Source organism: Sphingomonas sp. TDK1 (assembly GCF_001650735.1).
GTDB lineage: Bacteria > Pseudomonadota > Alphaproteobacteria > Sphingomonadales > Sphingomonadaceae > Sphingomonas.
On the sequence record NZ_LXVY01000048.1, the window covers coordinates 338,803 to 396,473 of the forward strand.

The 57,671-nt window shown below is 66.6% G+C and carries 44 protein-coding genes and 1 tRNA gene (2 of these 45 only partly in view); 24 read left to right on the forward strand and 21 right to left on the reverse strand.

Annotation, left to right across the window (positions count from 1 at the left end):
* A protein-coding gene (locus A7X12_RS24535; protein ID WP_064314036.1) for a hypothetical protein crosses the window boundary here: on the forward strand, positions 1 to 455 show its 3' portion. It extends 1,366 nt beyond the left edge of the window; only the last 455 of its 1,821 coding nucleotides appear in the window; its start codon lies off the left edge, out of view; it ends in the stop codon at positions 453 to 455.
* On the opposite strand, the gene A7X12_RS24540 is transcribed toward A7X12_RS24535, so the two are convergent.
* The 4 genes from A7X12_RS24540 to folK all read right to left on the reverse strand — a co-directional run bounded on the left by A7X12_RS24540 (position 445) and on the right by folK (position 5,459).
* Positions 445 to 2,616 carry a TonB-dependent receptor gene (locus tag A7X12_RS24540; RefSeq protein WP_084446089.1) on the reverse strand — a complete coding sequence of 724 codons (2,172 nt, stop codon included), beginning with the start codon at positions 2,614 to 2,616 and terminating at the stop codon, positions 445 to 447. The two genes, A7X12_RS24535 and A7X12_RS24540, sit on opposite strands and share 11 nt — an antisense overlap.
* A gap of 174 nt (positions 2,617 to 2,790) precedes the next feature.
* A complete protein-coding gene (locus tag A7X12_RS24545) occupies positions 2,791 to 4,629 on the reverse strand; it encodes a methyl-accepting chemotaxis protein (RefSeq protein ID WP_084446092.1) in 1,839 nt (612 codons plus the stop codon).
* A 265-nt stretch (positions 4,630 to 4,894) separates the two neighbouring features.
* Positions 4,895 to 4,970: transfer RNA gene (locus tag A7X12_RS24550), tRNA-Lys, on the reverse strand.
* Positions 4,971 to 4,982: 12 nt separating this feature from the next.
* The gene (gene folK, locus A7X12_RS24555; RefSeq protein WP_064314038.1) at positions 4,983 to 5,459 is read right to left on the reverse strand and encodes a 2-amino-4-hydroxy-6-hydroxymethyldihydropteridine diphosphokinase; all 477 of its coding nucleotides are present in this window, start codon (positions 5,457 to 5,459) and stop codon (positions 4,983 to 4,985) included.
* A 23-nt stretch (positions 5,460 to 5,482) separates the two neighbouring features.
* Between folK and A7X12_RS24560 the strand changes: the two genes are divergently transcribed.
* The gene (locus A7X12_RS24560; protein ID WP_064314039.1) at positions 5,483 to 6,121 is read left to right on the forward strand and encodes a uracil-DNA glycosylase; all 639 of its coding nucleotides are present in this window, start codon (positions 5,483 to 5,485) and stop codon (positions 6,119 to 6,121) included.
* Here the strand turns inward: A7X12_RS24560 and A7X12_RS24565 are convergent.
* From A7X12_RS24565 to A7X12_RS24580, 4 genes are all read right to left on the reverse strand, one after another.
* Positions 6,093 to 7,865 (reverse strand): retroviral-like aspartic protease family protein, encoded by a 1,773-nt coding sequence (locus A7X12_RS24565; RefSeq protein ID WP_064314040.1) that lies wholly within the window; start codon positions 7,863 to 7,865, stop codon positions 6,093 to 6,095. The two genes, A7X12_RS24560 and A7X12_RS24565, sit on opposite strands and share 29 nt — an antisense overlap.
* 99 nt (positions 7,866 to 7,964) lie before the next feature.
* A complete protein-coding gene (locus A7X12_RS24570; RefSeq protein WP_064314041.1) occupies positions 7,965 to 8,870 on the reverse strand; it encodes a flagellin in 906 nt (301 codons plus the stop codon).
* Positions 8,871 to 8,882: 12 nt separating this feature from the next.
* Positions 8,883 to 10,988 carry a FlgK family flagellar hook-associated protein gene (locus A7X12_RS24575; RefSeq protein WP_064314042.1) on the reverse strand — a complete coding sequence of 702 codons (2,106 nt, stop codon included), beginning with the start codon at positions 10,986 to 10,988 and terminating at the stop codon, positions 8,883 to 8,885.
* A 28-nt stretch (positions 10,989 to 11,016) separates the two neighbouring features.
* Complete coding sequence (locus A7X12_RS24580; protein WP_084446094.1) at positions 11,017 to 12,342, reverse strand: flagellar hook protein FlgE; 1,326 nt, start codon at positions 12,340 to 12,342, stop codon at positions 11,017 to 11,019.
* 196 nt (positions 12,343 to 12,538) lie between these two features.
* Here A7X12_RS24580 and A7X12_RS24585 point away from each other — a divergent pair, with 196 nt between their 5' ends.
* The 10 genes from A7X12_RS24585 (at position 12,539) to A7X12_RS24630 (ending at position 21,325) form a co-directional block, all read left to right on the forward strand.
* The gene (locus A7X12_RS24585) at positions 12,539 to 12,934 is read left to right on the forward strand and encodes a flagellar biosynthesis repressor FlbT (RefSeq protein ID WP_064314044.1); all 396 of its coding nucleotides are present in this window, start codon (positions 12,539 to 12,541) and stop codon (positions 12,932 to 12,934) included.
* A 13-nt stretch (positions 12,935 to 12,947) separates the two neighbouring features.
* On the forward strand, positions 12,948 to 14,315 hold the full coding sequence (fliI, locus tag A7X12_RS24590) for a flagellar protein export ATPase FliI (RefSeq protein WP_064314045.1): 1,368 nt from the start codon (positions 12,948 to 12,950) through the stop codon (positions 14,313 to 14,315).
* On the forward strand, positions 14,312 to 14,743 hold the full coding sequence (locus A7X12_RS24595) for a hypothetical protein (protein WP_064314046.1): 432 nt from the start codon (positions 14,312 to 14,314) through the stop codon (positions 14,741 to 14,743). The genes fliI and A7X12_RS24595 overlap by 4 nt, the downstream gene beginning before the upstream one ends.
* Complete coding sequence (locus A7X12_RS24600) at positions 14,740 to 15,804, forward strand: hypothetical protein (RefSeq protein WP_064314047.1); 1,065 nt, start codon at positions 14,740 to 14,742, stop codon at positions 15,802 to 15,804. Before A7X12_RS24595 ends, A7X12_RS24600 begins: the two co-directional genes overlap by 4 nt.
* Before the next feature lie 237 nt (positions 15,805 to 16,041).
* Positions 16,042 to 17,097 (forward strand): sigma factor-like helix-turn-helix DNA-binding protein, encoded by a 1,056-nt coding sequence (locus A7X12_RS24605; protein ID WP_064314048.1) that lies wholly within the window; start codon positions 16,042 to 16,044, stop codon positions 17,095 to 17,097.
* Positions 17,098 to 17,155: 58 nt separating this feature from the next.
* A complete protein-coding gene (locus A7X12_RS24610) occupies positions 17,156 to 17,668 on the forward strand; it encodes a hypothetical protein (RefSeq protein ID WP_232318678.1) in 513 nt (170 codons plus the stop codon).
* 73 nt (positions 17,669 to 17,741) lie between these two features.
* Complete coding sequence (locus A7X12_RS24615) at positions 17,742 to 18,398, forward strand: thymidylate kinase (RefSeq protein ID WP_064314049.1); 657 nt, start codon at positions 17,742 to 17,744, stop codon at positions 18,396 to 18,398.
* Positions 18,399 to 18,514: 116 nt separating this feature from the next.
* On the forward strand, positions 18,515 to 19,627 hold the full coding sequence (locus A7X12_RS24620) for a fumarylacetoacetate hydrolase family protein (RefSeq protein WP_064314050.1): 1,113 nt from the start codon (positions 18,515 to 18,517) through the stop codon (positions 19,625 to 19,627).
* 8 nt (positions 19,628 to 19,635) lie between these two features.
* On the forward strand, positions 19,636 to 20,433 hold the full coding sequence (locus A7X12_RS24625) for an SDR family NAD(P)-dependent oxidoreductase (RefSeq protein ID WP_064314051.1): 798 nt from the start codon (positions 19,636 to 19,638) through the stop codon (positions 20,431 to 20,433).
* A gap of 1 nt (position 20,434) precedes the next feature.
* Positions 20,435 to 21,325, forward strand: a complete 891-nt coding sequence (locus A7X12_RS24630; protein WP_064314052.1) for an SMP-30/gluconolactonase/LRE family protein — start codon at positions 20,435 to 20,437, stop codon at positions 21,323 to 21,325.
* Positions 21,326 to 21,381: 56 nt separating this feature from the next.
* Here the strand turns inward: A7X12_RS24630 and A7X12_RS24635 are convergent, their stop codons facing one another.
* The 4 genes from A7X12_RS24635 to A7X12_RS24650 all read right to left on the reverse strand — a co-directional run bounded on the left by A7X12_RS24635 (position 21,382) and on the right by A7X12_RS24650 (position 26,523).
* Positions 21,382 to 22,005 (reverse strand): TetR/AcrR family transcriptional regulator, encoded by a 624-nt coding sequence (locus A7X12_RS24635; RefSeq protein WP_084446119.1) that lies wholly within the window; start codon positions 22,003 to 22,005, stop codon positions 21,382 to 21,384.
* Positions 22,006 to 22,112: 107 nt separating this feature from the next.
* On the reverse strand, positions 22,113 to 23,891 hold the full coding sequence (locus A7X12_RS24640) for an IlvD/Edd family dehydratase (RefSeq protein WP_269747846.1): 1,779 nt from the start codon (positions 23,889 to 23,891) through the stop codon (positions 22,113 to 22,115).
* 58 nt (positions 23,892 to 23,949) lie between these two features.
* The gene (locus tag A7X12_RS24645) at positions 23,950 to 25,356 is read right to left on the reverse strand and encodes a sugar porter family MFS transporter (RefSeq protein WP_064314055.1); all 1,407 of its coding nucleotides are present in this window, start codon (positions 25,354 to 25,356) and stop codon (positions 23,950 to 23,952) included.
* 120 nt (positions 25,357 to 25,476) lie between these two features.
* Positions 25,477 to 26,523, reverse strand: coding sequence for a LacI family DNA-binding transcriptional regulator (locus A7X12_RS24650; RefSeq protein ID WP_064314056.1), 1,047 nt, complete (start codon positions 26,521 to 26,523; stop codon positions 25,477 to 25,479).
* Between the two features lie 167 nt (positions 26,524 to 26,690).
* Between A7X12_RS24650 and A7X12_RS24655 the strand changes: the two genes are divergently transcribed.
* Positions 26,691 to 29,090, forward strand: coding sequence for a glycoside hydrolase family 3 N-terminal domain-containing protein (locus tag A7X12_RS24655; RefSeq protein WP_064314057.1), 2,400 nt, complete (start codon positions 26,691 to 26,693; stop codon positions 29,088 to 29,090).
* Positions 29,091 to 29,223: 133 nt separating this feature from the next.
* On the opposite strand, the gene A7X12_RS24660 is transcribed toward A7X12_RS24655, so the two are convergent.
* From A7X12_RS24660 to A7X12_RS24670, 4 genes are all read right to left on the reverse strand, one after another.
* A complete protein-coding gene (locus tag A7X12_RS24660) occupies positions 29,224 to 29,553 on the reverse strand; it encodes a hypothetical protein (RefSeq protein WP_157105720.1) in 330 nt (109 codons plus the stop codon).
* 131 nt (positions 29,554 to 29,684) lie between these two features.
* Positions 29,685 to 31,268, reverse strand: coding sequence for a glycoside hydrolase family 9 protein (locus A7X12_RS24665; protein ID WP_232318679.1), 1,584 nt, complete (start codon positions 31,266 to 31,268; stop codon positions 29,685 to 29,687).
* Positions 31,269 to 31,277: 9 nt separating this feature from the next.
* Positions 31,278 to 31,508 carry a cellulase N-terminal Ig-like domain-containing protein gene (locus A7X12_RS26545; protein WP_232318680.1) on the reverse strand — a complete coding sequence of 77 codons (231 nt, stop codon included), beginning with the start codon at positions 31,506 to 31,508 and terminating at the stop codon, positions 31,278 to 31,280.
* A 10-nt stretch (positions 31,509 to 31,518) separates the two neighbouring features.
* Complete coding sequence (locus A7X12_RS24670; protein ID WP_198162169.1) at positions 31,519 to 33,675, reverse strand: alpha-glucuronidase family glycosyl hydrolase; 2,157 nt, start codon at positions 33,673 to 33,675, stop codon at positions 31,519 to 31,521.
* 113 nt (positions 33,676 to 33,788) lie between these two features.
* Between A7X12_RS24670 and A7X12_RS24675 the strand changes: the two genes are divergently transcribed.
* Both A7X12_RS24675 and A7X12_RS24680 read left to right on the forward strand, forming a co-directional pair.
* Positions 33,789 to 34,946 (forward strand): endo-1,4-beta-xylanase, encoded by a 1,158-nt coding sequence (locus tag A7X12_RS24675; RefSeq protein ID WP_064314059.1) that lies wholly within the window; start codon positions 33,789 to 33,791, stop codon positions 34,944 to 34,946.
* An 82-nt stretch (positions 34,947 to 35,028) separates the two neighbouring features.
* Positions 35,029 to 36,036 (forward strand): AAA family ATPase, encoded by a 1,008-nt coding sequence (locus A7X12_RS24680; protein ID WP_064314060.1) that lies wholly within the window; start codon positions 35,029 to 35,031, stop codon positions 36,034 to 36,036.
* A 15-nt stretch (positions 36,037 to 36,051) separates the two neighbouring features.
* Here the strand turns inward: A7X12_RS24680 and A7X12_RS24685 are convergent, their stop codons facing one another.
* On the reverse strand, positions 36,052 to 36,378 hold the full coding sequence (locus tag A7X12_RS24685) for an ArsR/SmtB family transcription factor (protein WP_232318681.1): 327 nt from the start codon (positions 36,376 to 36,378) through the stop codon (positions 36,052 to 36,054).
* A 167-nt stretch (positions 36,379 to 36,545) separates the two neighbouring features.
* Between A7X12_RS24685 and A7X12_RS24690 the strand changes: the two genes are divergently transcribed.
* On the forward strand, positions 36,546 to 37,196 hold the full coding sequence (locus A7X12_RS24690; protein WP_232318682.1) for an alpha-ketoglutarate-dependent dioxygenase AlkB: 651 nt from the start codon (positions 36,546 to 36,548) through the stop codon (positions 37,194 to 37,196).
* A 30-nt stretch (positions 37,197 to 37,226) separates the two neighbouring features.
* Here the strand turns inward: A7X12_RS24690 and A7X12_RS24695 are convergent, their stop codons facing one another.
* The 3 genes from A7X12_RS24695 to hemN all read right to left on the reverse strand — a co-directional run bounded on the left by A7X12_RS24695 (position 37,227) and on the right by hemN (position 44,777).
* A complete protein-coding gene (locus A7X12_RS24695; RefSeq protein ID WP_064314062.1) occupies positions 37,227 to 39,677 on the reverse strand; it encodes a TonB-dependent receptor in 2,451 nt (816 codons plus the stop codon).
* Between the two features lie 343 nt (positions 39,678 to 40,020).
* Positions 40,021 to 43,335 (reverse strand): glycosyltransferase, encoded by a 3,315-nt coding sequence (locus A7X12_RS24700; protein ID WP_064314063.1) that lies wholly within the window; start codon positions 43,333 to 43,335, stop codon positions 40,021 to 40,023.
* Between the two features lie 119 nt (positions 43,336 to 43,454).
* Positions 43,455 to 44,777: an oxygen-independent coproporphyrinogen III oxidase gene (gene hemN / locus A7X12_RS24705; RefSeq protein ID WP_064314064.1), complete on the reverse strand. Its 1,323-nt coding sequence runs from the start codon at positions 44,775 to 44,777 to the stop codon at positions 43,455 to 43,457.
* 91 nt (positions 44,778 to 44,868) lie between these two features.
* Here hemN and A7X12_RS24710 point away from each other — a divergent pair, with 91 nt between their 5' ends.
* The gene (locus tag A7X12_RS24710) at positions 44,869 to 45,123 is read left to right on the forward strand and encodes a hypothetical protein (RefSeq protein ID WP_064314065.1); all 255 of its coding nucleotides are present in this window, start codon (positions 44,869 to 44,871) and stop codon (positions 45,121 to 45,123) included.
* Positions 45,124 to 45,197: 74 nt separating this feature from the next.
* On the opposite strand, the gene A7X12_RS24715 is transcribed toward A7X12_RS24710, so the two are convergent.
* Positions 45,198 to 48,092, reverse strand: a complete 2,895-nt coding sequence (locus A7X12_RS24715; protein ID WP_232318683.1) for a TonB-dependent receptor domain-containing protein — start codon at positions 48,090 to 48,092, stop codon at positions 45,198 to 45,200.
* A 345-nt stretch (positions 48,093 to 48,437) separates the two neighbouring features.
* On the opposite strand from A7X12_RS24715, the gene paoA reads away from it, so the two are divergent.
* From paoA to A7X12_RS24750, 7 genes are all read left to right on the forward strand, one after another.
* Positions 48,438 to 49,082, forward strand: coding sequence for an aldehyde dehydrogenase iron-sulfur subunit PaoA (gene paoA / locus A7X12_RS24720; protein WP_064314067.1), 645 nt, complete (start codon positions 48,438 to 48,440; stop codon positions 49,080 to 49,082).
* Positions 49,079 to 50,029, forward strand: a complete 951-nt coding sequence (locus tag A7X12_RS24725) for an FAD binding domain-containing protein (protein WP_064314068.1) — start codon at positions 49,079 to 49,081, stop codon at positions 50,027 to 50,029. The genes paoA and A7X12_RS24725 overlap by 4 nt, the downstream gene beginning before the upstream one ends.
* A 3-nt stretch (positions 50,030 to 50,032) precedes the next feature.
* The gene (gene paoC, locus A7X12_RS24730; RefSeq protein WP_064314069.1) at positions 50,033 to 52,240 is read left to right on the forward strand and encodes an aldehyde oxidoreductase molybdenum-binding subunit PaoC; all 2,208 of its coding nucleotides are present in this window, start codon (positions 50,033 to 50,035) and stop codon (positions 52,238 to 52,240) included.
* A gap of 95 nt (positions 52,241 to 52,335) precedes the next feature.
* Positions 52,336 to 53,676: a chloride channel protein gene (locus tag A7X12_RS24735; protein WP_064314070.1), complete on the forward strand. Its 1,341-nt coding sequence runs from the start codon at positions 52,336 to 52,338 to the stop codon at positions 53,674 to 53,676.
* Positions 53,677 to 53,723: 47 nt separating this feature from the next.
* Complete coding sequence (gene otsB, locus A7X12_RS24740) at positions 53,724 to 54,482, forward strand: trehalose-phosphatase (RefSeq protein WP_064314071.1); 759 nt, start codon at positions 53,724 to 53,726, stop codon at positions 54,480 to 54,482.
* The gene (locus A7X12_RS24745) at positions 54,479 to 56,272 is read left to right on the forward strand and encodes a glycoside hydrolase family 15 protein (protein ID WP_064314072.1); all 1,794 of its coding nucleotides are present in this window, start codon (positions 54,479 to 54,481) and stop codon (positions 56,270 to 56,272) included. Before otsB ends, A7X12_RS24745 begins: the two co-directional genes overlap by 4 nt.
* Positions 56,269 to 57,671, forward strand: the 5' portion of a protein-coding gene (locus tag A7X12_RS24750; RefSeq protein WP_064314073.1) for an alpha,alpha-trehalose-phosphate synthase (UDP-forming). 7 nt of this gene lie beyond the right edge of the window; the window shows 1,403 of its 1,410 coding nt (coding positions 1-1,403); the start codon lies at positions 56,269 to 56,271; the stop codon falls past the right edge of the window. The genes A7X12_RS24745 and A7X12_RS24750 overlap by 4 nt, the downstream gene beginning before the upstream one ends.

Below are 57,671 nucleotides of genomic sequence, written 5' to 3' on the forward strand. Positions count from 1 at the left end.
CGGATGCGATGCGCTTCGATCGCAAGCGGATCCAGGCCGTGGCGCTGTACAAGCTCGGTCGCGAGGCAGCCGCGATGGCCGCGCTGGACGGCGTGCCCGGCGGGAGCGGCGTGCGCAGCGAGATACACTGGCGCACGCGCAACTGGGGTTCGTTCATCACCGAGAACGAAGCCACCCTGCCCCCGCCCGGCGCGATGACCCCGCCGAACCAGGCGATCGTGTTGCGCCAGGCGGTGGCGCTGGCGATGCTGAACCAGGAAGGCAAGCTCCAGGCGCTGCGCGCCCGCTATGGTGCGGCGTTCAAGGCGCTGCCCAGCGCGCAGGCGTTCGATCTGCTCACCCAGCCGGCGCCCACCGTCGATCCCGCGCGGATCAGCGCGGCGATGGCGGCGATCCCCGAGGCGAGCCCGACGGGCGCGATCGGGGATCTGCTGGACGCGACGACTACAAGCTGAAGCGCAGCGTCGCGCGCAGGTCACGGCCTGCGAGCGGCGCATAATCCTTCAGATAGCTGCTCGCACGGCGCGCCTCGACGTCGAACAGGTTGTTGGCGGACAGCGTGAGCGTCGTACCCGGCATGGTCGGGAACGGCTTCAGGCTCAGCGTGGCATTGACCATGGTGTAGGGTGCCGTCCGCGTCTCGAACGCGGCGGTGCGATTTTGCACGAAGACATGCTCCGCCTCCAGCCGCCCGGTGATCCGGTCCGACTGCGCCTCGACACCGCCCAGCACGCGCGGCGCCGGGATGCGCGGCGCAGGGCCCTCGTCGACGATGTTGGCGTGCACATAGTCGCCCAGCGCATCGACGTTGATCGTGTAGCTGCCCAGCTGCGCCAGCCGCACCGACCCCTCGGCCTCGAAGCCGTAATAGCGCGCGTCGCGCTGGGTGAACTGGAAGCACGGCAGATCGACGGTGCGCCCGCTCGGCGCCGCAGCGGCCTCGCATATGCCCTGCTGGGTCTGGTTGTCGCTGATATAGTTGGAGAACCAGTTGTAATAAGCCGAGGCATCCAGGCTGTAGCCGTCGCCATGCGCGTGGACCGTCGCTTCCAGGCCCCAGCTCTTCTCCAGCCGGAAATTGGGGTTGCCGAGCTCATACGCCTCGGTACCGGCATGGGCGCCGTTGGCGAACAGTTCCTCGGCCGAGGGCGCGCGCTCGGTATGCGAGAGGTTCAGGCCGATCCGCACATCGCGGCTGACGCCATAGGACGCGCCGACCGAACCCGACAGCGCTTCGAAGCTGCGCTTGCCGCTGAAGAAGCGTGTATCATCGAGAACCGGGTTGGCGGAAAGGTCGGTAAATTCATAGCGCAGGCCGGCCTCCGCCTTGAGCGCCCCCATATCGAGCTGCTGGAGCGTGAACAGGCCGACCTGCTGGGTCTTGTTCTTCGGCAGGAATGCCTCGTCGCCCTTCACGTCGAAGTCGCGGGCGAAATATTGCACGCCGCTCGCGCCCTTCCAGGCGCCGTGATCGGCCTGGACCAGTTCCAGACGACCCTCGAGGCCCTTGTTGTAGAAGGCGGTGCCGATCGCGCCGTCTTCCTCCAGTTCGAAGTGGCGATAGGCGGCATAGCCCGCACGCAGCCGCACCTTCTGCAGGATGCCGCCGCCGGTATCCGCCTCGGCGCGCAGATCGAGCCGGTTCTGGACGACGCTCAGTCGTGGCGCCTCCTGCTCCTGGCCCGGCTGCGTGGCGAAGCGGATCGGCACGCCGTACAGGCTGTCATAGTGGCTGTAGGCGATGCCCAGCGTGCCGGTATCCGTGATGATCGCCGCGCCCGCACCCGCCGTCCACGTCTTGGCGGCGCTGTTCGGGAGACGGTTCTTCACCGCGGCGTTGGCGGCGAAGTCGATCGGGTCGGCGGCGTTCGGATCGGCCGGCAGCGCCGCGCTCGCCAGTGCCTGGCGGCGCTTGTCCCCCGTCAGCGCATAGCCGCCGATCTTGAGGTCGTCGGACTTGGAATAGGAACCATCGGCATGCAGCACGAGATGGCTGCCCACCGCCACATCGCCGGCACCGCCGATGGAACGTTCCTCTGCGGCGGAACCATAGGTGGCGATGCTGCTGAGGCGATAGCCCTTCTCCGGCACGGTGCGGGGAATGCGGCTGTCGATCACATTGACCACGCCGCCCATTGCCGAGGATCCGAACAGCAGCGCCGACGGACCGCGCAGCACTTCCACGCGCTCGGCGAGCAGCGGATCGATGATCACCGCATGGTCGGCCGAGGTGTTCGACACGTCGATCGAACCGATCCCGTCGGTGAGGACCCGCACACGCTCCCCCTGGAAGCCACGCAGGATCGGTCGCGAGGCGTTGGGTCCGAAGGAGCTGGCGGAAACACCCGGCTGACGGGCCAGCGTCTCACCGATCGTCGGGCGCAGATTGCGGGTCAGTTCCTCGCCGGTCACCACCGAGGTGCCGGAGAGCACATCGGTCTCGCTTTGCCGGTAGGGCGCGGAGACGATGATCTCCGGGCCCTGCTGCGCTGGCGCGGCGGCCTTGGCCTGCGGCTCCCCTTCGGAGGTCGGCGGCGTCGCAGGCAGCGGATCGGCCAGCGCGGACAACGGCAGCAACGCGAGCGAGGAGGAGGCAAGAAGGACGCGACGCGACATCAGGTTCCGCTTTCTGAAAGGAGAGTGAAGCGGGGATGTATCGGGGATGATATATGGTATCAAGACAAAGTTGCTGCGGTGCAGAATTTTGCGGCCAATCCCCTGCGTTTATGTCGATCAGTGCGCGGTGGCTTGCAACGTGGCGCCCGGGCGGCGTCTCCACCGCCCGGGCGTTCAGGCAAATGCAAGACCGGTCGCCGGCGCGGTGCGCCCACGTCGAGGAGTAGCGGCGCCCGACCGGCGATCGCTGACATTGAACCGGCTGGACTGGGTTTGCAGCGCCTCGACTTCGACGCTGAGCTTCGCCGTCGCGGCGGAGGTCTGCTCCACCATCGCAGCATTTTGCTGCGTGGCATGATCGATCGTGGCGATAGACGCGGCGATTTCAGTAATCGTCGCAGCCTGCGCCTGGTGATCGACGCCGATCCCGTGGAGAAGCTGGTGCACCGTGTCCACCGATGCGGCGATTTCCGAAAGCGCGCCGTCCACCTTGTCGACCGCACCCATCGCGACCTGGACGTCCTGGCGTGTCGAGCTCAGTTGCTCGCGGGCGCGCCCCGCCTCCTCCTCGGCGCGCATGGCGAGGACCGACACGAGATCCGCCACGACCGCGAATCCGCGTCCGGCCTCGCCCGCACGCCCCGCTTCCACGGCGGCATTCATCGCGAGCACGCGGGTCTGGAAGGCGATCTTGTCGAGGCCCTCGATGACGCCGTCGATTCCCTTGGCGCTGTCCGCAACGCGGCCCATCGCCTGCACCGCTTCGTCCGCCAGTGCGCGCCCCTGCCCCACCACATCGGTCGCCTGCTGCGCCCGCGCGACGGTCTGGTCGGTCGCGACACCGCTGCCGCGCACCCGCGCATCGACTTCGGCGATCGCTGCGGCGGTCTGTTCCAGGCTGGCGGCGTTGGATTCTGTACGGCGCGCCAGATCGTTCGATGCGTGGGCAATTTCTCCCGCGCCGTCGAAAATCATCGCCGCACTTGTCCGCACCGTACCGATCAGATCGCGCAGGCTCGCCAGGGCACCGTTGAAATCCTCGCGAAGCTGCTCGTACGCGGGCGGAAACTGTTCCTCCACATTGGCCGTCAGGTCGCCCTGGGTCAGCGCCGTCAGTCCCCGGCGCAGAGCCCCGCAGACCAGCCCCTGTTCTTCGGCGGTTCGTGCATCGGCTTCGCAGCGGGCGATCGCGGCGAGGCGGAACGACTCAACGGCATTGGCGACATCGCCGATCTCGTCGCGGCGGTCCCGGTGCGGCACGTCCGCCTCGCCGCCTTCGGACAATCGCTTGGTAGCGCCCGAAACATCGGCAAGCGGCGTCGCCACCGCAAACTGCAACAGGCGCCAGATCGCGAAGATCGCACCCAGCGCCGTGAAAATGACGATCCAGGTCAGCCGCACGGCGAAGCGCTCCGCCTGCAGGCCCACCGCATTCGAGCGCGCCGAGCGGGCGCGGTGTTGGTCCTGGATATGATCGACGGCATCGCGGAGCGCGTTGGAGGCCTTTTTGCTCGGCCCCTTCATCAGGGGGAACGCAGCGGCCGCCCCACTGCGCTGGACGACGTCGAAGATTTCGAGATTGACCTTGCGCAGGGTCGCGATGCCCGCGCGAATTTCGAGGAGCCGGGGCTGCAGCTCGTCCGCTACCCGCTGATAATCCGCAATCGCGCGCTGGATATCCGCTTCGTTTCGATCGAACCGCGTGCGGAGTTCGGCCACTTCCTGGGGAGATTCGGCATTCAAGCGCCGCCAGATGATGATGCGCTGCTCGCGCAATGTCGACGCAAGTCGACCGAGCGCATCGGTACCATCGATCCCCCGCTCGACATGATCCTGCGCGACGGCAGCAAGCTTCTCGTTGCTGATCAAGCTTGTAGCGCCCAAGATGCAGACGAGAACCGCTACTGCTGCGAATATTGCAAGCATCTTCGACGAAATTCGCCAATCGACGATGAACGAACGCAACATGGTGCCTCCATTATCCGCACACTCAGGATGCGCAGACAAGCACATCCAGACTCGACTCCCTTATAGGTCAAGACCGGTGAAAGATAATGAAGAGCGCATATTTCACCTACACGACGAAGAATATCGCCTGAAAATAAACTGAGAGCTCGCGCGCATAATGCATGTGGAAACGTTCCTAATAACGATGCCATCCAGGGATGCAGATCGCCTTTTACCATCGAACATCTGAAGTCTTGCTGTCAAGGCACGCGAACGCAGCCTTAAAAGGCGATAGCGGCATTACCGGTGACGATGTCTTGCAGAGAGGCGGTGGTGGGTCCGCCGGGATTCGAACCCGGGACCTCTCGATTAAAAGTCGCTTGCTCTACCGACTGAGCTACGGACCCACATCCCGCCACCTAGGCGCAGGGGCGCCGCCGGTCAACCGCGTGCAGCAACGGAAGCGTCTTGCGGCCGGTCAGCGGGTCGCGCCAGGCGGGGGCGACTTCGGCCAGCGGCGCGAGCACGAAACGCCGTTCGCGATACCGCGGATGCGGTACCACCAGTCCGGGCGCATGGCGACAGCCGCCCGACCACAGGATGATGTCCAGATCGATCACCCGCGCCCCCCAGCGCTGGCCCCGGCGACGGCCAAAGGCGCGCTCGATCGTCTTCAGGCGACGCAGCAGCGCTTCGGGCGCCTCCCCGCTCTCGACCCATGCGACCGCGTTGGCGAAGCGGCGGATCGACGGGCCCAGAGGCGGCGTCTCGTGGATCCGCGAAACCTTGCGCACCCCGCCGATCGCCGCGAGCGCCGCCCGCACCTCCGCGCGCGGCGCGCCGTGGTGGCCGCGGCGGTTCGAACCCAGCGCAATGATGTAGCTTGTGACCGGCACATCGCAGCGCCTATCCCGCAACCATGTCCACGCCAAGCCCCGAGACCGAACCCGATCGCGATTGCCCTCTCTGCCCGCGGCTCGTCGACCTGCGCTTGCAACTGCGTGCGGAACAGCCGGATTGGTGGAATGCACCGGTGCCTGCACGCGGCGACGCGGATGCGCCGATCGCGATCGTCGGGCTCGCACCGGGCAGACTCGGCGCCAATCGCACCGGCCGCGCCTTTGCCGGAGACGAATCCGGCATCCTGCTGTTCGCCGTGCTCGAAAAGCTGGGGCTGGCGGAGGGCGGCGAACCCAGGGGCGTGCGCATCCTCAACGCCGTCCGCTGCCTGCCGCCGGAAAACCGGCCCATACCCGCCGAGATCCATGCATGCCGCCCCTTTCTGGCAGGGCAGTTGCACGCACCGGTGGTCGTCGCGCTGGGCGAGATCGCGCACCAATCGGCGGTGAAGGCGCTGGGCGGCAAGCTGCCCAAGGCGCGCTTTGCCCACGGCGCCGAGCACCGCCTGCCCAAAGGACAGGTCGTGCTCGATAGCTACCATGTCTCCCGCTACAATCAGAATATCGGCCGGCTGACCGACGCGATGCTCACCCAGGTCTTCGAGCGTGCGCTACATCACGTCGCCGCGCTCAATGCGGGTGCCCCGCCTCTGTCGTGAGGCCGATGCGCTTGGCCCGTTCCGCGACGTTGGGCTGGATCTGCACCGCCGCGGCGAAATCCTGCGTCGCCGCATCCTTCTGGCCCAGCCGCTGCTCGGCGATTCCGCGACAATAGAGGCTCCAGGCGAGCTTCGGTTCGAGCGCGAGCGCGGCATTGAAGTCGGCGATGGCCGCCTCGTTACGTCCCTGCCGAAGCGCGACCAGTCCCCGGCTGTCGAGATAGGAAGCATTGCCCGGCACGGCGCGCACCGCCGCGTCGCAGTCGCTCCTCGCCTTGTCGAGATCGGTATTGGCCAGCGCACGCGCCCAGCAACGACCGTTCAGCGCCCGCGCGCGACCTGCATCCTCCCGATGCGCCGCCATCCAGAGATCGAACTGCGCGATCGCCGCATCATAGGCATCGGCGTTGCTGTACAGCTGGGCGATCCGCATCCGGTCCGCATCCTCGCGGGGCAGTTGCGTCCCCAGCTGATCGAGATCGCCGATCGCGCCGGTCCGGTTGCCGGCGCGAAGGCGCAGGGCAGCGCGGCTGAGCCGCGCATCATGGTCGTTCGGATCCAGCGCGAGTGCGGCATCCAGATCATCGAGTGCCAGCACCGGACGCCCCTCGGCGAGATACGCCATCGAACGCTGGCGGAGGAACTTGGCTTGGCGAGGCGCGAGTGAGATCGCCTGGCTGAACGCCTCGATCGCCTTGGGCAGGTCGCGCTGCGTCTGGAACATTGCGCCGCGCCGGGCATAGCCCTCGGCATCGAGCGGGCCTTCGGCATCCGCAGCATGCACCGGGATCACGCTGTTGGCGGCCATTTGCGCGCTCTGCTCGAACAGCTTGCCGCCGGTATAGGTGAAGTAGATGCGGTGCTGCGCGTTGGAGACGTATAGCCGGTGCGAGATCAGGTAATCCGCACCGAGCAGCATGTCGGTATCCGAATCGCCCAGATCGGCGATGCGCAGCCGCACATTATGCAGCTCTTCGTTGCCGACCCGCAGCAGCTTGAACGATCCGATCCACCCCTGCTTTACGCGGCGCCCCAACCCGGTCGACCAGCCAGCGGCTTCGACGCCCGGATCGCCGGGTTTCACGCCGGCGCGCGCGGCAGCGCGGAGCGACACCACCGTCCCGCTCGCGCCGGTATCGAACATCGCTCGCAGCTTGGCACCGTCCAGTTCGACCGTCCCGATCGTATGGTAGCGCGCCGTCTCCTTCGGCTCGATGGGAATTTCGAAGAAGGGCTTGCCGCCGGCCCAATAGGCCATGGCGAGCTTGCCGCAGCCTTCCGGACGGAACAGCCGGACGGCACCGCCGGGCAGGTCATATTCGACGTCTGCCAAGCCCAGGATATTCTGCCCGAGTAGGCCGGTCTCACCGAAATCGGTACCTCCGCGAACGAACTCCACATTGGGAATATCGACCCCCGCCAGGCCGAAATGGGCCACGCGCACGACGCCCGCGCTGGCCGATCCGCCCACACCGCGAATATAGAAGCCCGGAGGCGCTGTCGTTTCGGGCAGGTCCAGCGCCTTGGCTACCGCCGGCGGGACGATGCTGAAAAAGGCGCCGCTGTCGAGAATGAACGGCGCGGGTTTGCCGTTGACCGTCGTGTCGACGATGGCGCGCATGCCCCGCATCGTGATCGGGATTTCGGCGATTCGACCGACCTTGCACGCCGCCTGTGCGGGCATCGCGCCCACAACCACTGCAAGCCAGAATCCAATCCCGACCGCGCGCCTTGCCGTCCGCATTCGCCCCTCCCGGTTCCTCACCAGCGCCGCATGAGCACCGTGCCCGTGCGGAACGCTAGCGAGAGGAAATGACGCGGACCTTACAAGCGCAGGAACCGATCACAAATACTTGACGAGGCTCAGTCCCGAAAGCTGCGAGAACACCGAATAGCTCGCCTCGAGCACGGTCTTCTGCTGGGAGAGGTCGAGTGCGACCTGGCCCAGATCCGCATCCTCATTATCCTGGATGACCTTCTGGAGCAGCAGCGCGCGGTCCTCGCCGCGATTGGTAAGGTCCTCCACCTGATTCTGCTTGCGACCGTTATCGGCGTTGACGGCCGCGACTTGATCCAGCCCGGTACCGAGCTGATCATAGGCTTGCTGCAGGGATGCCTTTTGCGCGGCGGACAGCGGCGAGGTGATCGTCCCCATCTGCGCCATGGTACGAAAGGCGTCGTACAGGCCCTTGCCGATCGAGCTGGCGCTGATGCCGTAGGTCACGTCCACGCCATCCGCCACCCGGGCAGAGGCGAGGACATTGTCATCGTGAAAGGCCTGGTTGGCCGGCACGGTGGCCGCGTCCGCGAGGGTGTTCACGGAGAAGGGGGTCTGGTCGGTCTGCGAACCGGCGAACAGCGGGGTGCCGCCCTCCGATGCGGTGAGGGTCGCCTTCATCTGGCTGAAGGCCGCTTCCATCGAATTCTGCAGACCGGCGATGTCGCCGGTCCCGATCGCGTTGAGGATCTGCTGGCGCAGGTCGCCCGTCGACTTCGACAGCGCTTCGATATGGCCCTGGTACAGGCCCATGGTGGTGCCCACGCGCTTGGCGACGGTCGACTGCGACTTCTGCTGCTCGAGCAGGCTGTGCGCGGAAAGGTTGCGAACCGCCTCGGTGCCCAGCGCCGCGAAATCGGGCGCCTTCTTGCCGGTCGAGAGCTGCTGCTGGGTGATCGCCAGCTTCTCCTGCGCCTTGGAAATGGCGCCGGCCATGGTGCGCTGGAGAGGAACGGTGGCAACGCGGGTCATGGGTCAGCTCCCTTAACGGACCATTTGGAGAAGCGTGTCGTACATCTGCGTCGCGGTGGTCATCACCCGCGCCGATGCCGAGTAGCTGTTCTGGAGGACGACCATCTGCGAGAGTTCCTCGTCGATGTTGACGCCCGAATAGCTGTCTCGCCGATTCACCGCATCCGCTTTGCGGGCATCGGCGTCGTCATAGCGGCTTGCTGCCTGACTTGCCTCTAGCCCGGCGCGGCCGAGCAGCTGCGAGGAGAAGCGGCCGATGGTGGTGACGCCGTCCTTGCCGAGGTCGATGTTGCCGCTGAGCTTGTCGGCAAAGGCGGTCGCGCCGCGCGTATCGCCGGCACCCATCGCCTTCGCACCTACCGCCGCGCTGGTGTCGAACCGTGCCAGCGGGAGCTGGCCCGGGCTCGCCGCGATGTCCTTGCGCACCTCCGCGGTGTCGAGACCGCTGTTCAGTCCGTTGAGCCCCGACAGCGTGGAGAACGTGCGGCCGCTGCCGTAGCGATCCGTCGAATCCGCTGCCATCGAAAGGACCGCGCCGGAAAGGCCGGGGGCGGGCTGGAACTGCATCCGCCCGCGGCTATCCAGCGAGAAGCTCCCGTAGCTGCCCAGCTTGCTGTTGTTCAGGTCGTTGAGAATGTCCTGCATGGTGCCGCCGGTCTGCGGCTGCAGCGTGTAGCTGGTCAGCGCCAGGCCGGATGCGTCCCGCAGGATCACCTGCGCGGTTTGTCCGGTGGTGAAGCCGTGCGGATCGGAGCCCGTGAAGCCGGTAGGGACAAGGCTGCTGGTGCCGCTGCGGACCAGATCGTTCATGCCGAAATATTGCGACACGCCCACGCCCGCGCGGGCACTCGGCGTGGTGCTCGACTGGGCGATCACGACGCCGGTATTGGCGGCCGTGGCACCGAAGCGCAGCACGCCGTTGGTAAAGCTCGCCGTCGCCGCGCCGCCCAGGCCCGCGTTGATCGCGTTCACCATGTCGTTCACGGTGGCGCCGGGACCGAGTGCGTCGAAGTCGATCTCGGTCTTCGCCAGCAACGTGCCGTCGGTCTTGGTGACCGCGAACGTCGCCTTGCCGGTAAAGCCCAGGCGATCGGTGCCGATCAACCCGGTCTGCCCGCCGGTCATGCTTGCGGGGGGCGGTACGGTGGTGTTGGCGTTGGAGACGCTGTTCAGCGCTTCGGAAAGGCCGCTGAACACGACGCCCATCTGCTCGGAGAAGGCGGGGAGCGCCCGATCGCGGAGATCGAGCAGACCGCCCAGCTTGCCCCCGGCGGCGGCCGATTCGATCTTCTCGCCGGTCAGGGCGCCCATCGTGCCATTCTTGTCGGCAAAGCGGATCGAGATGTCGGGATAGCTGGCCTGCGCGCTGCCGGTTCCGGCGCTCCGGTTCGGATAGTCGAGCTGGCGCAGCCGATTGTCCAGCAACATCTGGCCGGACGTGGTCTCGATCATCACGCGGCCATCGGGCTGGTCGCGAACATTGACCGAGATCATGCTGCTCAGTTCTTCGATCGCGCTCATCCGCTGATCGGCCGCGCCGCTGGCGCTGCGGCCGAGCCCGGTCGCCTGCGATACGGTGCCGTTGAGGTCGTAGATGCGCTTCAGCAGCGAATTGATCTTGTCGACCGAATAGCCGACTTCGGACTCAACGTCACCGCGCAGGGACGACACGTCCTGCCTGATCTGCTGCATAGAGGAAAGCGCATCGGAAACGTTGCCGGTGAACACGGCTGCGGTTTGTGCCGAGTTCTGTCCGCCGGTCATGGCGATGGCGGAGGCGTTGATCGCATCCAGCCGCGCCGGCAGGCCGGACTTGGCACCGGGTTCGCCCAGCAGCGCCTGCAGGCGATCCAGATAGCTGGAGGTGACCTCGGCGCGGCCGAAGTCACCGGCCCGGCGATAGACGGCCGCTTCCAGGAATCGATCGGCGACGCGCTCGGCCTCGCCGACCGTAACGCCGGTCACCTGTCCGCCCACCACCTGGGTGGAGATGTTGCTCTTTTCGCGCGCGTAGCCGGTGACGCCGACATTGGCGATGTTGTTCGATACCGCCTTCAGGCCGGCCTGGGCTGCTGCCAGGCCGGAAACGGCGGTACCAAGGATGTCGTTCAGCGCCATGTCGTGCGTCCCCCGGTGTCAGTCTTCGTCAGCGCTTCAGGTCGCTGACTTCGCGCAGCATGTCGTCGACCGTCGTGATGATCTTCGACGAGGCGCTGTAGGCGCGCTGGAAGCGGATCATGTTGGTGAACTCGGCCGCGAGATCGACGGTCGAGGCCTCGAGCGTGTTCGACGAGATCTTGCCCGCGCCGAGCTGGCCCGGAGGGTTCATCGTCATCGAGCCCGAGGCGCGGGTCGACGCATAGGCATTGCCCGACAGGCGGGTGAGGCCGTTGGGGTTGGGGAAGGTGGCGATGGGCAGCTGGAACACCTGGCGGCTCGAACCGTCGTCGAAGATCGCGCTGACGACGCCTTCCTTGGAGACTTCCGTCGCCGCGATGTTCCCTAGGACGCCGCCGTTGGTACCGCCCGAAACCATCGAGGAAGGCTGGCCGAACTGGGTCAGACCGTTCGTGCCGCCATTGGTACCGAGGTCCAGCGTGATCGGAACCGAGCTCGCCCCATTGGTGTAGGAGATGCTTAGCGGGTCGAACATGTTGGCGGTGGACGTACCCGTGTTCAGGCTGCCGTCGCCATTGAACTTGACGGTACCGCTCCGCAGCAGGCCACCCGGGCCGACCGAGTTGCTGATGGCACCCGCCGGGTTCATGTACGTTTCCATCTCCCACTGGTTCGGACCAGACTTCAGGAACGACATCTTCAACTCGTGGCTGCCGCCCTGCGAGTCGTACACCGTGAACGAGCGCGTGAAGTTGGGCTTGATCGTCCCGTTCGCGAGAGAACCCGCAGTATAGTTGGGCTGCGGCGTGACCGGCGTGTACACGTCAGCGTCGGACTGCAGGTTGATATGCGCCTGCAGCTTGTTGGTCGGCGCAGCGGTACCGACCAGATCGGTCAGGCGCACCGGGGTCAGCGTTTCGAGATTGCCGGTGTTGGTGAAGCCGCCCGTCGCATCCAGGCGCCAGCCATACAGATACAGGCCGGAGGAATTGCGCAGATAGCCTTCTTCGTCCGGCTTGAACGAACCCGCGCGCGTGTAGGCGACCGGATCGTTCGCGCCCAAGCCGTTGCGGGTGATGAAGAAACCGCCGCCGTCGATGGCGAGATCGGTGCTGCTGCCCGAAGCCTGCAGCAGGCCCTGCTTGGAAACCTGCGCGAGCGGCGCTGCCGCCACACCACCAGCCGAGTAGCTCGCCGAGGTGCGACCATCGGTCACCAGCGTGCGGAACTGGGCTTCGACGCCCTTGTAGGCGACGGTATTGATGTTGGTGATGTTGTCGGCGACGGTGGCCATGGCACTCGACTGCGCGCTCAGCCCGGAAACGCCAGCGTAAAGAGCGGAATAGAGGCTCAAGTTAAAAACTCCTCGAATGCCCGCGCGATCCCCACGCCGGCGACATGCTCATTGTAGAGGGCTGGCGGCACCACCCAAATCAAAGGGGCGATTTTGCCGGTTACGGTTGTAAGGCGGCAAAATTTGCCGGGTGTTCGCCACGCCCTCCGCCAAACACGCCTATAAGTTGAGAGACGTTTATCGAAAGGTCCGTTCCATGCTTCGCATCACGCTCCGAGACGGCGAGAAGGCTATCGTCAACGGCGCGGTCTTGCGCGCAGTCGGCCGAACCCAGATCGCGGTAGAAAACAAGGTATCGATCCTGCGCGGGCGCGAAGTCATGCGCCCCGAGGAAGCGACGAGCCCTGCCCGCCAACTCTATTTCGCGACCATGCTCGCCTATATCGATCCCGCCGGGCGCGCAGCGCATCAGGACGCGGTCGTCGAGCTGCTGAGCCATGTGATGGCCAATCTCGGCACCGACGAGGCGCGGGAAGCGTGCGTCCGCTTCGCCAACGATCTCGCCCTCGCGGAATATTACAAGGCACTGGGCGTCGGGCGCGAGCTGATCGCGATCGAAGACGCGATCAGCAACGCGACGCAGGCCGCCTGAAGGAGCGCGCGCGATGCAGACGCTCGCCAGTGCCGCACGCGCCATCAAGGAGATGGTCCCCGACCGTCGCTTCGGACGCGTGGTGGCGGTGCGCGGCGCGCTCATCGAAGTCGAAGGACTGACCGGTGTCGCCCAGATCGGCAGCCGGGTCGAGATTCAGTCCCCCACCGGCAAGGTGGAAGCCGAAGTCACCGCGCTGGATCGCGGCGTCGCGCTATGCCTCCCCTTCGTGGACCCGCAAGGCGTAGGCCTGGGTGCGATCGCCGAACTCGGTGCGGGCCAATTCACCGTCCGCCCCTCCAAGGCGTGGCTCGGGCGGATGATCAACGGTCTGGGCCGCCCGGTCGACGGGAGGGGGCCGCTTGCCAATGGCGCCGACCCACAGCCGATCAAGGCCGCTCCGCCCGCCGCCGCCGGCCGTGCCCGCGTTGCCGAACGGATCGAAACGGGGGTGCGCTGCCTCGATACCTTCGTGCCGCTGTGCCGTGGCCAGCGCCTCGGCCTGTTCGCCGGTTCGGGCGTCGGCAAATCGGTGCTGCTGTCGATGCTGGCACGCTGGACGCAGTGCGACGTCGCGGTGATCGGCCTGATCGGCGAACGTGGCCGCGAGGTGCAGGAATTCATCGAAGATGACCTGGGGCCCGAGGGCATGGCCCGCTCGGTCGTCGTCGTCGCGACCTCGGACGAGCCGGCGCTGATGCGCCGCCAGGCCGCCTGGACCACGCTCGCCGTCGCCGAGCATTTCCGCGATCAGGGCCTCAACGTGCTCTGCCTGATGGACTCGGTCACGCGCTTCGCGATGGCGCAGCGCGAGATCGGCCTTGCCTCGGGTGAGCCGCCGGCGACCAAGGGCTACACCCCAACCGTCTTTGCCGAACTCCCGCGCCTGCTGGAACGTGCCGGCCCCGGTGCGCCGGGGGCGGGCATGATCACGGGCCTGTTCACCGTCCTTGTCGACGGCGACGATCATAACGAGCCGGTCGCGGACGCGGTGCGCGGCATTCTCGACGGCCACGTCGTGATGCGCCGCGCCATCGCCGAGCGCGGTCGCTACCCGGCCATCGACATCCTGAAATCCGTATCGCGCACCCTGCCCCATTGCCTGGAGCCAGAGCAGAACGAGGTTCGCCTCGCCGCCCGCAAGCTGCTGTCGACCTATACCGACATGGAAGAAATGGTGCGGCTGGGTGCGTACAAGGCGGGCTCCTCGCCCGATGTCGACCGCGCGGTCGCCCTCGCGCCGCGCATCGAGGCGCTGCTCAACCAGGGCAAGAACGACCGGGGCCATGCCGACGCAGCCTTTGCCGAGCTGGCCGCGATCCTGTCCGGCGAAGCATCCGGCGATCCCGACCATGGGCATGACGTGGGTCTCGCCGCATGAGGACCCCTTTCGACACCGCGCTGCGCATGCAGCAACGCACCGTCGACGATCTGAAGGTCAGGATCGGCGCCGCGATCGAACGCATCGCCGAGCTCGAGCAGCAGGCGCGCGATCTGGTCGTACGAATGCGCGAAGAGCGCGTGCTTGCCCACGCCCTGCCCTTCGCCTCCGATGCCTGGCTGGCGACGGCCAAGCACGCGCAGATCCGTCTCGGCGAAGAAGTCCAGGCCGAACAGGCCCGCCTGCTCAACCTGCGCGAGCAGGCGCGCGAAGCCTATGGCACCTGCCGCGCCATCGAAAGCGCGGCGGAGCGCTTCCGCGCCGACGCCGAACGCGAGGCCGAGGCCGCCGAACAAGCCGCAATCGATGACATCGCCGCGGCGCGCTTCCTGCGCGATCGCAAGCGAATGCTGGTGAAGGCAGCATGATACACCGTACCGATCTTGCCGCGCTCACGCCGGCGCAGCGCGCGAACGTGATCTATGCGCAGGCGCAATCCGAACTTTCGACCCGCCTGTGGCGCGCCGCCATCGGTGACGGCGAACGCGACGCGGGCAAGACCCGCTCCCCGCTCGGCGGCGGGTCGGACATGTCCGTGGACTCCCTCCTCGAACTGCTCGGTACCCAGGCGCCGCGCTCGGCAAAGGGCCGCTGCAACTGCCAATGTGCCTGCTCGTGCCACGAGAATGAAACCGGCGACGACGTCGCCGCGCTTGCGAAGGCAGCGCTGACACCGGCGCGCGCTTCCGCCGTGGCGGAGCGATCCACCCTACCGGCCTCGATGTCGAACGTCGCCGCGCTCTCCGGTGCGGGCGGCGGTTCCGCCAGCGGCGGCGTATCAGCTGGGCTCTCGCTCGGTGCCAATACCCGCTACGCCGATACGCTCGCGGCGGCGGAGGCCCGCAGCGGCATTCCCGCATCGGCGCTGGCCGCGATCGTCGATGCGGAAGCCGGCAAGGGCCATGACGGCAGCTGGAATCCGCTGTCGCGCAACCCGCGCTCCAGCGCCGCCGGCCTCGGCCAGTTTCTCAGCGGCACCTGGCAGACCCTTGCCGAGCAGAGCGGCACCTGGCTCAACGACGTTGCGAAGGCACGGGGTTGGCTGAAGGAAAATGGCAAGGTCGATCCGGCACGCCGAAGCGAGTTGTTGTCGCTCCGGTACGACCCGCAAGCGTCGATTCTCAGCGTCGCCGACATGGCACGCAACAATCTGCAGCATCTCGAATCGGCGGGCCTGAAAGTACATGCCGATTCGGAAACTTTGGCCAAGGCAGCCTATCTCAGCCACCATCTGGGGCTGGGCGATGCAAAGAAGTTTCTTGCCGGCAATATTGACTCCGGGCGAGCGCGCGAATTGCTTGCCGCCCAGGTAGGCGGATCGGCGGCCAATCAGCGGATCGCCAGCGCGGGCGACGCGACCCGCGCGCACCGGCAATGGTTACTCGATTTCATCGATCGCCACGTCCAGCCGGATAAATTTTCCTCGTAAAACTGCCATTTTTGCAGTTTTTACGCTAGTTAGCGATCGCGCTAAACGGCGGTTAACCATCATTTTTTCAAGCGTTTGCGCCGCCGTGCGAATCGGCGTTGCTATAAAGGTTGAGGGTGGGTTTGCGGAAAACTACCTAAGCCTCGGATTAGCACTCCTTTAAGTGTTTCAGACGAAATGTGTCCCTTGTCGACGGCGCCGAAACGATCGGACCGGCGCTGAACCAGGGGAATACGAATGTCGAAGATCACGATCGCTCTCGAGGCCGCAGTCCAAACCGTCATCGAGAACTCGCCGAAGGACGGCAAGCAGACCAACCGTCAGCGCGCTGAAATCGATCGCGCCTTTGCCCGCATTCTGAAGCTGATCGCTCCCCGCATTCGCCACTTCATCCGCCAGTACGGCCTGACCGCGCACTGGGACGATGCCGAGCAGTGCTGCGCCATTGCCGTGCACCGCGCCATCCAGGCCTATGAGCCGGAAAAGGCCCAGTTCACCACGTTCGTCAACTGGCAGATCCGCGGTGAGCTGCAGAGCCTGCGCTTCCGCCTGATGACCGACCAGCGCCCGTCGGCGAAGAAGGTCGAAGCCACCACCGTTTCGCTGAGCGCAATGGTCAGCTCCGCCGATGGCGACGAAATGTCGCCCGAAGCGATGATCGAGGACGAGGACGCCCTGGAACGCACCGAGAGCGCCGCGTCGGACTATCTGGCCGATGGTGCCATCTCGTCGCTGATCGAGGCCTATGTCGATCACCTCCGCAAGGTCGGTATCGAGCAGCTGCGCCGCCGGCCCCGCCCGAAGCGGGAGGAAGCCGCGCTGCGCCGCGAAGGTCCGCGTCTCCGCACCGCCACCTATGGCATCGACCCCGCCGAGCTGGAGAAGCTGGAGGCCAAGCTGGAGCGCGATCGCGAGATCGTCGCCCGCCGCGTGTTCCAGACCGCCACGCTCGACGACCTCTCGCTGGAGACCGGCGTGACCAAGGAGCGCGTCCGCCAGATCACCAAGCGCGCCGCCAAGGTGATCGCCGAGATCGCCGCCGCGGATCCCCGCTTCTCGGTCATGGCCGAATATGGCGAGCCCGCCACCAGCAAGCGCCGCCAGCCGGCCGCTGCCCGCACCGCCACGCCGATCCTGCCGGACGCGAGCCAGCCGCACAACATGCTCTCCAGCGTGGTCGCCATCGACCCCGCCAGCATCGAGACGGTCGTTGCCGCGGAAGCGACCCGCGAGACGGTGGAAGCGGTTTCGATCGCTGCCGCCCCAGTTCCGAACACCGCAGCGCTGCACTAATACCCGCACGGGGCAAAAGCGTTCTATAATGGGAGAGTAACCTTTCCCGGAACAACCGATGTCCCGAAACTTCCAGATGAACGGCCGAGGTGCGATGCAGATGTTGCCCCGGTCGAATTACAAGCTGACCGAGCTGGCCGAGGAGCTGGTGCGCCGTGCGCGGCCCCTGCTCCCGGCGGAAAGCAGCTTGTTCCTGGGCCTGCAGCAGGATGTCGACGGGTCGCTGCGCATCATCTGGTGGCGGGCGGACGACTTCCGCCTGGTCGCCGAGATCGACGCGACGCCGGAAGGCTTCTGCCCCGAGGATAGCGACGAAGGCGCGCTCCAGGATGCAGCGGCAGCCTGCATCACGTATCTTTCCGGCCGTTGGCCGAACCCGCCGCGCCGGCTTGGCGTGATCACCGACGGGATCGGCGTCGCCTTCTCGCCCGATCGCCCCGCCGTTGCCGAACCCGGCTGGCTGCTCGACCATGCCGGCGGACAGGCCGCGCTGATGGCGATCCTCCCGCTCGACGACGAAGGCCCCTGCGCCCTTCTCTGCTCGCCACCGGAAACCGCGTCGTTTCATTGAGCCCTCTCTCCCCTTCCGCAGGCTGGAGGGGGAGACTTGATGACAAGGCGCGGCAGCATGCTATGGCGGCGCCATGGGTGAACTCGTTGCGATCGAAGGCGCCGACGGCGTCGGCAAGAACACCGCGGCCCGTGGGCTGTGCGCGGCGCTCCAGGCGTCCGGCCGGACCGCCACCGTCCTGGGCTTCCCCCGTTATGGCGAGACCCTCGCCGGCGTCACCATCGGCAAGATGCTGGCGGGCGAGCTGACCGTTCCCGTCACACCGCATGCCGCTGCCGTGCTGTACGCGCTCGATCGGTTCGAGTGGCGCGCCGCGCTTCTGGAAGCGCAGGCCACGCACGACGTGGTGGTGCTCGATCGCTACATCGCCTCGAACATGGCGTATCAGGGTGCCAAGCTCGGCGGCGCGGAAGGCCGCGCGTTGATGGACTGGATCCTGACGCTGGAAACCGGCCAGTTCGCCATGCCGCGCCCCCGCCTGTCCATCTATCTCGACACGCCCTGGGACCTTGCCCGCGCGCTGATCCTGCAAAAGGCACAGCGAAGCTATACCGATCGCAGCTTCGACGAATATGAGGCGGACATCGCCCTCCAGCAGCGCGTGCGCGGCAATTACGAAACGATCGTCGCCGCCGACCTGCTCGGCCCGTGGCGGGTCGTGCGTGCCAGCGAAAGCGGCGCGATGCGGGCGCCCGAAGCGATCGTCACCGAAATTTTATCTTATATTTGAAACCGCGCTGAACCGGGCTATGCCTCGCTTGACATTTGATTTGCCGGAGCGCCAATGGTAGCGCTATCAAAATCCGAAACGAGTTGGTGAGAGGTCCCTTGGAAGCGCTTCGAGACATGCTGCCTGCCGATCATGCGCAGGCGATCCTGGTCGGTCGTGTGCAGACGCCCGCCGGCCCCAGCCCCGTCCTTCTCCGCGACGGCCAGGTGATCGACGTATCGGCCACCGCCCCCACCGTCGCCGATCTGCTGGAGCGCGACGACATCGCGACGCTCACCGGCGCGGTATTGTGCAGCGTCGACGCGCTCGGCACCGAATCGGCCCCGCAGATCCTCGCGCCGGTCGACCTGCAGTGCGTGAAGGCCTGCGGCGTCACCTTCGCGGTCTCGGCGCTGGAGCGCGTGATCGAGGAACGTGCCCGCGGCGATTCCGCCAAGGCCGCCGAGATCCGCGGCGACCTCGAAGCCAAGGTCGGCTCCGGCATCCGCTCGGTCGTCCCCGGCACGCCGGAAGCCGCCAGCCTCAAGGCTGCGCTGATCGATGCCGGCATGTGGTCGCAGTATCTCGAAGTCGCGATCGGTCCGGACGCGGAGGTCTTCACCAAGGCGCCGGTGCTGTCGTCGATGGGCTGGGGCGCCGAGATCGGCATCCGATCGGACAGCGACTGGAACAACCCCGAGCCGGAGATCGTGCTCGCGGTGGACCGCAACGGCCAGATCAAGGGCGCGACGCTCGGCAACGACGTCAACCTGCGCGACTTTGAAGGCCGCAGCGCGCTGCTGCTCGGCAAGGCGAAGGACAATAACGCCTCCACCGCGATCGGCCCGTTCATCCGCCTGTTCGACGACCATTTCACCATGGACGACGTGCGCGGCGCGGTGGTCGACCTCACCATCGACGGGCCGGAGGGCTATCGCCTCTCGGGCACCAACAAGATGAGCGAGATCAGCCGCGACCCCACCGATCTCGTCCGCCAGACGCTGAGCGAGCACCAGTATCCGGACGGCTTCGCGCTGTTCCTCGGCACGCTGTTCGCGCCGGTGCAGGATCGCGACCATCCCGGCCGCGGTTTCACCCACAAGAGCGGGGATATCGTCCGCATCTCCACGCCGAAGCTCGGCTCGCTCGTCAACCGCGTCACCACGTCGAAGGCGGCCGCGCCCTGGACGTTCGGCATCCGCGATCTGATGCGCAACCTCGCCGCCCGCGGCCTTCTCTCCAACGCGTAAGGGTTTTCATGTCGCAAGCCGATCTCCAGCAGGGCCCGATCGCGGCCGCTGAGCGTGCCGTCTATCCCAGCCTGAAGGGCAAGCGGGTCCTGATCACCGGTGGTGGTTCGGGGATCGGCGCCGGGCTGGTCGAGGGGTTCGTCCGCCAGGGTGCGGACGTCACCTTTTTCGACATTGCCGAGGACGATTCGCAGGCGCTGGTCGCCAGCCTGTCGGACGCCGCGATCGCGCCCCGCTTCTACAAGGTCGACCTCACCGACGTCCGCGGCGCCCAGGCGCAGGTGCAGGCGCTGATCGACGCCGAGGGTGGCTTCGATGTGCTGCTCAACAACGCCGCCAATGACGACCGCCACACGATCGAGCAGGTGACTCCCGAATATTGGGACAACCGCATCAACGTGAACCTGCGCCACCAATTCTTCATGGCGCAGGCGGTGATCCCGGCGATGAAGGCGAAGCGCGCCGGCGTGATCATCAACCTCGGCTCGATCTCCTGGCACCTCGCGCTGGAAGAACTCACGCTTTACCAGACCGCCAAGGCGGCGATCGAGGGCCTTACCCGCAGCCTTGCACGCGAGCTGGGTCCGGACGGCATCCGCTCGGTCTGCATCGTCCCCGGCAACGTCAAGACGCCGCGCCAGATGAAATGGTACACGCCCGAGGGCGAGGCGGAGATCGTCAAGGCCCAGTGCCTGCCCGGTCGCCTGGTTCCGGACGACATCGCCGCCGCCGCGCTGTTCCTTGCGTCGGACGACGCGCGGCTGATAACGAGCCACGAATTCTTCGTGGATGCGGGCTGGAGATAAGATGACCGACAAGGTGGTATCGGCGCCGGAGAGCGTGTGGGGGCTCAGCGCCCCGCTTCTCGAAGGCCCGGTCTGGGTGGAGCGCGATGCCGCGCTGTGGTTCGTCGACATCAAGAGCCACAAGATCCACCGCTATGATCCCGCCACCGGCGACAAGCAGAGTTGGGATGCGCCGGCCCAGGTGGGCTTCGCGCTCCCGGCGGCAAGCGGCGGTTTCATCGCCGGCCTGCAGACCGGGCTGGCCAGATTCGATCCGACGGACGGCAGTTTCACCCCGCTCGTCGATCCCGAGCCTGGCCTGCCCGGCAACCGCCTGAACGACGGCACCGTCGATCCGGATGGCCGGCTGTGGTTCGGCACCATGGACGATGCCGAGGAATCCGCCACCGGCAGCATTTACCGCCTCGCCGCCGACGGCACCTGCGTCGCCTCGAGCCCCAAGGTGTCGATCACCAACGGCCCCGCCGTCGCGCCGGACGGCAAGACGCTGTATCATGTCGATACGCTGGGTCAGGTGATCTATGCCTGCGAGATCGATGCGGAAGGCGCGCTGGTGAACCGCCGCGAGTTCGCCCGCATCGGCGAGGGGGAAGGCTTTCCGGACGGTCCGTGCGTCGACAGCGAAGGCTTTGTGTGGGTGAGCCTCTATGCGGGCTCGGCGGTGCGCCGCTATTCGCCTGCGGGCGAACTGGTCGAAACCGTCCCCTTCCCGGTCGATGCGATCACCAAGATCGCATTCGGCGGCCCGGACCTGAAGACGGTCTACGCCACCACCGCGAACAAGCACCTCTCCGCCGAGGACAAGGCCGCACGGCCGACCTCGGGCGACCTGTTCAGCTTCCGGGTAACGGTGGCAGGGCAACCCGCCGCGTTGATCCGCGTCGGCGTATAGCGGCACCTACCGCGCCCCTCCGCTGGCGGGAGGGGCTGCGGATGGCCGGTGCGCTGCTATTGGTACATCGCCCGCGTCAGCCCTGCGATGCCGCCGCGTACGCGCTCCCAACCGGCCTCGTCCTTCAGCTCCAGCCCCAGGAAACGCCCGCTCGCCGCACCGGAGAGCACCAATTGCTGGATCGAGGCGATCAGCAGGGCATTGAGCATCGGCGCGTCGATACCGGCGGGTCGCTGCAGCGTTCCACGCTCCCGCGCGATCCAGGCGCTCAACGCCTTGCCCCGGGCTTCCGAAAAGGCCGTCGCCAGCGAGGAGGGGGCCGAAAGCTCCCAGACGAGGATCTTCTGCGCCAGCGGATCGCTGCGCAGCGCATCGAGCAGGGCGACCGCGACCCGCGCCATCAGCTCGGCATAGGTCGCAGGCGGCGCGGCATTCTCAGGCCGCACCAGCGCGGTTTCCATCCAGGCGGAGACGTCTTCGGCGATCGCCTGGGCAAGTCCGTCCATGCCGCCGAAATAACGGTAGATGAGTTGCTTGTCATAGCCGGAGGCGCGCGCGATCGCGTTCACGCCCCAGCGGGCGAAGCCCTGTTCGGCCAGCAGCGCTTTTGCCGCCCCCAGGATAATCCCCCGCGTACTCGCCGCGTTGCGCGGTCGCTTCGCCGGTGCTGCTTCGTCCACGCCGTCCACCCCCTGTTGCTTGGCGGTGGTTAACTATCACTGGCGGGTGACTAACGCCATCTCCGGAATGGGACGGAGGTGGGACCAGCCCACCTCCGTGCCCCCCTTTAGTGGTTGTGGCGCGGCACTTTCAGGCCCGTGCCGCGATACTTGGTCGCGAATTCGAGCACGCCGCCTTCGTGCAGCTGGCCCGACTTCTCGCGGTACAGCTCTTCCCAAGGCGTGTTGCTCGGCGGGATCGGCGGGGCGGGTTCGCCCTTGCGCCGTGCGATCTCGTCGGCCTCGACCAGCGCGTCGACGCGCCCCTGATTGAGATCGATGCGGATCACGTCGCCGGTGCGCAGCCACGAAAGTCCCCCGCCCGCCGCGCTCTCCGGCGAGGCGTTCAGGATCGACGGGCTGTCCGACGTGCCGGACTGGCGGCCGTCGCCCAGCGTCGGCAGGCTCTGGATACCCTTTTGCAGGATCGCGTCGGGCGGCTGCATGTTGACCACCTCGGCCGACCCCGGCCAGCCGAGCACGCCCGCGCCGCGGATCATCAGGATGCAATTGTCGTCGATCGCCAGCGCCGGATCGTTGATCCGGTGGTGGTAATCGTCCGATCCGTCGAACACGACGGCGCGGACCTCGAACACGCCCTCCTGCCCCGGCGTCGACAGGTAGCGTGCGCGGAACTGGTCGGAGATGACGCTGGTCTTCATGATCGCCATGTCGAACAGGTTGCCGGTGAGCACCAGGAACCCGGCCTTCTCCATCAGCGGCTTGTCGATGGGCAAGATCACGTCGGAATCGAGCACGCGGGCCTCGGCGACGTTCTCTGCCATGGTGCGACCGGTGCAGGTCGCGACGCTGCCGTCGAGGATACCGGCCTCGACCAGCAGCTTGAGCACCGCGGGGATACCGCCGGCGCGGTGGAAGCGCTCGGACAGATATTGCCCCGCCGGCTGCATGTTGACGATCAGCGGCAGGTCATAGCCGGTCTGCCAGTCCTCGGGCGTGATGGTGATGCCGGCATGCGCCGCCATCGCGTTGAGGTGCGGCTGCGCGTTGGTGGAGCCACCGATCGCAGTGAGCAGCTTGATCGCGTTGAGGAAGCTCTGCTTGGTCAGGATCTTCGACGGGCGAAGATCCTCGTACGCCATCTCGACGATGCGCTTGCCGGTCTCGTAGGCGATCTGCCCGCGCTCGCGATAGGGCGCCGGGATCATCGCGCAGCCGGGCAGGCTCATGCCCAGCCCCTCGGCCATGCTGTTCATCGTCGAGGCGGTGCCCATGGTGTTGCAATGGCCCGAGGACGGCGCGCTTTCCATCGCGCGGCGGAGGAACTCGGCCTCGTCGATCTCGCCCGCCGCCATCTTGCGGCGCGAGCGCCAGATCACCGTGCCGGAGCCGACCAATTCGCCTTCGTGCCAGCCGTCGAGCATCGGCCCGCCCGACAGGACGATCGCCGGGATGTCGACGGTGGAGGCAGCCATCAGCGACGAGGGCGTGGTCTTGTCGCAGCCGGTGGTGAGGATCACCGCGTCGATCGGGTAGCCGTTGAGGATCTCGACCAGCCCGAGATAGGCGAGGTTGCGATCGAGGGCGGCGGTCGGGCGCCGGCAATTCTCGAAAATCGGGTGGAGCGGGAATTCCATCGGGATGCCGCCCGCCGCCAGGATGCCTTCGCGGGCGCGCTTCACCGTCTCCAGATGGATGCGGTTGCACGGCGCGATGTCGCTGCCGGACTGGGCGATGCCGATGATCGGCTTGCCCGAGGTCAGCTCCGCCGGCGTGATGCCGTAATTCATGAAGCGCTCGAGATAGAGCGCGGCCATGTCGGCGCGGCCGGGGGCGGCGAACCATTCGCGCGATCGGAACGGACGGACGGGCGTGCGGGTCACGATTCAAACTCCCAAAAAACAAAAAGCCCCTCCCCCGGGAGGGAGGGGCCGGCAGAAGGCCTCAGCCCTCCATTGCCTCCAGTTCCTTGCCCTTGGTTTCCTTGATGAACTTCAGGACGAGGAAGAAGCTGACCGCCGCGCAGACGGCGTAGAAGGTGTAGCTGGCGGCCAGGCCGAGCTTGGACGCCATCACCGGGAAGCTCTGCGCGATCAGGTAGTTGGCGAACCACTGGGCGAAGCCGCACACGGCCAGCGCCGAGCCGCGGATCTGGTTCGGGAACATCTCGCCGAGCATCACCCACATCACCGGGCCCCAGCTGACGTTGAAGAAGATCACGTACAGGTTGGCGGCGACCACCGCGATCTTGCCGAGTTCGGGCGAGAGCACCAGCTTGCCGGCTGCGTCGAGCGAGCCATGGCCGAAGGCATAGACGAGCACGAACAGCGTCACCGCCATGCCCGCCGAACCGATCAGCAGCAGCGGCTTGCGGCCGATCTTGTCGACCAGGCCGATGGTGACGAGGCAGGCGGCGATCGAGACCGCGCCCGAGACGATGTTGATCAGCAGCGAGTCCGCTTCGGTGAAGCCGGCCAGCTGCCACAGCGTCGAACCGTAGTAGAAGATCACGTTGATACCGACGAGCTGCTGAAACACCGCGATCACCAGGCCCGCCCACAGGATGGTGCGGATCTTGCCGGTGCGCGGGTCAATCAGGTCGCGGAAGCTCGGGCGGTGATCGGCGGTGAAGCTGGCGCGGATTTCCTCCAGCTTGGCGCGTGCGGTCTGCGGGCCGAACAGGTCGGTCAGCACCTTGGTCGCTTCTTCGGTACGGCCTTTGGCGACCAGGAAGCGGGGGCTTTCCGGGATGAAAAACAGCGCTACCAGAAAGACCGCAGCCGGCAGCGCCTGCATCAGGTACATCCAGCGCCAGGCTTCAAGCCCGGCCCAGAACTTGTTGGTCGAGGCTCCGGCCGCGCCGGCCAGATAATAGTTCACCACGAAAGCCGCAGTGAGGCCGGAGATGATCATGATCTGCTGCACCGTCGTCATCCGACCGCGAATGTTCGCGGGAGCGACTTCGGAAATATAAGCGGGCGACAGTACCGAGGCAGCCCCCACCGCGATACCACCGGCGATCCGGGCGATGACGAAGATCGTGTGATCGTGCGCGAAGCCCTGCACCAGCGCGCCGGCCAGGAACAGCAGTGCCGCCAGCCGCATCACGTTGCGGCGGCCCATCTGGTCCGCCAGCGTGCCGGCGAAGAAGGCGCCCGCGACGCAGCCGATCAGCAGCGAGCCGACGGTAAAGCCGAGCCCGGCCTCGTCGAGCGCGAACGCCGCCTGCAGGCCCGGCTGCGTGCCGTTCACCGCGCCGCTGTCATATCCGAAAAGCAATCCGCCGATCGTGGCTACGGCCACGATGGCGCCGATCAGGCCGATATTGGCCCGCTCCGCCGTGTGATTCATCCGATCCCTCTCCTAGGCACCCCAGCAATGTGGAGCGATTTGTTAGCGGTAACGCTGGCCCGTGCAACCAGGAAAAGCAAGCTGATAGGTGCCGAGGCGCAACTTTCTGCCAGCGTTGTCCTATCGCCGGGGTGGCGGCGCGCAGGATTCGCGCACGATCAGCTGATGCGCAAGTACTTGTTCGGGCTCGTCGACCTGGCCGCCCGGACGCAGCTCGTCCAGCAACATCGTCAGCGCCGCCTCGGCCATCGCCGCGATCGGCTGGCGGACGGTGGTCAGTTCGGGCCACATGGTGGTGGCGAGCGCCGTATCGTCAAAGCCAACCACGCTCAGGTCCTGGGGTACGTGCAGGCCACGGCGGTGCGCCACACCCACGGCAGCGGCGGCCATGTCATCGTTGCTCGCGAAGATGGCGGTGGGCGGATTCGGCGCATCGAGCAGCGCCTCGCTCGCCACGATTCCCGAGCGGAAGGTGAAATAGCCCTGCTCCACCGGCATGTCCGCAAGGTCGAGCCCGGCCTCTTCGATCGCAGCGCAGAAGCCTCGATAGCGCTCTGCGCTGGAGGTCTGGTTCGGATTGCCGCGAATGAAGCCAATATGGCGATGGCCCATGTCGATCAGATGCTTGGTCATCGCCGCGGCCGCCGCGAAATCGTCGATGCGGACGTTGAGGCTGCCCTCCGGCGGCAGGCCCATCGCGACGGAGACCCACGGAATACCCGCCGCTTCCAGCTCATCGCGCACGGCAGTGACCTCAGACAGCGGCGGCGGCAGGATCACGCCCTGCACATGCGTCTGGACGAATCCGCGCGTCGCCTCGGCCTGTTCCTCGGCGCGCTCGCCTTCGCAGGCCTCCAGCACGAGGTGGCACCCTGCCCGGCGCGCCGCGGCCAACGCGCCGATCAGGAATTGCGAGAGATAGGCGGCCGACGGATTGGAGTAGAGCAATCCGATCTGGGTCGCTTCCCCTGCAGCCAGGCTGCGCGCGGCGCTGTTCGGCGAGTAATTGAGCTTGGCAATCGCAGCGAGCACGGCTTCCCGAGTCGCTTCCCGCACGTTGGTACCGCCGTTTACGACGCGCGACACGGTCATGGCGGAAACGCCAGCTTCGCGTGCTACGTCCTGTACGGTGATGCTGCCCCGGCTACGCCGGCTTGGTCTGGTCATCCCCCCTCCTGCATGAACGCTTAAGTGTGCGCTACCACGATTGCAATCGTTCGCGAGCCGCTGCACGCCCGGTTGACCGGTGTCATTGCGGCCCCTTATAGCTGATAGCGCTACCATCATGGCAAGAGGCGACCGCAGGATTGTCGCCCGCCTTCAGGGAGAGGAACATGCGCTCATTTCGCCGCGTCGCCGCGCTTGCCATTGCTGCGAGCGCTCTGACGCCCTTCGTCGTCGTGCAGCCTGCTGCTGCCCAGACCGAACGCGCAGGCAAGCCGCTGTATAGGGACGCGAGCCAGCCGATCGAGGCGCGCGTCGACGATCTCCTCGCGCGGATGACGCTGGAGGAGAAGGTCCAGCAGCTCCAGGCGCTGTGGCTCAACAAGGGTCTGGTACAGGACGCAAGGGGCGAGTTCGACCCCGTCAAGGCAAGCGCCAATTTCCCCAACGGTCTGGGCATGATCTCGCGCCCCTATGACCGCCGCGGCGTTGCCGCCGGCCAGGGCGGCGCGGCCGGCGCGGTGGCGGGCGACGTCAACCGCAGCCCGGAAGAAACCGCGCGCTACGTCTATGCCGCGCAGCGATGGGCAATGGAGAAGACCCGGCTCGGCATCCCAATGCTGATGCACGAGGAGGCGCTGCACGGCCTGGTCGCGCCCGGCGCCACCAGCTTCCCACAGTCCATCGGCCTCGCCAGCAGCTTCGATCCCAAGCTGGTCGAGAACATCTTCTCGATGGCCGCCAGGGAAGCCCGCGCCCGCGGTGCCAACCTCGTGCTCGCCCCCGTGGTTGACGTCGCACGCGACCCGCGCTGGGGCCGCATCGAGGAAACCTATGGCGAGGACCCGTATCTGGTCACCCAGATGGGCCTGGCCGCGATTCGCGGCTTCCAGGGCAGCACGCTGCCGCTCAAGTCCGACAAGGTGTTCATCACCCTCAAGCACATGACCGGCCATGGCCAGCCCGAGAACGGCACCAATGTCGGCCCCGCCTCGCTCGGCGAGCGGACGCTGCGCGAGGATTTCTTCCCGCCCTTCGAACAGGCGGTGAAGACACTGCCCGTGATGTCGGTGATGGCCAGCTATAACGAGATCGACGGCATCCCCAGCCACGCCAACAAATGGCTGCTCACCGATGTGCTGCGCGGCGAATGGGGCTTTCAGGGCGCGGTGGTCAGCGACTATTTCGCGATCCGTGAACTGATCACCCGCCACCACATGTTCAAGGACCCCAAGGACGCAGCCCAGCGCGCGCTTGACGCGGGCGTGGACGTGGAGACCCCGGACGGCGAGGCCTATACGCATCTCGTCCAGCTCGTGAAGGAAGGCCGGGTCAGCCAGGGCGAGATCGACAATGCCGTGCGCCGCGTGCTGCGGATGAAGTTCCAGGGCGGGCTGTTCGAGAACCCCTATCCCGAGATGAAGCTGGCGGCGGTGCGCACCAACACCCCCGAGGCGATCGCGCTCTCCCGCCAGGCGGCGCGGGAATCGATCGTGCTACTGAAGAACAGTCAGGGCCTGCTGCCGCTCGACGCCAGGGGCATCAAGCGGATGGCGGTGATCGGCACCCACGCCAAGGACACCCCGATCGGCGGCTATTCGGACCTGCCCAACCATGTCGTCAGCGTGCTCGAAGGCATGCAGGCCGAGGGCAAGGGCAAGTTCGCGGTCGACTATGCCGAGGGCATCCGCATCACCGACCATCGCGAATGGTCGAAGGACGAAGTGAAGGAAGTGCCGGCGGCGGTGAACGACCAGCTCCGCGCCCAGGCGCTGGAGACGGCGAAGAATGCGGATGTCGTGGTGCTGGTGCTCGGCGGCAACGAGGCGGTGAGCCGCGAGGCCTGGGCCGACAACCATCTCGGCGACAGCGAGACGCTCGACCTGCCGGGGCCGCAGGACCAGCTGGCGAAGGAGCTGATCGCGCTGGGCAAGCCGGTGGTGGTGATCCTGCTCAACGGCCGCCCCTATGCGGTCAACTATCTGGCGGAGAAGGCCCCGGCGCTGATCGAGGGCTGGTATCTCGGCGAGCAGACGGGCAACGCGCTCGCCGACGTGGTGTTCGGGCGCTACAATCCGGGCGGCAAGCTGCCGGTCTCAGTGGCGCGTAATGTCGGCCAGCTGCCGATCTACTACAACAAGAAGCCGAGCGCGCGGCGCGGCTATCTGTTCGGCGACACCAGCCCGCTCTACCCCTTCGGCTATGGCCTGAGCTACACGAGCTTCGACATCTCAGCGCCGCGCCTCGGCACGCCGACGATCGGTATCGCCGACAAGGCCAGCGTCGAGGTGGACGTGACCAACACCGGCAAGGTCGCGGGGGACGAGGTGGTCCAGCTCTACATCCATGACGACGAGGCCTCGGTGACGCGGCCGGTGATCGAGCTCAAGCGCTTCGAGCGGGTGTTGCTCAAGCCGGGCGAGAAGAAGACGGTGCGCTTCACGCTGACGCCGGACGATCTGGCGCTGTGGAACAGCCAGATGAAGCATGTCGTGGAGCCGGGGACGTTCACCATCTCGGCGGGCCCGGACTCGGCGACGCTGAAGAGTGCTACACTGACAGTGCGATAACATGCGAGAGGCCGCGTCATGCCGCGGCCTCTCGTTCGCCCTCTGTGGGGATCAGCCGACGAACCGAAGCGCGGTGGGCGGCCACAGACGACAGGCTCCTCGGCCTGCCAAGACACAGTCAGGTAAAATTCCGTCAGGACCGCGCGGCTCTGGTCAGTTTGCGTTCTTCATATCGATACGAGAGACCCGCCACCAAGGCCTCTCTCGTCGTATGGACAAGGTCTTCCCCCGTGTAGCTGGCGGGCAGTGTCACGACGGCTTGCGCCTGGCCGATGTCTAGCGGCTTGGCGTTCGACACGACCAGAGGATGCCTTGCAGAGCCCTGCAATCGGACAAAGCGCGTGAGCCTTTCCTGGGGCCCCCAAACCCTGAGCTGCTTCACGACAACAGTCGTGTCGCGCGCGCCCCCACTACAGGCTGCGACCGAGGCCGATGCGATGGAGATCAGCAGGATCAGCTTCATGCGCATATTCTACCCCCCTTAAAATATACTATTCGTGCGCACTATATCGCGTGAAGGCGATAAAGCATCATTGTAGATGACCACCTGTTAGATTGCGTTGTCGGCGCTGACCCCGTACGTTTCGGGGCTCCTCAATCATCCATCCACGCCGCCACCCAGAACAGCGGCGCGTTCCAGTTGATCGCGACTTCGTTCAGCGCATAGGCGTGGATGTCATCCGCCCAGCAGGTCTGGGCGACGCACTTGCCCTTGAGTTGCATCGCCACCGGATCGCTCATCGCGGTGTCGTTCGGGCCGCCCGACAGCACCCCCGGCGGCGGCCCCGGCAGCCTCGCGTCAAGCGAATGCGCCCAGAAGCGGTGGTGCGGGCTTAGCAGCGACCGCGCACCATAGCCGCTGACATAGGACGTCCCCATCGGGTTCCGCCCCAGCAGATAGTCGAGCGCGGACACGATGCCCGCGCGGTACTTGGGCGCGCCGGTCAGGTCGCTCGCCACGCCGAGCAGCATCGCCTGGTTCATCAGGTCACCGTTCGAGCCCCACGGATAGCCGAACGGCCGATAGGGGATCGCATAGCCGTTCTGGCGGCGCTGTTCGAGGATGCCGTCCGCCGCCGCAATCAGCGTCGCGCGCAGCTTCTGCACCTCGGCGTCGCCGAGGCCCGTCTTCACCGTCGCCAGCGTGATCGTGCCGAGCGGGGCGGTGAAGCTCCAGCCGGGCGCGCGCACCGCTTCGCCGAAATGGGGCGAGGCGGTCAGCGCCTTGCGGAAGGCATCCTCGCCGGTGGTCGCGTAGAGCTCGGCGGCGGCCCAGTACAATTCGTCGCTCAGTTCGCGGTCGCCATAGCCGCCGCTGCCGGTGAAGCTGTTGGTGGCATAGACCTGCGGGTTGCGTTGCGCCGCGGCCCAGCTGCGCCGCGCGGCGGCGAGGCAGCGGGCGGCGAAGGCATCGTCCACCCCGCGCCACAGCCGGGCGCATTGCGCCGCGGTTGCCGCCAGGTTGAGCGTCGCGGCCGTCGTCGGCGGATAGAGCAGCCGTTCCTCGCGGTCGTTCTGCGGGGGCATGGGCAGCGTCGTCCAGCTGCGGTCGGCGACCTTCTGGTGCGCCATGCCGCCGGCATCGATCTCGGCGAAGGGCGGGAAGCTCGGCTCCCAGGCCGGGCGGCCGGGCTTGGGCGGCCCCAGCGGACCCGACGGTACCCGCGTGCGTACGCCATCCGGGATCTGCATTCGCAGGAGGAACTCCATCTCCCAGCGCGCCTCGTCGAGCAGGTCGCTCACGCCGTTGCCGCTTTCGGGGATGCGCAGCGATGCGTCCGGAAAGGCCTTGAGGCGGCGTTCATAGGCGTTGAGCAGCGTCCACAGCGCGATGCCGCCGTTGACGACATATTTGCCGTGGTCGCCGGCATCGTACCAGCCGCCGGTCACGTCGAGCGTGTAGTTGCAGCCGGGCCAGACCGTCCCGCGCTCGTCGGCGCCGGAAAAGCAGCCCGCCACTTCGTGCGCATGGCCCGCCGGGCGCGCCCAGGCGGCGCCGGCGAACTTCGCATCGATGGGGGTGCCGGCGCGCTGCTGATAGAAGAAGTTCGCCGCGTCGCGCGCCAGCGGCTTGTAGAGCGACGGCGCGATGTCGAACGGGTCGCTGGTCCCCCCGGCGACCGACAGGCGATAGCCCTCCCCCGCACGCCGAAAGCCGGAAAAGTCGATCCGCTGCACCACCGCGCCCTAGCTTGCGTCGGGGCCATAGACCAGCGTCTCGCCCCTGCCGACCGCCTTGCCGTCGGCGTCGAGCAACAGCCAGGGCAGCGGAGTCGTCCCCGCCCCCCGCAGCACGGCGAGCTTCACGTCACCGGGCTCGAACCCGACCTGGTTGAGGTCGATCGCCGGCCGCTGCTGGGCCGCTGCCGGGCTCGCCAGCACCATCCCGGCGAGCAGCCACGCCGTTCCCGTCCGCATCCTGCTTCCCTTATTTGCCGTTGCCGGGCGCGTGCGGCGTCCGGATCGCCTCGTAGTAGCTGAGCGGCTGCGGCGGCGCGGCGTGACCGGCGGGCAGCGGGCGCTTCGACAGCGACTGCCAGTACGCGATCGAGGCGTCACGCCACCATTGGGCTTCCTCACGCTGGATGGCGAGGAAATCACGGACCTCGGCCCAGCGGCGGGCATCGACCTTGCCCTCCAGCCCGGCCCAGCGGTGCTGCATGTCCTTCACCGTGGCGATGCCGGTGTCGTAGTGGGCGACCAGACTGTCCCACAGCGTCTCGCCCGAGCGCATCCGATAGTCCCAGGGGACGTGGTGGAACCACAGCAGCAGGCTGTCCGGCACCGTCTTCAGGTCGCCCCAGCGCTTCGCCACCTGCGGCGCGTACTGGCCGAGCGCGTTGGTGCCGGTCGGCGTGCGGTCGAAGCCGATCCCGTTCGCATCGGCGCGGTGATAATAGGTCGGGTTCCATTCGGGCCGGGCGAGGTCCGAAACCCACGGCCCCGGGCCGTAATGGTGGCCGGTCGCCATCACATGGCCGAGCCCGAGCGGCGTCATGTAGTTCACCACCGCCTCGCGCGACTCCAGCATCATCGCGACGATGGGCGTGACCACCGCAGGATCCAGGCTCCAGGTCAGCCGCGCCCAGTCGCGGGCGATATCCGCGGCCTTGGCATCGGGATCCCAGGCGAGCCGGCCATAGGCGTACCAATTGGCCTGGTCGAACTGCGATCCGCTCCAGTTCACGTCCGTCCCGATATTGGCGACGCCCGCCATGCCGGTCAGCGCCTTGGGGGCGACCGGCGTCTCCAGCACCTTGGCGACGGTGCTGCCAGCGCGCGGGCGGAAGGTGTCGCTTTCCAGCACCTCCTCCCACATCGTCCCCAGATAGGCGAGGTGCGTGGCGAAGCCGAGATACTCCTTGGTGATCTGCACCTCGAGCATCAGCGGCGTCCTGGGCATCGCGCCGAACAGCGGGTGGAAGGGCTCGCGCGGCTGGAAGTCGATCGCGCCGTTCTTCACCTGGAGGAGGACGTTGTCGCGGAATTTCCCGTCCAACGGCACGAACTCGTCGTTCGCCTGCTTGTGGCGATCGGCGTCGTTATGTTCCGAATAGACGAAGGCGCGCCACATCACCACGCCGCCATGGGGGGCGAGCGCATCGGCGAGCATGTTGGCGCCGTCGGCATGGCTGCGCTTATAGTCCGATGGACCGGGCTGCCCTTCCGAATTGGCCTTGACCAGGAAGCCGCCGAAATCGGGGATCACCGCGTAGATCTCGTCCGCCTTGGCCTTCCACCAGGCGCGAACCGCCGGATCCAGCGGGTCCGCCGTCTTGAGGCCGCCGATTTCGATCGGGGCGGAGAAGCGCGCGGTCAGATAGATGCGGATGCCATAGGGGCGGAAGACCCCAGCCAGCGCCTTCACCTTCTGGAGGTAGGGCGCGGTGAGGATGTCGGCATTGGCGTTGACGTTGTTCGGCACCACCGCGTTGATGCCGACCGAGGCGTTGGCGCGGGCATAGTCGGTGTAGCGCGGGTCCTTGTAGCCCGGCAGCTTCTGCCAGTCCCATAGCGACTGGCCGGCATAGCCGCGCTCAACATAGCGATCGAGATTGTCCCAATGGTCGAGCACGCGCAGCTGCAGCTTGGGCGCATCCTGCACGTCAAGCGCATCGATGGGCTGGCGGAGCTGAAGCAGCTTGAGCAGGCGGAAGCTGCCGTAGAGCAGGCCGGTGTCGCTGTTCGCGGCGATCAGCGTCACCTTGGCGCCAGCTATCGTCGCCGTGCGGATCACGAAGCCCTCGCGGCCCAGCGCGGACAGCGGCAGCTTCATCCCAGCAAGCAACGGCGAGCCGGCCGTGGCGAGCACTACCCCGCCCTCGCCCTGCACCGCGCTGGCATGCACCGGCGCCGCGCCGATCAGCCCGGCAAGGCCGCGATCAAGCTCGTCCAGCGCGGCTCGGATCGTCGGGCGATTGCTGTCCGCCACCACGTAGCGGAGGTGCGGCACAACCCGCTGCTTCGTCGTCGCATCAAGCGGCTCGTAGCGCAGCCAAAGGTCATAGCCAGTTTCCGCATGCCCCTGATTCGCAAAGGCAAACGCCGCCAAAATCCACAAAATCGCCTGGAATGCCGCCCGCATTGCGCCCTCTCTCTTCCGCGATCGTTCGCGTTTGTTGACAAGCCTGTAGCAGGCCGAACATGGTACCGCTACCAAGCAAGCGACGCCCAGAGGCGCGATCAGGAGAGGGTTTCATGGCAGATCACGGATTTCGCATCGACCGCCGCGGGCTGCTCGCCGCTGGCGCCGCCGCAGCCACGCTTCCGCTGGTCGCGCGCGCGACCTCGGTCGCCCCGGGGCTGAACATGCTCGCATCGCAGAAGAACATGCGGATCGGCTCCGCCTTCGCCTGGAACCCGTCCGGCGCCGATGCCGGCTCGTTCGCCAACCCGCGCTATGCTGCGCTGCTCGAGCGGGATTGCGGACTGCTCGTGCCCGAGAACCAGCTGAAGTGGCAGGCGATCCGGCCGGCCCCGGACAAGTTCGACTTCACCCATTTCGATGCGATGCTCGATTGGGCCGAGGCGCATCGCATGGCGATGCGCGGACACACGCTGCTGTGGCACAAGAGCCAGTATTTCCCGCGCTGGCTGAACGACCACGACTTCGGCGCAACACCGCGGCGCGAGGCCGAGCGGCTGCTCACCACCCATATCGACACGGTGTGTCACCGTTACACCAAGCGAATCGCCAGCTATGACGTGGTCAACGAAACCGTCGACGAGACGACCGGGGCGCTGCGCGAGACGAGCCTTTCGCGCGCGTTCGGCGGCGCCGAGCCGATGCTCGACCACGCATTCCACGCTGCCCGCGCCGCCGCCCCAAGCGCGCAGCTGGTCTACAACGACTATATGAGCTGGGAGCCCGGCAACGAAGCGCATCGCAGCGGCGTGCTCCGCCTGCTGGAGGGCTTTCGCAAGCGCGGCGTGCCCGTCGACGCGCTGGGCGTACAGTCGCATATCGAACCCGTCAGCGATGCACCTGCGGGCGTTCTCGCTGCGCGGCAGGAGAAAGCGTGGAGGGCGTTCCTCGATACGGTGACCGGCATGGGCTATCAGCTGTTGATCACCGAATTCGATGTCGCCGATCAGCATCTCCCAACGGATGTCGCAATGCGCGACCGGCAGGTGGCCGACTATGCCGGGGTCTATCTCGACATCATGTTCGGTTACCCGCAGTTGCGCGACATGCTGTTCTGGGGAATGTGTGATCGCTATAGCTGGCTCAACGGCTTCAAGCCGCGCAAAGACGGCAGCGTGCCGCGGGTGGCGCCCTACGATCGCGAATTCCACGCGAAGCCGCTTCGCGACATCGTCTCGGCCAAATTGATCGCGACTGCGCGGCGGGGGTAAAACTGGTACGCTCCCGTTCAGATTTCGCGGGTATACATCGTGCCCGGGCGGCGGAGTCGCCGAGGGATCAGGGAGCAGGGCAATGGCTGCAGCAGCCGTGAGACGAGACGGGCCTGAAGGCGAGCAACCGCTCCCCAGCAGCGTCGACGTCGCGGCGCTGCATGCCAGTGCCGAAGCCCTGGTCCGCCTTCATGGCGGGTCAGCCGCCGTCCCCGCCGGCAGCAGCTTTCGCCAGCACCTGCTCGAACATGCCCGGACCGGTGCGCAGCGCAGCACGCTTGCGCAGCTGGGCGGCGACATCGAGCGGCGCGCTCGCGCCGGGCGCGTTCGTTCGATCGGAGCTGGCGCGCCGGTCGACATTTTGTTCGATCTTGCCGGGACGCTCGCCGACCTGATCGCCCGCGGGCGCGGCACCGACGCCAACATCCTCGCGAATCGCTATCTGGATCTGTCGCCGCAGGGTGCAACCGGCTGGGCGCTGCTGCCGCTGATGCTATCGCTACGCACCGGCGACCCTGCCGCCGCCGATCGGCTGCTGGAAGAAGTGCCTCCCCAGCTGATCGTGATCGGCGGGCTTTCCGGTACGGGCAAGTCGAGTCTCTCGCGGCTGTTGGGGGCCCATTACGGCCGGCGGCCCGGCGCGCGCGTGCTGCGGTCGGACGTGTTTCGGAAGCGGCTGGCCGGCGTGGCGCCCGAGGCGCGCCTCCCCGCTACCCAATATACCCGCCGCAACGACGCGCTCACCTACGAAGCATTGTTCGAATCGGCCGACGACCATCTGCGCTGCGGCTCCACCGTGATCGTGGACGCGGTGTTCCTGAACCGCAGCGAACGCGAAGTGGCGCAGGCACTGGCGGTGCAGGTACGAGCGCCCTTTTCGGGCATCTGGCTGGAAGCGCCGGATCGCGATCGGATCGCGCGCATCACCGCCCGGACCGCCGATGCTTCCGACGCGACCGCAGAGATCGCCCGTGAGCAGGCGCGCCGCTCGGTGGGGGACCTGTTCGGCTGGCATCGCATGCGCGCCAATCGAGCGATGGAGCAGATCCTGCCCGCCGCGCGCGCTGCCATCGAGCGCGCGCGCCGCTGACCGGCGCGGCGCGGATCAGACCGCCTCGGCGGCTTCCGGCCTGAGCAGCAGCCCGCCTTCGCCCTCGCGTGCGAACAGGTCGTTCAGCGCCTCGAGCATCCGGCGCGCCTCCGGACTGGCAAGCGAATAGAAGATCATCTGACCCGCACGCCGGGCGGAAACCATGCCTTCGCGCCGCAGCAGCGCGAGCTGCTGGGACACCGCGGTATCGCGGGCACCGGTAAGGCGAGCAAGCTCCCCCACCGACTTCTCGCCTTCGGCGAGATGGCAGAGGAGCAACAGGCGGCTACGACCGGACAGCGCCTTCAAAAATTGCGACGCGTGGTCGATTACGTCGATCATATCGTTCTTCACGGCGACCATGGCTATGCATGTAGCCCATGGCTGGCAAGCCGTCACGCGCCAAAATGTCCAGTATTTTCATAAACCTGAATCAATGCTCATCATCATTTTCGTGAAGATGTCTCCGGTGTATGTTGCAAATCGGAAGCAATTTTGTAGCGTACCCGATGTTCGAACGTTGCAGCATTATGGTACCAGACCAGCCTGATTTATTCGGTCTTTCCGCCCCTTCCGGGCTCGTTTCCGCGCCAGATTTCCTGACCGCAGCGGAAGAATCGAACGCGATTGAGGCGATCGGTTCGTCGCCGTTACAGCCCTTCGAGTTTCAGGGCTGGACCGGCAATCGGCTGACGGTCAGTCATGGCTGGCACTATGATTTCGCGAATGCCGCCATGGCGCCCGCGACACCCCTGCCCGACTGGCTCCACCCACTGCGCGCGCGTGCAGAGGCATTTGCCGGCCTCCCGCCGGGCGCGCTCGTGCAGGCGCTGCTGCTCCTGTATCCACCGGGCGCAGGCATAGGCTGGCACCGCGATCGGCCAGTGTTCGAGGAGGTGGTGGGTATCTCGCTCGGGGCCGCAGCCACGCTGCGCCTGCGCCGCCGGACGGGCCCGCGCGCCTTTGAGCGCGCGGCGCTGCCGCTGGCGCCGCGCTCCATCTATCTGCTGTCCGGCGACGCCCGGCACGGCTGGGAGCACAGCATCGCCCCCATGACGGAGCCGCGCTGGTCGATCACGTTTCGCGCCTTCTCGCAGCTGGGCCTGCGCCAGACGCAGAACGGCCCGGGCGGGAGATCCCGTCCGGGCCGCACTGGTTGAAGGTCCCGCCGCCGGAGCGGCGAAACGCCATCAGAACTTCAGGCCAGCTTCGACACCCCAGGTGCGCGGCGGGTTGAAATTGGCGTAATCGCCCAGCACACCGCCATAGTTCAGCGAGCCATCATTGTTGACCGTCGGCGACGAGTTCGCGGCCGAGCGGCGATAGATGTGGGTTTCGTTGAGCAGGTTGCGGCTCCACAGCGACACGGTCAGCAGCTGACCGCGATCGCTCATCTTGATGTCGGCGAGCGCGATGCGACCGTTGACGATGAAGCTCGGGTCGGTGCGGGTCGCCTCGTTCTGGAAGCTGTACTGGGCGTCGGCATAGTTGCCGTCCAGGTGGAAGCGCAGGCGCGTATCGCCACCGATGACCGGAAGTTCATAATCGATGAAGCCCGAGGCTGCGTTGCGCGGCGTGTACACCACGAACACCTGGGTCAGCGGGCTGCCCGGCAGCAGCGAGTTCGGCGTCGGCGGGATCTTCGTGTAGGTGTAGGCATAGGATGCGCCGAGCGTCAGGCCGTTGACCGGCTTCACGGTCAGGTCGGCTTCGATGCCGCGGATCTTGGAGGTGCCGGGGGCATTGCCGGTGTTCTCGGTATGCTTAGTGTAGTTCGGGTTCTTCGTCACGCCGTCCGCCAGGAAGGGGTTGGTGTCGACGAAGTCGAAGTCGATCTGCGTGCCGGTACGATCCATGATGTAGCCGGCGAGGTTCAGGCGCGCCTTGTGGTCCAGAAGGTCCATCTTGGCGCCGACTTCATAGGCCTTCACCGCTTCCGGGCCGAACGCGCCGAAGTTGCTCGAACGGTCGTTCGCGCCGCCGGCACGGTAGCCGGTCGAGTATTTGGCATAGAGATTGACGTTCGGAGCAGCGTCGACGGCCACGGTCACCATCGGATCGAAGCGGCTGTTGTCGTAGTTGAAGGTATAGGGCGTGGCGACACCCGAAATCATGGTCAGCGCACCACGACGCTTGTCCTTGGTATAGCGGCCGCCGACGGTGACATGCAGGATGTCGACCGGGCTGTACGTCGCCTGTCCGAACGCCGCATAGCTGTGCGCCACAGCGTTGCTGTCACGCTGGCGCACCCAGTTCTGCGGCTGCCACAGCGACGCGTCGTTGATGGTGTTGCCGGTGCCGGTGGCGTTCCAGGTGTTGGTGGTCGGCGTCGCGGCATATTCGCGAGCGCCTTCGGTGAAGTAGTAGAGGCCGGCTGCGTAATCGAGCTTGTCGACGCTGCCGACGGCCTGGAATTCCTGGCTGAACTGCGTCTGGCGCAGGTACGACAGGCTGTAGCGGCTGAATGCAGTGTTCGGCGCGAAGATCGAACGGTGCGCGCCGCCCGAATTGTCCCACTGATCGGTGGTCACGCCGCGCCATGCGGTGATCGAGCGCAGCTGCAGATACGGCGCCACGTCATATTTCAGCGTGGTCGAGAAACCGTGCGTCTTGTCGACGCTCACCTGCTGCGGCACGCCGATATCGGCGGTGCCCATGCGGTCGCCGGTCACCTTCACCTGCGACGAAAGCGGCGCGATACAGGGGTTGGTGGTGACGCCACCGACGACGACGTTGCAGTTCGCGCCGCCAAAGGTGAGCTTGTTTGCGGCATTGTAGGTGCCGACATTGTAGCCGTTCGGGTTGTAGCTCACGAGCTGGCTATAGAAGGGCGTGTTCTCGTCACGCGCCTGGTCGTAGGAGAACTGCGCCGAGAAGCCGTCGAACGGCTTCCACAGCGCGGTCGCGCGGCCGCCATAGCGCTGATACTGGTTCCAGCCTGCCTGGCCGCTCAGCGGGTTGCGCACGGTGGGATCCTGGTGCTGCACCACGCCGTCCAGCTTTACCGCGACATTCTTCACCGCCGGCAGGTCGAGGTGCATTTCACCGGTATAGCTGCCGTAGTTGCCGAAGCCTGCCGAGGCGCGGCCGCCGAATTCACCGGTCGGCGCCTTGGTGACGATGCTCAGCGCGCCGCCTTCGGTATTGCGGCCGAACAGCGTGCCCTGGGGACCGCGCAGCACTTCGAGGCGCTCAACGTCGAACAGCGCCGCATTCAGGCCCTGGGAGCGGCCGAGATACACGCCGTCGATATAGACGCCCACACCCGAGTCGCGCGCGGTCTGGTTCTGGTCGAACGGCACGATGCCGCGGATGCCGACGGTCAGCGCCGACTGGCGGGCCTCGAAGGTCGCGATGCGCAGCGACGGCACGGTGCCGTCTGCGAGGTCGAGCAGGCTCTGGACGTGACGGTCCTTGAGCACGGTCGGATCGAGCACCGAGATCGCGATCGGCGTCTTCTGGAGGTTGGTCTCGCGCTTGGTGGCGGTGACGACGATGTCGGCCAGGCCTTCCTGGTCGGTCCCGGCTGCCGGCTGCTGCGCGGCGGGCGCATCGTTATCGGCAGCGAAGGCGGGCGTAGCAGCGCTCGCGAACGTCGCGCTGGCGAGCAGCGCGAGGCGGAACATAGAACGGTCGAGCATGTTGATTTCCCCGAGGAGGCTAATTTGCTTCGGGGGGCGCCCTAGGGGCGGGATTTGGCAGGATTGTTACACCAACTGACGTATTAAATACGTCGATACATCATTTTCGCTTCATCTTCAAGTCTTCTGCCCGAATTTGCGAAGGCACGAAGCTTGAGATGAACTTCCCTCGTCTTGGTTAAGATCGCAAATCTTATTCTCCAGCACCATTAAAAATCTGATGTGATGCGGAAATGACACAGGCCATCGCGCCTAAGACTTGCGGGAGACAAGCCGAATCGAAACCGCCCGCCATGCGAGGGTGCATGGCGGGCGGCGCATCGAACCGTCGTTGCGTGGGCAGCTATTCGGCTGCCGCTGCCCCCGCCCCGCCGACACGGCCGGTGCGCTCGAGCTTGCCCCAGCCGACCCACCAGCCGCCCAGCGCCGAGCTGATCGCCCGCAGCACGACCCAGTACATCAGCTGGCGGTAGACAAAGCGCTGCGCCACCAGCAGCAGCGCGGGATAGCGAATGCGCCGGCTGTTGAGGCGGTAGGCGATCCAGCCGCAGCCCACGTCGATGGCGGTAAAGGCTACCCAGTAGATTGCCATGGTGCCGACATCGCCGCGTGTCTGCTCCCAGCCATGCTGGGCGATCCGCACCGCGGTGGCGACGATCGCGGACACCAATGCCAGGTCGATCAGCGGCGATATGGCCGCGAATACGATCTGGAAAACCCAGGCCTGAGGCAGGCCGATCCAGGCAAGGCCCCGCGCATTCTTGTCGCGGTAGAGACCGCGATGCTTCCACAGGCACTGCAGCGTGCCGAACGCCCAGCGGTAGCGCTGCTTGGCGAGTGCCCTGAAGCTTTCCGGCGCCTCGGTCCACGCGACCGCATCGGGATCGTAGGTGACGCGCCAGCCGGCACGCTGGATGGCGATGGTGAGATCCTGGTCCTCGGCCAGCGTATCCTCCGGATAGCCGCCCACCGCGTCCAGCGCGGCGCGCCGCCAAGCGCCGACCGCGCCCGGCACTACCGTGATCGCGTTGAACCCGGCGAGCGCGCGCCGCTCCAGATTCTGTGCGGTCACATATTCCACCGCCTGCCAGCGGGTGACCAGGTTGACACGGTTGCCCACCTGGGCGCTGCCTGCGACCGCGCCGAGGTTCGGATCGATGAACCAGCGGGCGAGGCGACCGATTGTCTCGGGCTCGAACTGCGTGTCAGCGTCGAGCGCGATGATCACATCGCCCTTGGCCTGCTGCAGCGCGCGGTTGAGCGCGCCCGCCTTGCCGCCATTCTGCAGCGTGAGCAGCGTGACGCGCGGATCGTCGCCGAACGCGGCCGCGACAATCTCGCTCGTACGGTCCTTCGAACCGTCGTCGGCGACGATCAGTTCGATCGCCGGATAGTCGCTGGCAAGCACGCGGCGAACCGAAGCCTCGATCACTCGCTCCTCGTTATAGGCGGGGATGATCACCGAAACGCTGGGCGTGTAGACAGGCGGCGCGCCGCGCTCGCGACGGCGCTGGCGCAGCGCCAGGGCCGCGAGAATCACGGCACGGGCGATGCCCAGGGTGATCGCGACGAAGAACATCCAGCGGAGACCGGACGCTATCGCGGCAAGCGCCACGAAGATGGCAACGTCCGCCCGGACCGCCAGCAGGTCGTTGCCGCGGATCGGCGGCATCACCGCATCATAGGAAAGCCCGGCAAGCTTCGAGACGGGTACGAAGGTGTATCCGCGCGCCCGCAGCTCGCGGATGATGATCGGCAACGCTTCGACGGTCTGCTCGCGATTGCCGCCGCCATCGTGCAGCAGCACCACGTTGGTCGACTTGTCGGGGGCAGCACTCGCGACGTCACTGAGCACGCCCTGGATGATGGCATCGACACCGGGACGCTTCCAATCGTCCGGATCGACGTGCAGGCCGACCACGGTATAGCCCTGCTTCTGCGCGATCACGGCGGGATCGAGTTCATCCGGCGTGGTGGGCTCCGCGTCTCCGAAATAGGGTGCACGGAACAGCCGCATGCCGCGGCCGGTATAGGCCTGCACCAGCCGCTGCGTGGCGTTTAGTTCCAGGGCCGTGCTCGCCGCCGAGGTCGTAGCGAGGTTGGGATGCGTGTAGGTGTGGTTGCCCACCTCATGCCCCTCGGCCACCAGCCGGCGCAGCAGCAGCGGGTGCTGGAGGGCGTTCTCACCGATGATGAAGAACGTTGCCGGCACGTGCTCGGCCTTCAGGATGTCGAGGATGCGCGGCGTGTAGGTCGGGTCCGGCCCGTCGTCGAAGGTGAGCGCAATCTCGTTCTTCGAGGCGCCCGTCCGCATCACCACATAGGGGGTAGGCAGCACGGGATATTGCACGTCGCGGATCATATTGGCGGAATCGAAGCTGATCTCGCGCTTGCCCACCGTTGGCGTAGAGGTGACACGGAGGATCTCGCCCGGCCCTTCGACGTCGACATTGGTAGCGGGCACGATGCGGGTCAGATCCGGGGTGCCGCCATGCCGATAGGCGAGCAGCGCGGTCCACAGGCCGGCATCCTCGGTGCCGAGGCGCCATACCGCCACGCTGCCGATGCCCGCCGCGCGCACCGCCTGCAGCTGGTTCCAGCTGGCCGTTGCGTCGACCATCCACACCTCGTGGTGCTCGCCATTTTCGTCATAGGCGAAGGCGCTGTTGCCGCTGGCCTTGTCAAAGGTCACCGTGGCCGAGCTGTCGCGCGCTGCCGACCATGCTTCTTCAATGCTGAGCGGGTCGGTCTCCTTGCCGTGCCAGTCATAGGCATAGCTGGCCAGCGCCACGATCAGCTTGTCGTTTCCAACCTGCGCCTGCGCCCGCCGCAGTTCTTCGACGAACCAGGGTTGGGACGCGATCGGACCGGCGGTCCCACCCTGCCAATGCTCATCATAGTCCATCAGGATCACGCGATCGGTGACCGCGGCGAAGCGCTTCAGGTCCCAGGCCGTGTCGCCGGCGGGCACGGTGACCGCCAGCAGCTTGTTCTTCGGCATCGCCGTGTTGATCTGCGCGAGCAACTGGATGTAGCCCGGCAGCGCGCTGGCCGGCAGACTTTCAAAGTCCAGGACAAGACCGGCCTGGTTCTTCGAGGTGACATAGGCGGCAAGGTCGCGCGCCAGCTTGGTGCGGGCAGCGCGGTTTCCAAGCAGCGCGACGGTACCAGGCGTGTCCCAGGCCTCGTCCGACACATTCTGCACCATGGGCAGCACGCGCGCAGGGCGGCGTGCGCCGGCAAGGATGCTGTTGAACCTTGGATCGTCCAGCACCTGCATGTTGTGCTTCGGCCCCGTGACGGAGACGAGCGCAGGCACCACCCAGTTCAGATCACCGATATTGCGGCGAAGCGAGTCGGCGCTGGCAGGATCCCATGGCACGTAAAAGCCGACGGTGAGCGGTGCGCCGGGCCGCTTCGCGGTGCCGCCCGGCAGCCAGCGCTGCCGTCGCGATTCGCCGCGCGCACTCATCGAACGAAGCGCCGCCGGCTTGGCATTTTCCCACCGCACCGGCAAATCCTGCGCAGGCGGCACGTTGACGATAGTCGCCGCGAACACGACCGCTGCGAGCAGCACACCGCCGATCAGCGCAAAAACCGTGCGCAACGTCCAGCGCTTGCGGCTGCCGGTGGGATCGAAAAAGACGGGACGCGACATCAGCAGACTTTCGGAACGCGCGATTGTCCCGGCGCGGGTCGGGTCGCCGCCTTATAAGAGCCCGCATTAACCGATGCTATACTACGAAGGCTGGGTAGATTCCCTGATCTCGCATAGGCTCAGACGGCGCTGCTGAAGCGACTTGCTGCCGGCCCACGATAGCGGTCCATCGCGCTCGCGATCACCCTAGCATAGGGCAGCGCCTCGGGCGCGAGCAGCAGCACGCTGCCCTCCCACCGCACGAGCTTCAGCGCCGCGAACCGGGCGAGCCGCAAGGCGATCTCGCTACGTCCCGCGATGCCGCAAAGATCCGCGCGCCCCTGGCACAGCAACTCCTCGATGGCTGCCGCCCGCCATTGATCGTCCACCGATCGTCGCGCCCCACGCGATGCCGAAAACCGGCCGCTCGAAACTGCCATGTGCCAGCGGCCAGCATTTTTCTCGTTCTGCACGAGCAGGTCGGGAAACTGGCTGATCGCGCTCGCCCCCAGTCCGATCAGCACCTCTGCCTCGTCCTCGGTGAAGCCTTGGAAATTGCGCCGCAATCGCCCCTCGCGCACGGCAACGGCGATGGCGTCGTCTGGCTTGGCGAAATGGTCGAAGCCGATCGGCACATAACCAGCACGCCCCAGCCTGCCGTGGGCGAGCGCCGCCTGCGCGAAACGCGCCTCGGCATCGGGCAGCGCACTGGCATCGATCCGGCGCTGGCGCGGGATCAGATGCGGAACATGCGCATAGCCGAACACCGCGAGCCGATCAGCGCCGAGCGCGACGCTTTCGTCAAGCGAAGCCGCGAGCACGTCCGATGTCTGCCCTGGCAGGCCGTACATCAGGTCGAAGTTGATCGATTGGACGCCAGCGCCACGCAACAGCGCCACGCAAGCGGCGATCTCGCGCCGGGGCTGCACGCGGCCGATCGCCGCCTGGATGGCTTCATCGAAGGTCTGGACGCCTAGGCTGACGCGCGACACGCCGGCCGCCCCCAGCGCATCGGCCCAGCCCGCATCGAAACCGCGCGGGTCGACTTCCACCGAAAGCACCGGCGCCGTGACGTCGAACGCCGCCTTTACCTGCGCCACCAACCGCAGAAAGGCCGCTGGCGCGATCGCATTGGGACTGCCGCCGCCAAAGGCAATCCGCCCCACCCGCCCCCGCCCGTTCAGGCGGCGGGCAACAAGTTCGATTTCCTGCGACAGGCGCTCGAGATAGGCATCCAGCCGCGCGGCACGGTTGGCCGCACCGGTGTTGCATCCGCAATACCAGCATATCTCGCGGCAAAAGGGGATGTGTAGATAGAGCGACAGCTCGGCTTCCTGTTCCACCCGATCCAGCGCTGCCGCCATCTCGACGGAGCCGACCCCATCAACAAACTCCGCAGCGGTAGGGTAGCTGGTGTAACGCGGCACCGGCGTGGCGAGCAGATCGGGATGATAGGTCCACATGATCCTGCCGCATGGACCGCCGGCCACCGGGCGTCGCTTGGGAATATCCCGTATTCTTGCCGCGGATGCCGGACGCGCCTAGGTCCTGACGATGCAACTCGACGACCAGCTAGTCCGCTACTTCGGCACCGCCGATCTCGGCACCCTCACCCCGCCCGCGCTTGCCTCCGGTATTGAGCGGATGAAGGTCGATCTTGGCCTGGAGACCGATCGCCCCCGCCGCTTCGCGCTCTGGGCCCTGCTGTTCATGCTCGGTAGTGCGCCGGACCTCGACGTCGCCTTCGAGGACGAGGCGGATCGCGAAGCAGCCCGTAGCTTCATGGATCTATCCGATCGGCAGGACTGAGCCGATCGCTCCCTCCACAGAAAAACGGCGGACCTTTCGGTCCGCCGCCCCAGGTGTTGGGAGACATTTTTGTTTTAGAAGGTGAGGCGCGCACCCAGCGTGTAGGAACGGCCAATCGGATCGTAGATGGTCGGGAAGGTGTTGCCGCTGTTGTAGGACGTACCGCCAACGCCCGAACCGACGAGCGGCGGGTCCTTGTCCAGCAGATTGTTCACCGTCAGGTTGAGGCTGAAGTTCTTGGTGGGACGCACGCCGAACGACAGGTCGAAATAGTTGTACGCGGGGATACGGGCGAAGCGCGGCAGGATGCTGCCGACCGGATCCTCGAGGCTGACATGGCTGATGTGCGTCCACAGCAGCGATACGTCGAAGTTCGGGCGATCATAGGTCAGGCGACCATTCCAGCGCAGCTTGGCACGCGGGTTGGTGCAGCCACCGGCGCTGTAGCGGCCAGTGCAGTTACGATCGATCGAGTTCGGGTTTGCCTGGAAGCGATAATAATCGAGCCAGGTGCCGTTGAAGCCGATCGTGATTGCGCCGCTATCCTTGATGCCGATGTCGTCGAGCAGCACACGCTGGTTGACGCCGAGGTCGATGCCGGCGGTGCGGATCAGGCCCAGGTTCGAATAGCTCAGGATCACGCCCGGCGTTTCGCCCGCGCCGTTGAGCGTGCCGGTCAGCGGATTACGACCGATCAGCGCACAGAAGGCGTTGTTCGCGAAGCCCGGGTTCAGCGATGCGGAATAGCAGCCGTTCAGGATGTCTGCCTGCGCCGGCTGGGTGATCGCGTTCGAAACCTTGATCCGGAAATAATCGATCGTCGCCGAGAAGCCCTTCAGGAACGAAGGCGTGAAGACGCCGCCGAGCGTCAGGGTCTTGGCTTTTTCGACGTCCAGGTTGCGGTTGCCCGCGCTGGTGTTGTTGATCTGGCCCGAGCTCGGCTGCGGGATCGAACCGATCGTCCCTGCCGGTGCGCCGGTCGCGACGCAGAGTGCCGCCAGCGATGCATTGCTGGCCACCGCCGCGCCGGCACACGGGTCGACGGTCAGGTTGCCCAAGCCTTGGACAGGCGACTGGAACAGTTCCTGAATGTTGGGCGAGCGCACAGCCACCTGATAGGTGCCGCGGAACTTGAAGCCCGGTGCGGGCTCCCAGGTGCCGCCCGCCTTCCAGGTCGTGCTGCCGCCCGTGGTGGTGTAATCGGAGTAGCGGATGCCGCCTTCCGCCGTCAGCTTGTAGATGAAGGGCTGGTTCTCGACTAGCGGCGCGATCAACTCGCCGAACACTTCCTTCACGCTGTAGCGGCCGGTATCCGGGGGCGTGCGCGCGCCGGTGCCGAGCACCTCGCCCTGCACCTGCGACGGGCCGTCCGGCTGGCTGGCCGCAGTGATCTTGCGATATTCGCCGCCGACCGCGAACGCGATCTTGCTGGCGGCGAGCGGCGACGTGAAGAGGTCGCCCGAAACGCTACCGGTGACGACGGTCTGGCGCACCTTGCGGTTGATGATCGCGTCGAGGTTGACGAATGCGGCCTGCGCCGAGGTGATCGAGCCGTTGGGCCCGAACAGGTTGAGCGGTACGCAGCCGTTGCTGGTGTCGGCGCAACGAACGGTGCCGCTGGCATCGCGATAGGCGCGCAGGGCCTGCTGGACCTTGCTGAATGAGCCCCAGCGCTGGCGCGTCTGGTTCTGCGTCGTCTCGCCATATTGCGCCGAGATGTCGTACTTCAGGCCCGTGGTGATCTCCCCGCGGAAGCCACCCTGGACCTGGAACATCTGCGATTCGAACAGATTGCCGCGCGGACCAAACTCGGTGAAGCGGCGCTGGGCCACTACCGCGATCTCGCGATAGCCCGGTGTGCCCGGGCCGCCCTGCACGGCCGCGGCCGTGGCGCAGTCGGCTGCTGAAATCTTGCTTGCGGTGCACAGCTGGCTGCGGATGCCGCTGGGCAGATAAGGGTTGTTCAGGCCCAGCTGATAGGTGTTGTTGAACGTACCCGACGACGCGAGCTGGGTCGCGATCTGGTTCCTCGTGAACATGGCCGAGCCGTAGAACTCGATCGCATCCGTGATCTTGTAATAGCCCGCCGAATAGGCATTGATGCGGTCGAGCGGCGTCTGGAAATAGGTACCGATATTGGTGTTGTAGGTGTCGTTGGCCGTTGCCGACTGAAGCAGGCCCGTCGTCGGGTTCACCACCGCGCCGAAACTGCTGGCAGGCAAGCCGAGCGCTGCGTTGCTCGGGGCGCCGAAGATTGTCACGGCCGCAGTGGTTGAACCAGCGAACGCGCCGGTGGTCGAGCTGATCGGGACCTCGCTGACCTTGCGATCAAGGTGGAGCAGCGGATCGGCCTTGGTATAGCCTACACTGAACACCACGTTGCCGCGGCCATCGGCGAAGTTGCCGCCGACGACGAGATCGGCCTTGAAGCGCTGGCTGTCACCCCGTTCGGAAACGCGATAGCTTGCCGAGGCGTCGATGCCGGAAAAGTCACGACGGGTGATGAAGTTGACGACGCCCGCAACCGCGTCCGCGCCGTAGGTGGACGAGGCGCCGCCGGTGAACACTTCCACGCGCTGCAGAAGCGCCAGCGGGATGTTGTTCGTGTCGGTGAGGCCGTCAAGGCCGTAGGGGACGAGGCGACGGCCGTCGAGCAGCACCAGTGTGCGCTGCTCACCCATGCCGCGCAGGTTGAGCGTCGACGAGCCGTCCGAGCCGTTGTTGACGCCCGCGCCGATCGACGGACGGATTGCAGGCAGGTTGCGCAGCAGGTCGTCCGCAGTGCCCGGCTGGCGGAACTGAATTTCCTGCTGGCTGATCACGTTTACCGGGCTGGCCAGTTCGAGATCGGGTCGCGAAATGCGCGTGCCGGTGACGACGATCTCGCCAGCGGCTTCGGCCTGCGTCTCGCTCTCAGGGACGCTTTGTTGCTGCGCATAGGCTGGCGTTGCCAGACCAGCGACCAACATCGTCGACGCAAGTAGACAGGTTCGAAAGGCAGAAGACATCAAAAGCCCCTTTATTGGTAATTTTCTCCGCAGCTGGCGTAACTTTCGTGCGCCTTCGCATCGCCGCATGTCTGCACGTCGACGGCTGCTTAGCAATGGGTTGGACATGGACAGAAACAAAACGTCACACATGTGTTGCAATAATGCAATGGTGAGACGTTCGCGCACTTCCCTACGGGGCATTTGCCGCATGGGATGCAAGCCGGTACAGGCTTACGCCGATTGCGGCAGCGCCGACGCGGCAGCCGGAACAAGCCCGGCGCTCACGCGATGAGGCGTCGGAACAGGTAAACAGGGGATGTCAACATGGATGGTCCAGCCGATATCGGCGTGTCGCGACGGGGACTGCTGACGAGCGGCGCAGCCTGCGCTGCCGTGACGGCTCTGCCCGCAGGCGCCAGCAACAAGGAACCCCGCGCCCCAATGGAGACGCCCCCCACCCTGCCCGTGCAGTTGAAGATAAACGGCAAGCCGACCGAGTTGACCGTCGACACGCGCACCACGCTGCTCGACGCACTGCGCGAGCACCTGCATCTCACCGGTACCAAGAAGGGCTGCGATCATGGCCAGTGCGGTGCGTGCACCGTGATCGTCAACGGTCGCCGCATCAACAGCTGTCTCAGCCTGGCAGTGATGCACGACGGCGACAGCGTCACGACGATCGAAGGCCTGGGCACGCCCGAGGACCTGCACCCGATGCAGGCGGCCTTCGTGAAGCATGACGGCTATCAGTGCGGCTATTGCACGCCGGGGCAGATCTGCTCGGCGGTGGCGGTTCTCGACGAGATCAAGGCCGGCATCCCGAGCCATGTCGCCGCCGACGTCGCCGCCTCGCCCGCTTTCTCAGAAATGGAGATCCGCGAGCGGATGAGCGGCAACATCTGCCGCTGCGGCGCCTATTCCAACATCGTCGAGGCGATCCGCGAAGCCGCGGGGCGGAGGCAGGCATGAAGGCTTTTCACTATACCCGCGCGAGCAGCCCAGCCGACGCCGCCGCGCTCGCCGCCAACACCCCTGGCGCCAAGTTCATCGCCGGCGGCACCAACCTGCTCGACCTGATGAAGCTCGAGATCGAGACGCCGGCGCACCTGATCGACGTGAACAAGCTCGCGCTCGATCGAATCGAGGAAACGTCGGACGGCGGGCTTCGCATCGGCGCGCTGGTCCGCAACACCGATCTCGCCGCCGACAAGCGGGTACGCCGCGACTATGCGGTACTGACCCGCGCGATCGTCGCGGGCGCCTCGGGCCAGCTGCGCAACAAGGCGACCACCGCCGGCAACCTGCTCCAGCGCACCCGCTGCCCCTATTTCTACGACCCCAACCAGCCTTGCAACAAGCGCAAGCCCGGCAGCGGCTGCGCGGCGATCGGCGGATTCAGCCGCCAGCTCGCGGTGATCGGCACCAGCAAGGCGTGCATCGCCACCTATCCGGGCGACATGGCCATCGCGATGCGCCTGCTCGATGCAACCGTCGAGACGGTGAAGCCGGACGGTGCCACGCGCAAGATCGCCATCGCCGACTTCCACCGCCTGCCGGGCGACACGCCGCACATCGACAACACGCTGCAAACCGGCGAGCTGATCACCGCGGTTACCCTGCCCAAGCCGCTGGGCGGCAAGCATTTCTACCACAAGGTGCGCGACCGGGCGTCTTATGCCTTCGCGCTCGTCTCGGTGGCGGCGGTGGTGCAGAAGGACGGCACCGGCCGCGTCGCGTTCGGCGGCCTGGCGCACAAGCCGTGGCGGGTCGAAGCCGCCGAGGCCGCGCTCCCCAAGGGTGCCGCCGCGACTGCCAAGATCGCCTTTGCCGGCGCCACGCCGACGCACGACAACGCATTCAAGCTCCAGTTGGCCGAGCGCACACTCGCCGCGGTGCTGAGCGAAGCAAGGGGCTGAGCCATGAAGTTCGATACCCCCGCCACGACCAACCCGATCGACCGCCTCAAGGTGGTCGGCAAGGCCACCGACCGGATCGACGGTCCGCTCAAAACCACCGGCCGCGCACCCTATGCCTATGAGCGGCACGATGTCGCACCCGGCGCGGCCTATGGCTATGTGCTGGGCTCGGCGATCGCCAAGGGACGGATCACCGGCATGGACCTCAGCGCTGCCAAGGTCGCGCCGGGCGTGCTCGCGATCGTCACCGCCGAAAATGCCGGCAAGCTGACCAAGGGCAATTTCAATACCGCCAACCTGCTCGGCGGGCCCGAGATCGAACATTACCACCAGGCGATCGCGCTGGTGGTGGCCGAGACCTTCGAGCAGGCCCGCGCCGCCTCGTCGCTGATCCGCGTCGACTATGCGCGCGGCAAGGGCCGGTTCGATCTCGAAGCCGAGATGGGCAATGCGACGCTGCCCAAGGAAGGCTTTGGCGGTCCCGCGGAAAGCAAGGTCGGCAATTTCGACGGCGCCTTCAAAAGCGCGCCCGTCCAGCTCGACGCGCGCTACACCACGCCCGATCATTCGCACGCGATGATGGAGCCGCATGCCTCCACCGCCAAATGGGACGGTGACCAGTTGCTGCTCTGGACCTCGAACCAGATGATCAACTGGGGCAAGGGCGATGTGGCGCGGACGCTCGGCCTGCCCAAGGAGAAGGTGCGGCTGATGTCGCCCTATGTCGGTGGCGGGTTCGGCGGCAAGCTGTTCGTCCGCACCGATGCGATCCTTGCGGCGCTCGGCGCCAAGGCGGCGGGGCGGCCGGTGAAGGTGTCGCTCCAGCGCCCGCTGATCGCCAACAACACCACCCATCGCCCCGCGACGATCCAGCGCATCCGCATCGGCACCACCAAGGACGGCAAGATCACCGCGATCGGCCATGAGAGCTGGTCGGGCGACCTCCCCGGCGGCGGGCCCGAGACGGCGGTGAGCCAGACCCGCCTGCTCTATGCCGGCGAGAACCGGCTGACCGCGATGCGGCTGGCGGTGCTCGACCTGCCCGAGGGCAATGCGATGCGCGCGCCGGGCGAGGCCCCGGGCCTGATGGCGCTCGAAATCGCGATGGACGAGATGGCGGAGAAGCTGGGGATGGACCCGGTGGAATTCCGCGCGATCAACGACACCCAGGTCGATCCCGAAGCCGCCAACCGCCCCTTCTCGCAGCGCCAGCTGATCCAGTGCATGCGGATCGGCGCGGACAAGTTCGGCTGGGCCAAACGTGCCAAGGCGCCGGGTGCCATCCGGGAGGGCCGCTGGCTGATCGGCATGGGTATGGCCGCGGCATTCCGCAACAACCTCAACGGCAAGTCCGGCGCGCGGGTGCGGCTCGACGGCAAGGGCGTGGTCACGGTCGAGACCGACATGACCGACATCGGCACCGGCACCTACACCATCATCGCCCAGACCGCGGCGGAGATGATGGGCGTACCGCTGGAGACGGTGGTGGTGCGGCTGGGCGATTCCAGCTTCCCGGCCTCGGCGGGCTCGGGCGGGCAATGGGGCGCCAACAGCTCAACCGCTGGCGTCTATGCCGCCTGCGCGATGCTGCGCGACAAGGTGACCGCGGCGCTCGGCTTCAACTCGGCTGACGTGGTGTTCGAAGACGGCAAGGTCCGCGCAGGCAATCGCAGCGTCGCGCTGGCCGATGCGGCCAAGGGCGGCGAGCTCGTCGCCGAGGACTATATGGACTATGGCGACCTCGCCAAGAAGTACCAGCAATCGACCTTCGGCGCGCATTTCGTCGAAGTCGCGGTGGATGCCGCGACCGCCGAGGTACGGGTGCGCCGGATGCTCGCGGTGTGTGCGGCGGGGCGGATCCTCAACCCCAAGTCGGCGCGCAGCCAGGTGATCGGCGCGATGACGATGGGCGTCGGCTCGGCGCTGATGGAAGAACTCGCGGTCGACAAGCGCTTCGGCTTCTTCGTCAACCACGACCTCGCCGGCTACGAGGTGCCGGTCCATGCCGACATCCCGCACCAGGAAGTGATCTTCCTCGACGAGACCGATCCCACCACCTCGCCGATGAAAGCGAAGGGCGTGGGCGAGCTCGGCCTGTGCGGCGTCGGCGCGGCGGTGGCGAACGCCATCCACAATGCCTGCGGCGTGCGGGTGCGAGACTATCCGGTGACGCTGGACAAGCTGCTGCCGGGGATGCCGGCGTTCGTGTGATCTAGATCCTCCCCGTGCCGGGGAGGATCTTGGGGTAGCGCTCCCCTCCCTCCCTCGCTACAGCGCCCGCGACGGGGGTCAGGCTGAGGGAGTGCATGGACCACCACCGGACCACCCGCCGCGTCCGCGCGATCGTGCGCCGGCATGGCCCCACCGCGCAGATCTGGCGGCGCCGCGTCGCCTTTCTGGGCGGTGCGATCGTCGTTGGCGTCGTCGCCTTCGGTTTCGCGGAAGCCGCTGACTGGGCCGCGCGGCGATTTACCAGCCTTGAAAAGACCTGGTGGTGGCTCCCCCTCCTCCTCACCCCCGCTGGCTTCGCGCTGTTTGCCTGGGCCACCCGCCGCTTTGCCCCCGACGCCACCGGCTCGGGCATTCCGCAGGTGATGGCAGCGACGCGCGACCCCGACGACGCGATGACCAGCCTGACCTCCGCCAAGACGGTAGTACTGAAGCTGGTGCTCACCATCGGCGCGGTGCTGGTCGGCGCCTCGACCGGCCGCGAGGGGCCGACGGTGCAGGTCGCCGCCGCGATCATGGGCTATGCGCACCGGCTCGCGCGGGTGCCGATCCGCGCCTCGGTGTTCATCGCCGGCGGCGCGGCGGGGGTCGCGGCAGCGTTCAACACGCCACTCGCGGGCGTCGCTTTCGCGATCGAGGAACTCGCCGCCGCCTATGAGCAGCGCATGGCGGTGCTGGTGATGGCCGCGGTGCTGATCGCGGGCATGACCAGCCTCGGCATCGCCGGCGACTATGTCTATTTCGGCGCGATGCGCGACACGCTGCCGCTGCGCCAGGCGATCCTCGCCGCGCCCGTCGCGGGCGTGGTCGGCGGCCTCGCCGGCGGGCTGTTCGCGCGACTGATGCTCGCGGCGGGCGGATCGGACTGGCGGCCGCTGACCGCGGTGCGGCGCCACAAGCTCCTCTTCGCCGCGGCCTGCGGGCTGGTCGTGGCGGTGCTGGGCGTGACCACCGGGCTAACCTGGGGCACCGGCTATGACGCCGCGCGCAGCGCCATCACCAACGGCGCGATCCCCTGGTGGTACGCCCCGGCCAAGTTCGCGACGACGCTCGCCACCGCCATCGCCGGCATCCCCGGCGGCATCTTCGCGCCCTCGCTTTCGGTGGGCGCGGGCGTCGGCGATCTCGTGCGGCCGATGTTCCTCACCGCGCCGGGCGGGACGATCGTGCTGCTGGGCATGGTCGCCTATTTCACCGGCGTCGTCCGCGCGCCGCTGACCGCGGTAATCATCATCGCCGAAACCACCGCCAGCCGCGGGCTGATGCTGCCGCTGCTCGCCGCCGCGCTGATCGCCGACTTCACCGCGCAGATCGTCTCGAAGGAACGGCTGTACCACGGCCTGTCGCTGCGCTTCGGCACCACGCAGGTGCAGCATGAATCCGACCAATCGGGGAACGGATCGGTCCCGCGCGCGTAACGATCCTGTGGAGGCGCCCATCTGCTGGTGCCCCGATGAGGAGTTGCATGCCCGACCGGGACCCCGTTCTGCTGATGCCGCCCCCGGCGGATCTGCTCGATACTGCCAGCCTGTTCCTCGATTTCGACGGGACACTGGTTGAACTCGCCGACCGCCCGGACGGCGTGGTGGTCGCGCCCGTGCTGGTCGACCTGATCCGTGCGCTGGAAGAAAAGCTCGACGGCCGGCTGGCACTGGTCAGCGGCCGCCCGGCCGGGGATCTGGCGGACCTGTTCGGCGAGCGTGCGCCCTCCGTCGTGGGCAGCCACGGCATGGAATTCCGCTGGTCCGATGGTCGCCGCGAACAGGCCGAGCGCCCCGCCGGGCTAGTTGCGGCGCTGGACGCGATGCGCGCCTTCACCGAGAGCAACGACGGCGCGATCCTCGAAGACAAGCCGCTGGGCGCCGCCGTCCATTACCGGCTGAACCCGGCGCTCGAAGCCGACGCCATGGCGCTGGGCGAACAACTCGCCGCCGAGCACGGCCTCTATCTCCAGCACGGCAAGATGATGGTCGAGGTCCGCACCGCGGGCGGCGACAAGGGCAGCGCAATCCGCACGCTGATGGCCGACCCGCGCTTCGCCGCCGGCCGCCCCGTCTTCCTGGGCGACGACGTGACCGACGAGCCCGGCTTCTCCGCGGTCGCGCTGCTCGGCGGCGCGGGCGTGCTGGTCGGCGATCCCCGCCCCACCGATGCCCGCTACCGCATCGACGACGTGTCCGGCGTGCTTGCCTGGCTCACCACTGCCGCCGGAGTCCATGCATGACCAATCTCGATCTCTGGCCGATCGGCAATTGCCAGGTCAGCGCGCTGATCGATCGCAGCGGACGCTTCGTCTGGGGCTGCGTGCCCCGCGTCGACGGCGACCCGCTCTTCTCGGCGCTGGTCGGCGGCGAGGAACCGGATGCCGGCTATTGGGACATCGCCCTCGAAGGCGTCGTCTCGGTCGAGCAGCATTATCTGCGCAACACCCCGATCCTGGTCAGCCGCCACACCGATGCGGCCGGCAACGCGATCGAAGTCACCGATTTCTGCCCGCGCTTCTCGCGCCTCGGCCGCGTGTATCGCCCGGTCTCCTTCGCCCGCATCGTCAAGCCGGTGGCGGGCAGCCCGCGCATCCGCGTGAAGCTGCGCCCCACCTGCGGCTGGGGCAAGGGCTGCAAAACCCGCATCGGCGGCTCCAACCATCTCCGCTATCTTGTCGAGCCGATGACGCTGCGCCTCACCACCACCGCGCCGGTCGGGATGGTGGAAGAAGAGCGCGTGTTTCGCGTCGAGAAGCCGCTGCACTTCTTCCTAGGACCGGACGAGAGCTTCAGCGGCGACGTTGCCGAGACGGTCGACGACATGCTGCTCAACAGCATCGCCGAGTGGCAGCATTGGGTGCGCGGGCTCAACATCCCGCTAGAATGGCAGGAGGTGGTGATCCGCTCAGCCATTACCCTCAAGCTGTGCCAGCACGAGGAGACCGGCGCGATCGTCGCCGCGCTCACCACGTCGATCCCCGAACATGCCGGCTCGCAGCGCAACTGGGACTATCGCTACTGCTGGATCCGCGACGCCTATTACACGGTGCAGGCGCTCAACCGGCTGGGCGCGCTCGACGTGCTGGAGACCTATCTCGGCTATCTGCGCAACATCGTCGACGATGCCCGCGCCGAGCCGCGCGGCGGCCATATCCAGCCGCTGTACGGCGTGCTGGGCGAGCCGACGCTGATGGAGCGCGAGGCGCCCGACCTTGCCGGCTATCGCGGCATGGGCCCGGTGCGCGTGGGCAACCAAGCCTATGAGCAGGTCCAGCACGACGCCTATGGCCAGATCGTCCTGTCCAACGTCCAGGCCTTCTTCGACCAGCGGCTCTATCGCATCGCCAGCGTCGAGGACTTCGAGTCGCTGGAGCGCGTCGGCGAACGCGCCTGGCAATATCACGACTCCCCCGATGCCGGGCTGTGGGAGCTGCGGACGCGCCAAAGCGTCCACACCTATTCGGTGGCGATGTGCTGGGCGGCGTGCGACCGGCTCGCCAATGCCGCGCATGTTCTGGGCCTCGAGGAGCGCCGCGACTTCTGGCAGAATCGCGCCGACACGATCCGCACGACGATCTTCGACAAGGCCTGGCGCGAGGAGACCGACCGCTTCTCCGCCACCTTCTCGGGCGACGATCTCGACGCCAGCCTGCTCCAGCTGCTGGAGATGCGATTCCTGGCGCCCGACGATCCCCGCTTCGTCTCGACGCTGAAGGCGGTGGAAGCGGGCCTGCGCCGCGGCTCGACCATGCTGCGCTACGATACCGAGGATGATTTCGGCCTGCCCGAAACCGCCTTCAACTTCTGTACGTTCTGGTTGATCGAAGCGCTGCACATCACCGGCCGCACCGACGAAGCGCGCGCCCTGTTCGACGAGATGCTCACCCGGCGCACCGCCGCCGGCCTGCTCTCCGAGGACATCGACCCCGTGACCGGGGAATTGTGGGGCAATTATCCCCAGACCTACTCGCTGGTCGGCATGATCAATTGTGCCGTCCTGCTGAGCAAACCCTGGAGTTCGATCCGTTGAGCCGCCTTATCGTCATCTCGAACCGCGTCACCGCGCCCAACGGCTCCAACTCCGGCGCCCAAGGGGGTCTGGCCGTGGCGCTCGCCGCGGCGCTGCGCGAAAATGGCGGCATCTGGTTCGGCTGGTCCGGCGAGCAGACCGACCAGTTCACCGGCCAGATCAGCATGCAGCGCAATGAGGGGGTGACCACCGCCACGGTCGACCTCGAAGAGCAGGACATCGACGAATATTATAACGGCTATGCGAACCGCACGCTGTGGCCGCTCTTTCACTACCGCATCGACCTCGCCGAATATGAGCGCGGCTTCGCGGGCGGCTATCAGCGCGTCAACGAGCGCTTCGCCGAGACCGTGCGGCCCTTGATCGAGCCGGACGACGTCGTCTGGGTGCAGGACTATCACATGTTCCCGCTCGGCCAGGAATTGCGCCGTCGCGGTTGCAAGAACCGGATCGGCTTCTTCCTCCACATCCCCTGGCCGCCGCGCCGCCTGCTCTCCAGCCTGCCCAAGGCGCACGAGCTGATCGAGACGCTGTTCGCCTATGACGTGATCGGCTTCCACACCCAGGAATGGATGGAGAGCTTCATCGACTTCGCCCGCGCCGAGATGGAAGCGGTGGTCCAGCCCGACGGCGTGCTGCGCATCGGCTTGAAAAGCGTGAAGCTGGTCGCCTGCCCGATCGGGATCGACGCCAAGGAGTTCGCGGCGCTGGCCGAAAGCGACTCCGCGCGCGAGACGTTCGAGCAGATGCGCACCAGCTCGGTCGGCCGCTCGCTGATCGTCGGCGTCGACCGGCTCGATTACTCCAAGGGGCTGGAGGAGCGGTTCCTCGGATACGAGCGCTTCCTCACCACCTACCCTGAGCAGCGCAAGGAAGTGTATCTGCTCCAGATCGCGCCGCCCTCGCGGGCGACGGTGGAGACCTATCAGCGCATCCGCAACACGCTGGAAGGCCTGTCGGGCAAGATCAACGGCGCGCATGCCGATCTCGACTGGGTGCCGCTGCGCTACGTCAACCAGGGCTATCCGCGCGACGTGCTCGCGGGCGTGTACCGCGCCGCGAAAATCGGCCTGGTCACGCCCTTGCGCGACGGGATGAACCTGGTGGCCAAGGAATATGTCGCGGCGCAGGACCCCAAGGATCCGGGCGTGCTGATCCTGTCCAAATTCGCCGGCGCGGCGATCCAGATGGAGCAGGCGCTGCTGGTCAATCCCTATAGCGCCGAGGAAGTATCCGACGCGATCTGCCAGGCGCTCAACATGTCGCTGGAAGAGCGGATTGAGCGCTGGCAGGCGCTGAAGGCCGGCGTCGACGAGCAGGACGTGATGTGGTGGCTCAAGAAGTTCACCGACGAGCTCAGAAGCGTGCCGATGGAGACGGAGACGCGGCTTCCGGTCGA

Coding starts and splice junctions, on each gene's coding strand:
- A7X12_RS24540 (WP_084446089.1), bottom strand. CDS start 2,616: ATGTCGCGTCGCGTCCTTCTTGCCTCCTCCTCGCTCGCGTTGCTGCCG.
- A7X12_RS24545 (WP_084446092.1), bottom strand. CDS start 4,629: ATGTGCTTGTCTGCGCATCCTGAGTGTGCGGATAATGGAGGCACCATG.
- A7X12_RS24560 (WP_064314039.1), top strand. CDS start 5,483: ATGTCCACGCCAAGCCCCGAGACCGAACCCGATCGCGATTGCCCTCTC.
- A7X12_RS24565 (WP_064314040.1), bottom strand. CDS start 7,865: ATGCGGACGGCAAGGCGCGCGGTCGGGATTGGATTCTGGCTTGCAGTG.
- A7X12_RS24570 (WP_064314041.1), bottom strand. CDS start 8,870: ATGACCCGCGTTGCCACCGTTCCTCTCCAGCGCACCATGGCCGGCGCC.
- A7X12_RS24575 (WP_064314042.1), bottom strand. CDS start 10,988: ATGGCGCTGAACGACATCCTTGGTACCGCCGTTTCCGGCCTGGCAGCA.
- A7X12_RS24585 (WP_064314044.1), top strand. CDS start 12,539: ATGCTTCGCATCACGCTCCGAGACGGCGAGAAGGCTATCGTCAACGGC.
- fliI (WP_064314045.1), top strand. CDS start 12,948: ATGCAGACGCTCGCCAGTGCCGCACGCGCCATCAAGGAGATGGTCCCC.
- A7X12_RS24595 (WP_064314046.1), top strand. CDS start 14,312: ATGAGGACCCCTTTCGACACCGCGCTGCGCATGCAGCAACGCACCGTC.
- A7X12_RS24600 (WP_064314047.1), top strand. CDS start 14,740: ATGATACACCGTACCGATCTTGCCGCGCTCACGCCGGCGCAGCGCGCG.
- A7X12_RS24605 (WP_064314048.1), top strand. CDS start 16,042: ATGTCGAAGATCACGATCGCTCTCGAGGCCGCAGTCCAAACCGTCATC.
- A7X12_RS24610 (WP_232318678.1), top strand. CDS start 17,156: ATGTCCCGAAACTTCCAGATGAACGGCCGAGGTGCGATGCAGATGTTG.
- A7X12_RS24615 (WP_064314049.1), top strand. CDS start 17,742: ATGGGTGAACTCGTTGCGATCGAAGGCGCCGACGGCGTCGGCAAGAAC.
- A7X12_RS24620 (WP_064314050.1), top strand. CDS start 18,515: ATGCTGCCTGCCGATCATGCGCAGGCGATCCTGGTCGGTCGTGTGCAG.
- A7X12_RS24625 (WP_064314051.1), top strand. CDS start 19,636: ATGTCGCAAGCCGATCTCCAGCAGGGCCCGATCGCGGCCGCTGAGCGT.
- A7X12_RS24630 (WP_064314052.1), top strand. CDS start 20,435: ATGACCGACAAGGTGGTATCGGCGCCGGAGAGCGTGTGGGGGCTCAGC.
- A7X12_RS24645 (WP_064314055.1), bottom strand. CDS start 25,356: ATGAATCACACGGCGGAGCGGGCCAATATCGGCCTGATCGGCGCCATC.
- A7X12_RS24650 (WP_064314056.1), bottom strand. CDS start 26,523: ATGACCAGACCAAGCCGGCGTAGCCGGGGCAGCATCACCGTACAGGAC.
- A7X12_RS24655 (WP_064314057.1), top strand. CDS start 26,691: ATGCGCTCATTTCGCCGCGTCGCCGCGCTTGCCATTGCTGCGAGCGCT.
- A7X12_RS24660 (WP_157105720.1), bottom strand. CDS start 29,553: ATGAAGCTGATCCTGCTGATCTCCATCGCATCGGCCTCGGTCGCAGCC.
- A7X12_RS26545 (WP_232318680.1), bottom strand. CDS start 31,508: ATGCGGACGGGAACGGCGTGGCTGCTCGCCGGGATGGTGCTGGCGAGC.
- A7X12_RS24670 (WP_198162169.1), bottom strand. CDS start 33,675: ATGCGGGCGGCATTCCAGGCGATTTTGTGGATTTTGGCGGCGTTTGCC.
- A7X12_RS24675 (WP_064314059.1), top strand. CDS start 33,789: ATGGCAGATCACGGATTTCGCATCGACCGCCGCGGGCTGCTCGCCGCT.
- A7X12_RS24680 (WP_064314060.1), top strand. CDS start 35,029: ATGGCTGCAGCAGCCGTGAGACGAGACGGGCCTGAAGGCGAGCAACCG.
- A7X12_RS24685 (WP_232318681.1), bottom strand. CDS start 36,378: ATGATCGACGTAATCGACCACGCGTCGCAATTTTTGAAGGCGCTGTCC.
- A7X12_RS24690 (WP_232318682.1), top strand. CDS start 36,546: ATGTTCGAACGTTGCAGCATTATGGTACCAGACCAGCCTGATTTATTC.
- A7X12_RS24695 (WP_064314062.1), bottom strand. CDS start 39,677: ATGCTCGACCGTTCTATGTTCCGCCTCGCGCTGCTCGCCAGCGCGACG.
- A7X12_RS24700 (WP_064314063.1), bottom strand. CDS start 43,335: ATGTCGCGTCCCGTCTTTTTCGATCCCACCGGCAGCCGCAAGCGCTGG.
- hemN (WP_064314064.1), bottom strand. CDS start 44,777: ATGTGGACCTATCATCCCGATCTGCTCGCCACGCCGGTGCCGCGTTAC.
- A7X12_RS24710 (WP_064314065.1), top strand. CDS start 44,869: ATGCAACTCGACGACCAGCTAGTCCGCTACTTCGGCACCGCCGATCTC.
- A7X12_RS24715 (WP_232318683.1), bottom strand. CDS start 48,092: ATGTTGGTCGCTGGTCTGGCAACGCCAGCCTATGCGCAGCAACAAAGC.
- paoA (WP_064314067.1), top strand. CDS start 48,438: ATGGATGGTCCAGCCGATATCGGCGTGTCGCGACGGGGACTGCTGACG.
- A7X12_RS24725 (WP_064314068.1), top strand. CDS start 49,079: ATGAAGGCTTTTCACTATACCCGCGCGAGCAGCCCAGCCGACGCCGCC.
- paoC (WP_064314069.1), top strand. CDS start 50,033: ATGAAGTTCGATACCCCCGCCACGACCAACCCGATCGACCGCCTCAAG.
- A7X12_RS24735 (WP_064314070.1), top strand. CDS start 52,336: ATGGACCACCACCGGACCACCCGCCGCGTCCGCGCGATCGTGCGCCGG.
- otsB (WP_064314071.1), top strand. CDS start 53,724: ATGCCCGACCGGGACCCCGTTCTGCTGATGCCGCCCCCGGCGGATCTG.
- A7X12_RS24745 (WP_064314072.1), top strand. CDS start 54,479: ATGACCAATCTCGATCTCTGGCCGATCGGCAATTGCCAGGTCAGCGCG.